Source organism: Blautia sp. OF09-25XD, assembly GCF_003482095.1.
Classification (GTDB): Bacteria; Bacillota; Clostridia; order Lachnospirales; family Lachnospiraceae; genus Fusicatenibacter; species Fusicatenibacter saccharivorans.
Genome location: NZ_QUMG01000014.1, coordinates 57,672 through 102,043 on the forward strand (window position 1 = coordinate 57,672; position 44,372 = coordinate 102,043).

General features: G+C 47.8%; 43 protein-coding genes, 1 tRNA gene and 4 pseudogenes (1 of these 48 only partly in view). 6 read left to right on the plus strand and 42 right to left on the minus strand.

Annotation, left to right across the window (positions count from 1 at the left end; genetic code table 11):
• Together DXA93_RS11790 and DXA93_RS11795 are read right to left on the minus strand one after the other, a co-directional pair.
• Positions 1–832 carry the 5' end (the start) of an alpha-L-rhamnosidase gene (locus DXA93_RS11790; protein WP_119208406.1) on the minus strand. Its footprint begins 1,766 nt before the window's first position, so 832 of the gene's 2,598 nt are visible here — the first part of the coding sequence; the start codon lies at positions 830–832; the stop codon falls past the left edge of the window.
• 412 nt (positions 833–1,244) lie between these two features.
• Positions 1,245–1,865, minus strand: coding sequence for a nitroreductase family protein (locus tag DXA93_RS11795; protein WP_243033778.1), 621 nt, complete (start codon positions 1,863–1,865; stop codon positions 1,245–1,247).
• Positions 1,866–2,112: 247 nt separating this feature from the next.
• On the opposite strand from DXA93_RS11795, the gene DXA93_RS11800 reads away from it, so the two are divergent.
• Positions 2,113–3,189 carry an NAD(P)H-dependent flavin oxidoreductase gene (locus DXA93_RS11800; RefSeq protein ID WP_119208382.1) on the plus strand — a complete coding sequence of 359 codons (1,077 nt, stop codon included), beginning with the start codon at positions 2,113–2,115 and terminating at the stop codon, positions 3,187–3,189.
• Between the two features lie 124 nt (positions 3,190–3,313).
• A pseudogene (locus DXA93_RS20650) lies at positions 3,314–4,686 on the plus strand (sodium-dependent transporter).
• Positions 4,687–4,777: 91 nt separating this feature from the next.
• Here DXA93_RS20650 and DXA93_RS11810 read toward each other — a convergent pair.
• The 23 genes and pseudogenes from DXA93_RS11810 to DXA93_RS11920 all read right to left on the minus strand — a co-directional run bounded on the left by DXA93_RS11810 (position 4,778) and on the right by DXA93_RS11920 (position 24,146).
• Positions 4,778–5,821 (minus strand): sulfate/molybdate ABC transporter ATP-binding protein, encoded by a 1,044-nt coding sequence (locus tag DXA93_RS11810; protein ID WP_117509359.1) that lies wholly within the window; start codon positions 5,819–5,821, stop codon positions 4,778–4,780.
• A gap of 12 nt (positions 5,822–5,833) precedes the next feature.
• Positions 5,834–6,538 (minus strand): molybdate ABC transporter permease subunit, encoded by a 705-nt coding sequence (gene modB, locus DXA93_RS11815; RefSeq protein ID WP_022462458.1) that lies wholly within the window; start codon positions 6,536–6,538, stop codon positions 5,834–5,836.
• 153 nt (positions 6,539–6,691) lie between these two features.
• On the minus strand, positions 6,692–7,639 hold the full coding sequence (modA, locus tag DXA93_RS11820; RefSeq protein ID WP_199709570.1) for a molybdate ABC transporter substrate-binding protein: 948 nt from the start codon (positions 7,637–7,639) through the stop codon (positions 6,692–6,694).
• Between the two features lie 26 nt (positions 7,640–7,665).
• The gene (locus tag DXA93_RS11825) at positions 7,666–8,688 is read right to left on the minus strand and encodes an XdhC family protein (RefSeq protein WP_119208384.1); all 1,023 of its coding nucleotides are present in this window, start codon (positions 8,686–8,688) and stop codon (positions 7,666–7,668) included.
• A 29-nt stretch (positions 8,689–8,717) separates the two neighbouring features.
• Positions 8,718–9,155, minus strand: coding sequence for an MOSC domain-containing protein (locus DXA93_RS11830; protein WP_119208410.1), 438 nt, complete (start codon positions 9,153–9,155; stop codon positions 8,718–8,720).
• A gap of 37 nt (positions 9,156–9,192) precedes the next feature.
• On the minus strand, positions 9,193–10,164 hold the full coding sequence (gene moaA / locus DXA93_RS11835) for a GTP 3',8-cyclase MoaA (RefSeq protein ID WP_118666598.1): 972 nt from the start codon (positions 10,162–10,164) through the stop codon (positions 9,193–9,195).
• 3 nt (positions 10,165–10,167) lie between these two features.
• The gene (locus tag DXA93_RS11840) at positions 10,168–11,193 is read right to left on the minus strand and encodes a molybdopterin-binding protein (RefSeq protein WP_119208386.1); all 1,026 of its coding nucleotides are present in this window, start codon (positions 11,191–11,193) and stop codon (positions 10,168–10,170) included.
• A 29-nt stretch (positions 11,194–11,222) separates the two neighbouring features.
• Positions 11,223–12,067, minus strand: a pseudogene (yqeB, locus tag DXA93_RS11845) (selenium-dependent molybdenum cofactor biosynthesis protein YqeB).
• A gap of 151 nt (positions 12,068–12,218) precedes the next feature.
• Complete coding sequence (locus DXA93_RS11850; protein WP_022462465.1) at positions 12,219–12,590, minus strand: winged helix-turn-helix domain-containing protein; 372 nt, start codon at positions 12,588–12,590, stop codon at positions 12,219–12,221.
• Between the two features lie 15 nt (positions 12,591–12,605).
• Positions 12,606–12,842, minus strand: a complete 237-nt coding sequence (locus tag DXA93_RS11855; RefSeq protein ID WP_022462466.1) for a DUF3343 domain-containing protein — start codon at positions 12,840–12,842, stop codon at positions 12,606–12,608.
• A 57-nt stretch (positions 12,843–12,899) separates the two neighbouring features.
• Positions 12,900–14,048: an aminotransferase class V-fold PLP-dependent enzyme gene (locus DXA93_RS11860; RefSeq protein ID WP_117802060.1), complete on the minus strand. Its 1,149-nt coding sequence runs from the start codon at positions 14,046–14,048 to the stop codon at positions 12,900–12,902.
• Positions 14,045–14,658, minus strand: a pseudogene (yedF, locus tag DXA93_RS20655) (sulfurtransferase-like selenium metabolism protein YedF). The gene DXA93_RS11860 and the pseudogene yedF overlap by 4 nt, the downstream one beginning before the upstream one ends.
• Before the next feature lie 26 nt (positions 14,659–14,684).
• Positions 14,685–15,727, minus strand: a pseudogene (selD, locus tag DXA93_RS11870) (selenide, water dikinase SelD).
• Between the two features lie 21 nt (positions 15,728–15,748).
• On the minus strand, positions 15,749–16,264 hold the full coding sequence (locus tag DXA93_RS11875) for a MogA/MoaB family molybdenum cofactor biosynthesis protein (protein ID WP_022462470.1): 516 nt from the start codon (positions 16,262–16,264) through the stop codon (positions 15,749–15,751).
• 3 nt (positions 16,265–16,267) lie between these two features.
• Positions 16,268–16,756 (minus strand): cyclic pyranopterin monophosphate synthase MoaC, encoded by a 489-nt coding sequence (gene moaC, locus DXA93_RS11880; RefSeq protein ID WP_022462471.1) that lies wholly within the window; start codon positions 16,754–16,756, stop codon positions 16,268–16,270.
• 25 nt (positions 16,757–16,781) lie between these two features.
• Positions 16,782–17,618 carry a selenium cofactor biosynthesis protein YqeC gene (gene yqeC, locus DXA93_RS11885; RefSeq protein WP_118666602.1) on the minus strand — a complete coding sequence of 279 codons (837 nt, stop codon included), beginning with the start codon at positions 17,616–17,618 and terminating at the stop codon, positions 16,782–16,784.
• A gap of 138 nt (positions 17,619–17,756) precedes the next feature.
• Positions 17,757–18,491: an immunoglobulin-like domain-containing protein gene (locus DXA93_RS11890; protein WP_118666603.1), complete on the minus strand. Its 735-nt coding sequence runs from the start codon at positions 18,489–18,491 to the stop codon at positions 17,757–17,759.
• Positions 18,492–18,496: 5 nt separating this feature from the next.
• Complete coding sequence (locus tag DXA93_RS11895; RefSeq protein ID WP_055227943.1) at positions 18,497–19,198, minus strand: polysaccharide biosynthesis tyrosine autokinase; 702 nt, start codon at positions 19,196–19,198, stop codon at positions 18,497–18,499.
• 15 nt (positions 19,199–19,213) lie between these two features.
• A complete protein-coding gene (locus DXA93_RS11900) occupies positions 19,214–19,957 on the minus strand; it encodes a YveK family protein (protein ID WP_055228010.1) in 744 nt (247 codons plus the stop codon).
• Positions 19,958–19,976: 19 nt separating this feature from the next.
• A complete protein-coding gene (locus DXA93_RS11905) occupies positions 19,977–20,705 on the minus strand; it encodes a CpsB/CapC family capsule biosynthesis tyrosine phosphatase (protein ID WP_055227942.1) in 729 nt (242 codons plus the stop codon).
• Positions 20,706–20,894: 189 nt separating this feature from the next.
• Complete coding sequence (locus DXA93_RS11910) at positions 20,895–22,076, minus strand: MerR family transcriptional regulator (protein WP_117802055.1); 1,182 nt, start codon at positions 22,074–22,076, stop codon at positions 20,895–20,897.
• A 59-nt stretch (positions 22,077–22,135) separates the two neighbouring features.
• Positions 22,136–23,158 carry a dTDP-glucose 4,6-dehydratase gene (gene rfbB, locus DXA93_RS11915; RefSeq protein ID WP_022461570.1) on the minus strand — a complete coding sequence of 341 codons (1,023 nt, stop codon included), beginning with the start codon at positions 23,156–23,158 and terminating at the stop codon, positions 22,136–22,138.
• A 148-nt stretch (positions 23,159–23,306) separates the two neighbouring features.
• Entirely contained in the window at positions 23,307–24,146 is an 840-nt protein-coding gene (locus DXA93_RS11920; protein WP_119208388.1) for a MerR family transcriptional regulator, read from the minus strand.
• 184 nt (positions 24,147–24,330) lie between these two features.
• Here DXA93_RS11920 and DXA93_RS20960 point away from each other — a divergent pair, with 184 nt between their 5' ends.
• A complete protein-coding gene (locus tag DXA93_RS20960) occupies positions 24,331–26,100 on the plus strand; it encodes an MATE family efflux transporter (protein ID WP_330427353.1) in 1,770 nt (589 codons plus the stop codon).
• Here the strand turns inward: DXA93_RS20960 and DXA93_RS11935 are convergent.
• The 3 genes from DXA93_RS11935 to DXA93_RS11945 all read right to left on the minus strand — a co-directional run bounded on the left by DXA93_RS11935 (position 26,082) and on the right by DXA93_RS11945 (position 28,527).
• The gene (locus tag DXA93_RS11935) at positions 26,082–27,584 is read right to left on the minus strand and encodes an alpha-N-arabinofuranosidase (protein ID WP_119208390.1); all 1,503 of its coding nucleotides are present in this window, start codon (positions 27,582–27,584) and stop codon (positions 26,082–26,084) included. The genes DXA93_RS20960 and DXA93_RS11935 overlap by 19 nt on opposite strands.
• Before the next feature lie 200 nt (positions 27,585–27,784).
• Positions 27,785–27,858 (minus strand) — tRNA-Arg (locus DXA93_RS11940).
• Between the two features lie 153 nt (positions 27,859–28,011).
• Complete coding sequence (locus DXA93_RS11945) at positions 28,012–28,527, minus strand: transcription repressor NadR (protein ID WP_055220692.1); 516 nt, start codon at positions 28,525–28,527, stop codon at positions 28,012–28,014.
• A gap of 220 nt (positions 28,528–28,747) precedes the next feature.
• Here DXA93_RS11945 and sigG point away from each other — a divergent pair, with 220 nt between their 5' ends.
• Positions 28,748–29,533, plus strand: coding sequence for an RNA polymerase sporulation sigma factor SigG (gene sigG, locus DXA93_RS11950; RefSeq protein WP_119208391.1), 786 nt, complete (start codon positions 28,748–28,750; stop codon positions 29,531–29,533).
• 10 nt (positions 29,534–29,543) lie between these two features.
• Here sigG and DXA93_RS11955 read toward each other — a convergent pair whose 3' ends face one another.
• The gene (locus DXA93_RS11955; RefSeq protein WP_119208393.1) at positions 29,544–30,347 is read right to left on the minus strand and encodes an AraC family transcriptional regulator; all 804 of its coding nucleotides are present in this window, start codon (positions 30,345–30,347) and stop codon (positions 29,544–29,546) included.
• Positions 30,348–30,477: 130 nt separating this feature from the next.
• On the opposite strand from DXA93_RS11955, the gene DXA93_RS11960 reads away from it, so the two are divergent.
• Both DXA93_RS11960 and DXA93_RS11965 read left to right on the plus strand, forming a co-directional pair.
• Entirely contained in the window at positions 30,478–31,608 is a 1,131-nt protein-coding gene (locus tag DXA93_RS11960; protein WP_118595036.1) for a glycoside hydrolase family 27 protein, read from the plus strand.
• Complete coding sequence (locus tag DXA93_RS11965) at positions 31,608–31,799, plus strand: hypothetical protein (RefSeq protein WP_022461561.1); 192 nt, start codon at positions 31,608–31,610, stop codon at positions 31,797–31,799. Before DXA93_RS11960 ends, DXA93_RS11965 begins: the two co-directional genes overlap by 1 nt.
• Before the next feature lie 78 nt (positions 31,800–31,877).
• Here the strand turns inward: DXA93_RS11965 and DXA93_RS11970 are convergent, their stop codons facing one another.
• The 13 genes from DXA93_RS11970 to DXA93_RS12025 all read right to left on the minus strand — a co-directional run bounded on the left by DXA93_RS11970 (position 31,878) and on the right by DXA93_RS12025 (position 44,035).
• Entirely contained in the window at positions 31,878–33,449 is a 1,572-nt protein-coding gene (locus tag DXA93_RS11970; RefSeq protein WP_022461560.1) for a BCCT family transporter, read from the minus strand.
• Positions 33,450–33,486: 37 nt separating this feature from the next.
• Positions 33,487–34,275 carry an NTP transferase domain-containing protein gene (locus DXA93_RS11975; protein ID WP_243001878.1) on the minus strand — a complete coding sequence of 263 codons (789 nt, stop codon included), beginning with the start codon at positions 34,273–34,275 and terminating at the stop codon, positions 33,487–33,489.
• Positions 34,276–34,287: 12 nt separating this feature from the next.
• On the minus strand, positions 34,288–35,412 hold the full coding sequence (locus DXA93_RS19995) for a choline/ethanolamine kinase family protein (RefSeq protein WP_330425844.1): 1,125 nt from the start codon (positions 35,410–35,412) through the stop codon (positions 34,288–34,290).
• Positions 35,409–36,059 carry an NTP transferase domain-containing protein gene (locus tag DXA93_RS20000; protein ID WP_330425843.1) on the minus strand — a complete coding sequence of 217 codons (651 nt, stop codon included), beginning with the start codon at positions 36,057–36,059 and terminating at the stop codon, positions 35,409–35,411. The genes DXA93_RS19995 and DXA93_RS20000 overlap by 4 nt, the downstream gene beginning before the upstream one ends.
• A 166-nt stretch (positions 36,060–36,225) precedes the next feature.
• Positions 36,226–37,110, minus strand: a complete 885-nt coding sequence (locus DXA93_RS11985) for a metallophosphoesterase (protein WP_119208395.1) — start codon at positions 37,108–37,110, stop codon at positions 36,226–36,228.
• Positions 37,111–37,135: 25 nt separating this feature from the next.
• Positions 37,136–38,314: a Coenzyme F420 hydrogenase/dehydrogenase, beta subunit C-terminal domain gene (locus DXA93_RS11990; protein WP_119208397.1), complete on the minus strand. Its 1,179-nt coding sequence runs from the start codon at positions 38,312–38,314 to the stop codon at positions 37,136–37,138.
• Between the two features lie 424 nt (positions 38,315–38,738).
• Positions 38,739–39,242 (minus strand): glycosyltransferase family A protein, encoded by a 504-nt coding sequence (locus DXA93_RS11995; RefSeq protein ID WP_119208398.1) that lies wholly within the window; start codon positions 39,240–39,242, stop codon positions 38,739–38,741.
• A complete protein-coding gene (locus tag DXA93_RS20670; protein ID WP_119208400.1) occupies positions 39,148–39,435 on the minus strand; it encodes a glycosyltransferase family 2 protein in 288 nt (95 codons plus the stop codon). Before DXA93_RS20670 ends, DXA93_RS11995 begins: the two co-directional genes overlap by 95 nt.
• The gene (locus tag DXA93_RS12005) at positions 39,432–40,703 is read right to left on the minus strand and encodes a lipopolysaccharide biosynthesis protein (RefSeq protein ID WP_147398803.1); all 1,272 of its coding nucleotides are present in this window, start codon (positions 40,701–40,703) and stop codon (positions 39,432–39,434) included. Before DXA93_RS12005 ends, DXA93_RS20670 begins: the two co-directional genes overlap by 4 nt.
• Before the next feature lie 74 nt (positions 40,704–40,777).
• Positions 40,778–40,996, minus strand: a complete 219-nt coding sequence (locus DXA93_RS12010; RefSeq protein WP_119198569.1) for a hypothetical protein — start codon at positions 40,994–40,996, stop codon at positions 40,778–40,780.
• Between the two features lie 14 nt (positions 40,997–41,010).
• Positions 41,011–42,180 (minus strand): polysaccharide pyruvyl transferase family protein, encoded by a 1,170-nt coding sequence (locus DXA93_RS12015; RefSeq protein ID WP_117509380.1) that lies wholly within the window; start codon positions 42,178–42,180, stop codon positions 41,011–41,013.
• A 2-nt stretch (positions 42,181–42,182) separates the two neighbouring features.
• Entirely contained in the window at positions 42,183–43,130 is a 948-nt protein-coding gene (locus DXA93_RS12020) for a glycosyltransferase family 2 protein (protein ID WP_117509381.1), read from the minus strand.
• On the minus strand, positions 43,127–44,035 hold the full coding sequence (locus DXA93_RS12025) for a glycosyltransferase family 2 protein (protein WP_117509382.1): 909 nt from the start codon (positions 44,033–44,035) through the stop codon (positions 43,127–43,129). Before DXA93_RS12025 ends, DXA93_RS12020 begins: the two co-directional genes overlap by 4 nt.
• Positions 44,036–44,372 lie beyond the last annotated feature (337 nt).

Genomic DNA, 44,372 nt, shown 5'->3' on the forward strand with positions numbered 1-44,372 from the left:
CCTCACAAAAAACCGCCTTCTCCAATGGCAGTTCCGACAGCGTGTCGTCCCGGTGCTCACCGTCGTAAAGATTCGAGAATGCAATTTTACTGCGCCGCACCTGCCACGATTCATCCGTGCCAATCACCTCTTCCGAACCGTCCGCATACGTCAGATGCAGCTCCGCAATCAGCTTCCACTCATTGCCGTAAAATCCCTTGTCCTCAAACGCACTGAATCCAAACCGCGCCTTGTACCAGCCGTTTCCAAGCAGCACACGGAGCATTCCCTGTTTTGAAACCTCCTCTGTCACATCATACGTCTGATACTGTACCCATTCATTGTAATCATTGCTGTACGGCGTCAGGTACTCATCCCCGACACGCTTCTCATCCACATACACCTCATACAGTCCAAGTCCGCAGACATACAGCCTGGCCTTCGCTACCTCTTTTGCCGGAACAATTTCTTTTTCAAAATATGGATGACGGTTCTCCTTACTGTCACAGGAAATCCATTTTCCTGTCCATGCTTCATTCCGTTTTCCGGTCTCAAAAAACTGTACTTCACTCACCGCCGTCTCCCCGGCATCACTGCCCGCTTCCACGTTCCAGTAATACCGCGTTCTCGGCTCCAGATCCAGCTTCACCGGATAGAAAAGACTGCTCGCCTTATCATCCTCTCCGGAATCAAACAGCAGATGCTCCATCGCTGCATCCGATGCTACACGGATTCTCGCATAGCTCTGTTTTTTTCCTTCCGCGTCTTTCACTTTCCAGGAAAAGACCGTTCTCTCCATTCGGAACCCCATTGGATTTTCCAGATGATTCACCTGTGCGTGATAAATTTTCATTTCAATATCCTCCTCCATCTTATTTTTGAAAATTCCCCCATTTTTTCTCATTTTATCATGATCCCTTTCGAGAAAAAAGGTTCTGTTTTGCAGGAAAAAACATCTTTATTTGCACCATTTTCTGCCCACCAGACATCTCCCCGGATTGCCAGAAAGTATGGGACATTTTCCCTTTTTCGGGCTACACCGAAACTAATAAGAGCCTGTGCTTTCCTTTCCCCTCCGCCGCAGTGCGATCCTGCCCGGAGGGCTTTTTACTTTACAGGAAAATTCAACGAAGTTTCCTGTAAAGTAAAAAAATGCCGGATTCTTTGAACCGCCCCAAGAAATCAGATTTTTTAGATCTAACTTTTTAGGACGGTTCATCCGACATTTTTCCGGAATTTTCCGGCTCTATCTTCAGTTTCTATCTTCAGTTCAGCAATTCATCCGCCAGCGTTCTCTTCGGCACATAGTGCACATCATTTTCATCCCGGTAATAATTCGTATTCCCATCCTCCGGCACATCTACCAGATGAATCTCCTCCGCCGGTTTTCCAAACGCCACAATCAAAAGCGGCCGGATCTCCTCTGGCAGTCCAAGCACTTCCATCACCTCGCCCGCCTGAAAATTCCCGATCATGCAGCCGCCAAGACCCTGCTCCACAGCCGCAAGCAGCATCGTCTGCGCCACAATCCCGACATCCTTCTGATACCGGTTCAGATTCTCATCAATCCCCTTATCCTGACAGATCACAACAAAGCCCGTCGGCCGTTTCCCCGGATGCGGCAAAACCATCTCCGGCAGCGCCCGCGCCCACTTCGTCAGTCCCTGCACCTTCTCCACTTCTTCCGGCTCCCACGCCAGAAAATACTTCAACGGCTGCTTATTCACACTCGAAGGACAAAGCCGCGCGCAATCCACAAACCCTTCCAACGTCTCCCGCGAAATCCGCACCGACTCATCAAATCCACGATAACTCCTGTTCTTCAACACCAGATCCTTTAACATCTTTTCATCAGCCTCCTGTCTTAATTTTTTTCTATCTCCCACTCTACCACACCTCCCACCCCCTATCAATCACCTTTTTCTCATTTCCCTCTTGACATACTTTGATATTCAAAGTATTATATATCTAGTTTTTAAAACTACATCACAAAGCATTTTACATTACATTTTTATTCTATTTATTCGTCACCAATAACCAGACCTCAAGCCAGTCGCCGCGCCTGCCCGGAAGACGCTCCACGGCGCGGCGACTGGCTTGAGGTCGTCCTTCCTACCACAAAGGAGAATTTATATGCTACCAGAATTAAAAATAGGAAATTTAGTTGCCAGATACCCCATCATCCAAGGCGGAATGGGCGTCGGCATCAGTCTCTCATCCCTAGCAGGTGCCGTTGCCAAAGCCGGCGGAATCGGCATCATCTCCGCCGCCCAGCCCGGCTGGCGCGATCCGGAATTCGCGCGTGATCCCTTAAGTGCCAATCTCCGCGCACTCGCCTTCCACATCCGCCGCGCCAAAGAAATTTCAAACGGCGGCATCATCGGCGTCAATATCATGTGCGCCCTGACCCACTACGAGGAATACGTCCGCTGCTGCATCGAAAACGGAGCCGATCTCATCATCTCCGGGGCCGGTCTCCCGACTGATCTGCCAAAATACACAGCGGGAAGCTCCATCAAGCTCGCGCCTATCGTTTCCCCGCCCCGGACCGCCAAGGTTCTTCTGAAGCTTTGGGACAATCACTATCACCGCGTCCCTGATCTCGTTGTCATCGAAGGTCCTGCAGCCGGAGGCCATCTCGGCTATTCCGCCGAAACCGTAGAAGAAACAGCACGACGCGGCTACGATGACGAAATCCGGGAAATTCTGCAGATTGTACATGGCTACGAAGAAAAATATGCCTGTACCATCCCCGTCGTCTTTGCCGGAGGCGTCTACACCCATGAGGATATCCTTCACTATCTGTCGCTTGGCTGCGCAGGCGTCCAGATGGCTACCCGTTTCGTTGTCACGGAAGAATGCGATGCCGATCCCCGCTACAAACAGGCATACCTGAATGCAAAAAAAGAAGATATCACGATCATGCACAGTCCGGTCGGCATGCCGGGCCGCGCAATCCGCAATCCGTTTCTGACGGAACGCGAACAGGAACGGGAAAAAATCTCACACTGCTACCAGTGCCTCAAAAAATGCGACAAAGCCTCCATTCCCTACTGTATTACCACAGCCCTGGCCCGCGCTGCCGATGGCGATACCGACAACGCTCTTCTTTTCTGCGGAGAAAACGCATGGCGTCTCGATCACATGACCACTGTACCGGAGCTGATGGCGGAACTGGTCGGGGAATCCCTGCCGGACAGCAAAAAATAAAAAATTTAGTAGTGACTTTCCTTCCCAATAATGTTACAATCTTCTCTATGGTGTCAGCATAAAAAGTCTTCAAGAACTGACCATAAACCCAAAATTTTTGTAACACACAAAAGGAAGGAACTCTATGAGCAAACACAACAAATCCCGCAGCTCGTTTTCCGGCAAAATCGGTTACGTGCTGGCTGCAGCAGGCGCTTCCGTCGGACTTGGAAATATCTGGCGTTTTCCCTACCTCGCAGCAAAATACGGCGGAGGAATTTTCCTCCTCATTTATATCCTGCTGGCGCTCACCTTCGGCTACTCCATGATCGTTGCCGAGTCCGCCATCGGACGCATGACACGAAAAAGCCCGGTCGGCGCTTTCCAGTCGTTCGGCAAATCGAAATGGCTTTCCGCCGGAGGCTGGATCAACGCCATTATCCCGATTCTGATCGTTCCATACTACTCTGTCATCGGAGGATGGGTCATCAAATATCTGATCGAATACGTGAAGGGCAACAGTACCCTGCTCGCAGAGGACGGCTATTTTTCCAGCTTCATCTCAAACGGAGTTCCACAGAGCTCTGTTTTGCCGTTTTCTGCCTTATTACGGTCGCCATCATCTACGCCGGTGTGCGAAACGGCATTGAACGCGTTTCCAAAGTGATGATGCCGATTCTGATCGTCCTTTCCGTTATCATTGCCGTTTATTCCGTGACAAGACCGGGCGCACTGGCAGGCGTGAAGTATTTCCTTGTTCCGAACCTCAAAAACTTTTCATGGATGTCCGTTGTTGCCGCCATGGGACAGATGTTCTACTCCCTCTCGATTGCGATGGGTATTCTGATCACCTTTGGCTCCTACATGAAAAAAGACACCTCGATCGAGGATTCCACACGCAACGTCGAAATCTTTGACACTGCCATTGCGATCATGGCAGGCCTGATGATCATTCCTGCCGTCTTTGCCTTCTCAGGCGGAGATCCGGATACCCTGCAGGCAGGACCTTCCCTGATGTTTATCACCATCCCGAAGGTATTCGCCAATATGGGCTTTGGCACTGTGATCGGTATTCTGTTTTTCCTTCTGGTGCTGTTTGCCGCACTGACCAGCTCCATTGCACTGACAGAAAGCGCCGTTTCCACCTTTGAGGATGAGCTCGGCTGGGGCCGTAAAAAATCGACCGTTCTGATCGGCGTTATCATGATTGCGCTCGGAACGCTCTCCTGCCTTGGCTACGGACCGCTTTCCTCCGTCACCATTCTTGGCATGCAGTTCCTGGATTTCTTCGACTTCCTGACGAACTCCGTGATGATGCCAATTGCTGCCATTGCCACCTGTCTTCTCGTTTCGAGAGTCATTGGTGTGGCGAAAATCGAGGAAGAAATCATCCACGGTGAGAGCCGCTTCCGCAGAAAGAAAATCTTTCTTGTCATGATCCAGTATCTCTGCCCGGTGTTTGCACTGATCATTCTATTCAGTTCCGTGGCAAATGCATTCGGCTGGATCACCATGTAATGAATCTGTAAACGATGAAAAAAGATTGTTTTCGAAACACGATCACGATTTCGAAAACAATCTTTTTTTATCCAAATCTGTCACACCAGCATCAGGAATCCGTCAGCAGCAGAATATCTTCCTCCTTCAGATACAGCTCCTTTGGAATCCCCATTTCCGGGCTCCAGTCTGTTTTTGCGATCTTCCACTGCAGCCAGCTGCATTCGGCATTCTTCCGGAACGAAATGTTCCATTCAAACGGATCTTCCCAGATTTCGGATTCGTTGACCGGAAATACATTTTCCTCACCCGGCCTTTCTACTGTGGCCAGAAAATGTGCCCGGATGCCGACTGCGCGGATATCGTCTGCAATTTCCCGCTCCTTTACGTGCAGCGTTACGCCCCAGTCCACGGCCCGCAGCGTGTGCGCATCCACCCGCTCGGCCGCCGAAATGTTCTTGCAGCCCGACAAAATTGCCGCTGTGCGCGTCTTCGGATTCTGGAAAAATTCCTTCAGCGGTTCCATGACTTCCATCTTTCCCCGGTTCATACAGCTGACCGTATCGCAGAGGCGGTACACCTCATCGCGGTTGTGTGATACGAAGATGACCGGTTTTCCGGCCTCCTTCAGATGTTTGTACATCTCCTGCTCCAACTGCCATTTCAGATAGGTATCGAGCGCTGAAAACGGCTCGTCGAGCAGAATCAGCTCCGGCTCTGCTGCGAGCATCCGTGCCATCGCGACGCGCTGTTTCTGTCCGCCGGAAAGCTGTCCCGGGATCTTTTTCTCCAGCCCTTCCAGCTGAAACTGGCGGATCAACGATTCCGTCCGGCTCCGGTCCGGCCGTTTTCCCATGCCTGCCTCAATATTCTGCACAACATTCATATGCGGAAACAGGGCGTAATCCTGGAACATATAGCCGACTTTCCGCTTCTGCGGCGGCAGATTGATTTTTTTCTCCGAATCAAACAGCACCTTGCCGTCAAGGACAATCCGCCCCTCATCCGGCTTTTCGATTCCGGCGATACACTTTAAGGTCATGCTTTTTCCACAGCCCGACGCGCCGAGAATCGCAAAAATCTCCTGCTCCGCCCGGAACTGCATATGCATAAAAAAGCCGTCCAGTCTTTTCGTAATATCTACTTCAAGCGCCATGATTTATCCTCTCTACCACTGTTTCTGATTTTTCTTTCTCCGGTTGCCGAGAAGGTTCATCGCTGTCATCGTAAGGAATCCGACGAGCAGTACGACAACAGACCAAAAACCCGCCGTTTTATAATCCCCGTCCTGAATCACCATTGCGATTTTCTGAGAAACGGTACCCGTCTTTCCCGGAATATTTCCGGCCAGCATCGACGTCGCGCCGTACTCACCGAGCGCCCTTGCAAATGCCAGCACCGTACCGGAGAGCACGCCGGGACCTGCCGATGGGATGACCACTTTCCAGAAAATCTTCCACTCCGACATACCAAGCGTCCGCGCCGCATAGATCAGGTTTGTATCCACCTGCTCAAATGCCGCTCTCGTATTGCGGTACATCAGTGGAAACGCGATAATCGTTGCCGCCAGAATACAGCCAAGCCATGTCTGTACTGCCTTGATACTGAAATTCTCATATAGTGCAGCACCAAACGGACGGCGGAGGCTGAAAATCAGAAGCAGGAAAAAGCCTGCAACGGTCGGCGGCAGAATCATCGGAAGTGTCAGAAAGCCGTCAATCACGGCACGCGCGCCGGGACGCAGCTTCATCACCGCACGCGCGGCAAAAATACCAAAGAAAAAGGACAGAATCGTCGCCACAATACCGGTCTTGATCGAAATGACAAGCGGGCTCCAGTCCAGTGACTGTAAAAAATCCAGTATTTCCTGCATAACATTTCCTTTCTATCCACGGCAGCCCTGCATACCTGCATCACGCATCCTGCCCGGATTTTCTCTGATGCAAAACCACCGTCCGCAGAAACGAAATCTTTCTTTTTCGGACGGTGATTCCAAATCCCTGCTGTTTTTTGTGGGATCTTCTTTTTATTCTACCTCTGTATCAAAGTAATAATTCCGGAAGATGGCGGCTGCCTCATCGGAAGTCAGAAACTCTACAAAGTCTTCCGCTGCTGCCTGCTCGGTCTCATTCGCCTCTTTGTTGACAACCTGTGCTGCCGGGTAGATGACATTTCCGGTCAGATCGTACGGAACGACCTGCAGAACCTTCAGACGGTCCTCCAGACCGTAGGTATCGGAATAATAAACGGTACCAACCTCGTTGGATCCCTCTGCAACTGCGGAAGTAACGGCTCCTACGTTTGCACACTCATTGATTTCCACGCCGCTGAGCGCTTCGGAAACCTGCTGGGTTGTGATGGCCGATACGTCGTCTGCTTTCTCCAGAATGCCTGCATTGACCAGTGCTTCTCTTGTGTATTTTCCAACCGGAACGGAACCGTCTGCCAGTGCGATGCTGGATGCCTTGTTCAGATCCTCCAGGCCCGTAACTTCTGTATTGTTTCCCTCATAGGTTACAACGCAGACCTGATTGTTTACGATATTGTGGCGGGTTCCCTCAACCAGAAGATTCTCTTCCTCAAGCTGATCCATCTGTTTTGCTGCTGCGGAGAAGAATACGTCACAGGATGCGCCCTCTTCGATCTGTGTCATCAGGGTTCCTGAACTGTCATAGCTTCCAACCAGTTTGACATTCGGCTGGGTCCTATTGTACTCGCTGATCAGCGTCTCCATTACGGAGTTCAGGCTCTTTGCGGCAAATACGGTGACAGTGGTATCGTCAAATACTTCGCCGTCTGCTGTGCTCTCGGCTCTGGATGCGCTCTCTGCTTCCGAAGAAGCGCTGGATGCAGATGTGCTCTCTGCCTTGGAGCTGCTCTTACTGGAAGAATCTGTGGAATTGGAAAATCCGCATGCGGCAAGAGAAAGTGCCATAGCTGCCATCAGAAGAATGGATACGGTTTTCTTTTTCATGATAATTGACTCCTCATTTTGTATATTTACGTATGAAGCGCCGGATGTGCACCTTTTCGTTTTCCGGTTTTTGCTGACCGGATCTGAATGAGCTGTGCGGCAATGCTGATTGCAATCTCCGCCGGCGTCTCGCTTCCGATCTCGATTCCGATCGGGGCATAGACACTGTCGAGCTGTTCTCCGGTAAAACCCTGCGCTTCCAGTTTTTCGCGCACATACTTTGTCTTTCTGCGGCTTCCCACCACACCGATGTACGATGCGCCGGTGCGAAGCGCAAACGCCTCGGCATCCGCATCGCACCGGTGGCCGCGTGTCACAATCACGAGATAATCATTTTTCCGGATCGAAAGAATCTCGTCCAGTTTCGTAAAATCCACCAGCATGGTCTGCCCGGCGTCCGGGAACAATGCTTTGTCCACATATTCCTCCCGGTCATCGAGTACGATACAGCAGAAATCCAGATGATGCAGCACCGGAACGAGTTCCTGGGCCAGATGGCCGCCGCCGAACAGATAAACCTTTCCGTCGTAGCAGAATTCCTCGGCGTAATACGTTTTCCCGTCCAGTTCCAGAATCCGGCAGTGGCCCGCTTTTTCCTGTGCCGCCGGAAGCATTTCCCACGCTTCTTTTTCCAGCACGCGGATGCCGGTTCCGTCCAGCGCAAAAAAAATCCAGTAACTGCGGTACTGCTCCTGCGCCGCAAGCGCCTGCGCCAGACTTTCTGCTTCGCCGTGCGCTCCATTCATAAAATAGAAGCACACCTTCACTCTGCCGCCGCAGACCATGCCAAGCCCCTTCCCCTCTCCGGTTCCGAGATCGTATTCTCTGTATTCACTTTTCTTCTCCTGCACCAGCTCCTGCGCATGCAGAACCGCCTGATATTCCAGGTTTCCGCCGCCGATAGTTCCGAAAATCCGTCCTTCCCGGCCGACCAGCATATAGGCGCCCGTCGTGCGCGGAATGGAGCCGTCCCCTTCGGTGATAAAGGCAAGAACCGTGTCCCGTCCCTCTTCCAGCTGTGCAAGCAGTTTCCGGTAAAGTTCGTCCATGTTTCCTCTCCTTGTGTCTGATCTCTGGTCTACTTTTCCGTCACCAGTTCGATGGTGTCACCCTTTTGAATCGTGCCGCCGCGCAGCACCACCGCGAAAACGCCCTCCCGCGGCATGATGCATTCACCCATGCGTTTGAAAATCTCGCAGTGGCTGTGGCACTCCTTTCCGATCTGCGTCATCTCAAGCAGCGCATCCCCGCAGGAAAACCGCGTGCCGACCGGCAGATTCCGGAAATCATATCCTTCCACGATCAGGTTTTCCCCGAAGGCGCCGAGCGGAATATCCGCCCCCTTTGCACGGAAGGCTTCTATTTTTTCATACGACAAAAGGCTCACCTGGCGGTGCCAGTGCCCGGCGTGTGCATCGCCCTCGATGCCCCAGTCTTCCACCAGCTTCGCCGTTTGCACCTCGTGCTTTGCCGTTCCCCGTTTTTCACTGATACAGATTCCTATGATTTTTCCCATTTCTTTTGTTTCCTCTTCTTTTCGAACCGCCGTCATTTCATCCGCCGATGCCGGACATCAGGTGGTGCTCTGTCATATCCTTCGGCCGCTCAAAGCAGTGTTCCATCGGCTTTTTTAAGATTGCCTGTGCCATCACATCCCGCAGATCCGCCGCCGTTCCGTTCTGCAGAACCTCCCGCAGATCCACGCCGTTCTCATAGCAGAGGCAGAGCTTTAAAAAGCCGCGGCTTGTCAGCCGTACGCGGTTGCAGCTTCCGCAGAACTTTCCGTGGATCGCGCTGATAAAGCCGACGGGCATCGACAGCTTTTCGTACCGCACATAAGCCGCAGGACCGTTTCCTTCTTTTTCCAGGTCCGGCGTACATGCCCCATACCACTGTTCCAGCTCTGTTTTCAGCGCCTCATTCGACGGACCCACGTACGATTTTCCGGCGCCCACCGGCATCACCTCGATGAACCGCACCGGGACTTTTTCCTGCTCTGCAAATTCAATCAGTTCCTGCGCATGCAGTTCTTTTCGATGCACCGCATTCAGCTTCACTAAAAGACCCGCCTCTTTGGCCGCGCAGATGCCCTGCTTTACCTGCTCCAGCGCATCGCGTCCGGTAAGCGCCGCAAACTCTGCCGCATCCACGGTATCCAGGCTCACATTCACACTGTCACAGCCGGCCGCCTTCAGATCCCTCGCACACGATGCCAGGCGCACGCCATTCGTCGTGATCCCAACGGATGCGGTGCCCGGCACTGCTTTTATTTTCTGCACCAGCTCCACGCACTCTTTTCTTACCAGCGGTTCCCCTCCGGTAATCCGGTAATGCGTGATGCCGAGCCCAGCCGCGGCGTGCACAATCTTCAGCATCTCTTCGACGGTAAGCGGCGGATTCTGTTCCGCCTGCTCCAGTGCACAGCCCGCCGCACTCTCCGGCATACAGTACCGGCATCTCAAATTGCACGCGTCCGTGATGGAAATCCGCAGGTAATCTATCGTTCTGCCATACTGATCCTTCATCGTCTATCTTCCTTTTCCAAAACCGCAGTTCGGGAAGGTGCAGACCTTGCAGTTCAGGCAGAGACCGCCCTCGCCAAGACCGGCCAGCTCCTCCGCTGTCACCTCATCATCTGCAATGAGGCGCGGCAGGATAAGATCGAAAATCGTCCGTTTCGAATACATGACGCATCCCGGCAGGCCGACGATCGGTGTTCCGTTTTCGGCATACGCCAGAAGGAACATGGCTCCCGGCAGCACCGGCGCGCCGTAGGAAACGATGCGTGCTCCGGTATTTTTGATCGCCAGCGGCGTCTTGTCGTCCGGATCCACACTCATTCCTCCGGTGCAGAAGACAAGATTGGCACCCGCTTCCATCGCGCGGCGGCATCCGTCTGTGATCTTCGATGCATCATCATCGTAAACCTCATGAAAGATCATCTCCGCACCGAATTCTGCCAGCTTTTCCTGAATAACCGGTGTGAAGGTGTCCTCGATCCGATGGTAATACACTTCATTTCCCGTTGTCAGAACCGCAAATTTTTTCTTGTGGAACGGCTTTAAGGTCAGGATCGGCCCATCGGAACAGACTGCCTGTGCCGTCTCCATCTTCTCTTTTTTGATGACGAGCGGAATAATTCTCGTTCCCGCCAGTTTGTCGCCTTTTTTCACGTATGTATCACCGTGGCGCGTCGCAATCATCATCTCGCCGAGGCTGTTTACTTTTTTCAGCTTCTCGCGGTCCACTTTCAAAAGACCGTCGCAGTCCGCGATCAGTTCAATTTTTCCTTCTTTGACATCGGACGGATGCATGTGATCGTTTTTACATATATCGTAAAGAATCTGTGCCGCCTCATTTTCATGCAGCATTGTATCGTCCTTTTCCCAGATGTAAATGTTGTCCTTTCCGACACTTAACAGCACTGGAATATCTTCTTCTGTAATGATGTGGCCTTTGCGGAATACCGCATCTTTTGTCACACCTTTGATAATCTGTGTAATATCGTGGCAGAGCACCTGGCCTACCGCGTCTTCTGTTTTCATCAGTTTCATCTGAAACGCCTCACTTTTTCTATTTGAATCTATTCCAGTTCCCCGCAGATCACTTCCAGCACGCTTCCGGCGATGCACCGCGCCTTATCGGAAATCGTGAAGCAGTTCTGCAGTTCTTCTTTCCGCGGATCGATGTCCGCAATCTTAAATCCCTTCGTCACCGGATAGCCGTCGCGGATCAGCCCGCGCAGCAGACCGGAGAGAGATGCTTCCACAGGTACCGTCCCGTTTTCTGTCTCAATCTCTGCAATCACAGCCCTGGCTTCCACAATGTCTCCGATCGAAGCCGCATTCCGCAGAATACCTTCCGCCTGTGCATGCATCACACGCTCTTTTCCGTACCCGCCGATGATGCCCGGAATGCCAGTGTTCGGAACCGCGCTTCCGCTTCGGATCACGCGTCCAAGATTATGACCGCGCTTCGTCTCAATTACAACATCCACATCTTCTCCTGCCGTAAAGCCCGGTCCGAGGGCAATCACAAGCGGCGCCATCTCTTTTGTCGTCCCGAGATTTTTCTTCGCCAGAATCGCATCGACCACGACGGCCGGGCGAAGTGCTGCAATGCTTAGTCCCGCCGGATCCACGAGCACCGGAACACCATCTTTCTTCCAGATCCGTTCCATTTCCTGTTCCAGAAGTTCTTTCCGGTTCTTTTTCTCTGCGAGATCCACGTCCATGCGCACGGCTTCCACGTCCTCTACCCTGCACTGCCGGCATATACCGCTTCGCTCAAAGCCACCTGCCGCCGGATCGCCGCCGGGTGCTCTGCTTCCAGAACCAGCAGACGAAAGCCCGCTTTTTTCAGACGATGGATCGTACCGGTTGCAAGATCTCCTGCTCCCCGTACCACGATCAGATCTTTCTTTTTCATCTTCGCTGTCTTCCTTCTTTCGTTTCAGCAGCCGCCGTTTTCTTCCGTCTTCCGCGGTCTGCCTCGTTATTCTCGTGCGAGAATAACGCTTTTTCCATTAATAAAAATACAGGAAAGGACCCGTTTTGTCAACGTGTCCCCGTAAAAAATGTTATTTTTCTTCTGTTCCAAACCACTTCTGAAACGACGCATCGGCGCCTGCGCGGACTTCTTGTTCAAACTTCCGGTACCGCTTCAGGAATTCTTTTCCCTCCGGGGTCAGTACCGTCTGGCCGCCGTTGCTGCCGCCCCGGTTGCCCTGTACCAGCGGGATGCCGAGATCCTCCTCGGCGCGCTTTAAGATTTTCCATCCCTTCGAGTACGCCATCTGCATGCATTTGCAGCCCTTCGAAAGGGAGCCGGTTGCTTCCACATGCTCCATCAGCTCCGCCACACCGGGACCGAAGGCATGATCCGTCCGGCTGACGCGCAGCCGCATGTCGTACCGCAGCTTCTGTCGTAATGTTTCTTCTTTTTCTTCCATCTCCACCTCACACCTCTACAGCAGCACACGGTACTCCGCCTCATAGGCAAGTCCCGCCGTCTGAAGTGCCGCAAGGATTTCTTTTCCCTCTTCCGGCGCTGCCTTCCAGGAAAGGCCGCAGCCCGCCGTAATTTCCCGCGGAACGGGGATCATCCTTCCCGGCAGGCCGTGTGCTCTCGCATACTGCTCCATCTGCATCGCCTGCGTTGTCCCCGCAAACGTCAGAATCCAGGTTTCTTTTCGCTGTCTCATATCGTTTCTTCCTTTTTCCAGCTTCTTTTGTATCCCGGATGCCGGCTGCCGACTCTCTCACTGCTGCATTTCTTCTTCGGCAAACTCCCGCAGAGCCTGCGCGGCAATCCGGACTTCTTCTTCCGTCAGTACATGGGAAAAGCTGAACCTCACGGCTCCCTGCTCCCGTGTCCCGAGTGCTTCGTGCATCAACGGCGCGCAGTGTGCCCCGCTTCGGACTGCAATACCATAGTTCTCATACAGCCAGTCGCTGACATATCCCGAATCACAGGAGCCGATGTTTAATGCCGCCGTTGGTACCCGCTGCTGCAGATCGTCTGTTCCATATAAAGTAAGTCCCGGGATTCCCTGAATTTTCTCCAGAAAGAGGTGCATCAGCTCCCTCTCTCTTTTGTAAATCATTTCAATCCCCGTCTTCTCCAGATATTCCAGCGCTCCCAGAAGTCCCGCAATTCCGTGGACATTTAAAGTTCCCGCTTCCAGGTGCTCCGGCATCGCCGCAGGCTGTTCTTTTTCATAGCTTCGGATTCCGCTTCCGCCCATTTTGAGCGGCCGGATCGAAAGTTCGGGACGGACGTAGATTCCGCCGGTTCCCTGCGGCCCTAATAGTCCCTTGTGGCCGGAAAAACAGAGCACGTCGATCCCGCTTTTCTGTACATCAATCGGCAGAATCCCCGCTGTCTGCGCCGCATCGACGATCAGACGCAGGGAATGGCGTTCCGCAATTTCGCACACCCGCGCAAGATCCGTGATATTTCCGGTCAGGTTGGAGGCATGCGTAACGACAAACGCTTTCGTGTTTTTCCGCACTGCCGCTTCCATCTGATCGTAATCGATCCTTCCAGATACATCCGCCGGAATCACGGAAAGCTCCAGTCCCTGTTTTTCCAGTGCATACAGCGGGCGCAGAACGGAATTATGCTCGCAGACTGTCGTGATCACATGATCCCCCGGCCCGAAGAGTCCGAAAATTGCCGTGTTCAGTGCCTCCGTATCGTTGCACGTAAATGCAATCCGCTCCGGACTCTCCGCGTGAAACAACTCTGCCAGCCGCATTCTCGTCTCAAAGACGATGCGGCCCGCATCCAGTGTCGCATCGTGTGCACCGCGGCCTGCATTTCCACAGCCGTGCAGTGCCTGGATCATACGCTCCTCTGCTTCTTTTGGATGCCACAGCGACGTTGCCGCCGAATCGAGGTAAATCATGGCTTAATCACGCGGTCTGCGCTGCTCATGCGCTCCACGATGTCATACATGTTGGTCACACTGCCGACCTGCAGCTTTTCGGTGATGCCGTAGAAGTTCAGGCATGTTCCACAGGTCAGAATTTCAACGCCGCGCGCTGCCAGATCTTTCAGATCCTCCAGGGACTCGGAACCCTCGCAGGTCAACTTTGCACCGCCGTTGTAGAACAGAATCGTATCCGGCAGCTCATCCTGCTGGGTCAGTGCATAAAGGAAGCTCTTCATCAGAATTTTACCCAGCTCCTCGGCTCCTTCGCCCATATGTCTGCAGAAAGAACGACGAGTTTTGTTTTCTTTGCCGCCGGTACGAGGCATACGGTTTTCTCTTCTGTTTCAGCCGGCTCTGTTTCCGATACGGTGAACTCCACATGATACTCTTTTTCTTTCTTCTCTTTTACCAGAAAGCCATATCCTTTCTGCTGCGCCATTTTTTCCAGGTTCTGCACGGCGATTTCATTATCCACCAGAACCTCCACTTTTCCGCTTCCCGCAAGTTCTGCAATCGCATTTTTTGCCTTTACCAGCGGTACCGGGCACACATCACCCATTGCGTTTACTGTCTTTTTCTCCATCTCTGCCATTTTTCATCCTCCCTGCCTTACCATTTCCTGCTCTGTGTCACATAAATTTCGGTTCCTGCCGGCTCTGTGATTTTTCCAACGATTGCTGCCGGAATCCCCTGCTCCAGCAGTTTTCTCTGCATTTTTTCTGCATCCACGGCATCCACGGCCATCAGAAGCCCTCCCGATGTCTGCGGGTCAAACAGCACCTCCTGCATGCCGAACGGTATATCCTTAAAGGTCACATGCTGCTCCAGATGATTCCGGTTCCGCTGGCCTGCCGCAGTGATCAGAAACTCCTCCGCCGCTTCCACAGCCCCCGGGAACACCGGAATCTGATCCGCCCAGATATGGCAGGACACGCCCGACTCCATCATCTCATGCAGATGTCCTAGGAAACTAAAGCCCGTTACATCGGTACAGGCATGAATGTTATACTTCCGTGCCGTCTCCGAGGCGTACTTATTCAGCGTCATCATCGATTCCACTGCCTTTTGAAATCCACCCGGGTTTTCCTCCCCGACGCGGTGCGCCGCACAGAGAATGCCGGTTCCGAGCGGTTTCGTCAGAATGAGCAGATCACCCACGCGGCCCGTATTGTTCTGCCAGATCCGGTCCGGATGCACGGTTCCCGTGACAGAAAGGCCGTATTTTACACTGTCATCCGCAATCGAATGACCGCCGGAGAGCGATCCGCCCGCCTCCTGCACCTTTTCCGCGCCGCCGCGCATGATTTCTCCGAGGACATTCAGATCCATCTGTTCCGGAAAGCAGACGATATTCAGGCTGTCCGCACCTCTCCGCCCATCGCATAGATGTCGCTTAAGGCATTCGCCGCCGCAATTTTTCCAAACGTGTACGGATCCTCCACCACCGGCGGAAAGAAATCCAGCGTCTGGACCATCGCAAGGTCGTCCGTCAGCCGGTAGACGGATGCATCGTCTTTGCTGTCATAGCCCACCAGCAGATTCGGATCCTTTTCCCCTTTCGGCAGCTTCTCCAAAATATGTTCGAGCACGCCTGCCCCGAGCTTTGCCGTACAGCCGCCGCTCTTACAGAAAATAATTTTTTCTTCTTCCATCGTTACCTGTTCCCTCTTTTTTCAGCTTCTTCCGCACTCTCCGTCCGTTCCGCGCAGAAGTCCCAGCGCATGCGGCAGGGTATCAAGTACAAATCCAAGACTCTCTTCCACCGCCTTCGGGCTTCCCGGCAGATTGATAATCAGCGTCCGATGACGGATTGCACTCACTGCCCGGCTCAGCATCGCCCGTTTTGTGATCGCCATGCTGCCCGCGCGGATCGCCTCCGCGATGCCAGGTGCCACACGGCCGGATACCGCCAGAGTTGCCTCCGGTGTCACATCCCGCATGGAAAATCCCGTGCCGCCTGTCGTGAGGACAAGATCGCACTGCTCCAGATCGGCAAGCCGGATCAGTTCCTCCTCGATCATCGCCCGCTCATCCGGCAGAAGACGCATCGAAACGACCTCATACTGCTCCGCCGGAAGCAGCTCTTTGATCTTTGGGCCGCTCTTATCCTCGCGCTCGCCCTGATATCCTTTGTCACTTAACGTTACAATTCCCACCCGGAAAACCGGGAAATCTTTCTTTTCTGCCATGCTTTATTTTTCCTCTTTCTGATAGATATAATGACCGCTCTTTCCGCCGTCCTTTTCCAGAATGTGGATATCACGAATCACCATGCCGCGGTCCATCGCCTTGCACATATCGTAGATCGTGAGCAGCGCTGTGGAAACACCAGTCAGCGCCTCCATCTCCACGCCGGTCTTTCCGACACATGATGTGGTGCACACGGCCGTAATAGAATTTGTATTCTCGTCCGTGGTAAATGTCACTTCGCAGTTCGTCAGCGGCACAATGTGGCACAGCGGAATCAACTCCGCATTCTTTTTCGCCCCCATGATGCCTGCCAGCCGTGCAACACCGAGCACATCGCCTTTTTTCGCCGTATGGTCCCGCACGGCTGCAAATACCTCCGGGCTTACCTGTATGGTTCCCGTCGCCGATGCTGCCCGGTACGTGTCCGGCTTCTCATGGACATCGACCATGACGGCGCTGCCGTCTTTCTTAAAATGGGTAAATTCCGCCATCTGTCTCCTCCGTTCTATTTCCGTTTTATTCTCCGGGTTCCCACTCTTCTTCCGCTTCACGCACGGGAAGCTCTGCTCTCCCATACCAGGGATTCGTGTTCTCACCGCTTTGTCTTCTGTTTCCTGTCGCGCACGTAACCAGAACATGCTCGATCCCCTGCCTGCGCAGCAGCTCCACAAGTTTCTCTGCGGCCGCCCGGTGTTCTTTTTCCTCATACTGGTGCAGTACCGCATAAAACGTTCTGCCTTTCAAATCCTTCTGCTGTCCCTGTTCCGATGCGATCAGCCGTGCCAGATCTTCTTCCGTGATATGGTGTTCCATCGTACAGCCAAGCAGTTCCGCCGCCCGTTCTGCCCGAAAGCAGCCCTTGCCAAGCGGCTGTCCCAGTGCCGAAAGACCTGTCACACCAATCACAAGATCTGAAGAGGAAAGCAGCGCCGGTTCATGTTCCGCCGGTGCCTTGCACGGCAGGTGCCTCGCGCCGTCCGCCTCGATCAGCGTCAGATCGGCCTTTTTGCGTGCCGCTTCAAATAGTTCCGTTTCCGGCATGGAAAGCTTTTCCGTATCCCGGCAGGCACTCCCGATAATCGCTGCGCGGCCTGTGCGAAATTTTCTTTCGACCGCTTCCAGACTCTGGTCATGCCATTCCTTCGGCGGACGGTAAATGTGCGTCGAAGTTGTCACCAGTACCTTCTGATCGTTTTTTACACAAAAGCCTGCCATCTCGTACAGCAGCGTCGTTTTTCCGCCGCCGCCGATGATAGAAACTACATGGTTCTTTTCCTTTAAAAAGGGGAACGCCGTTCCCATTCCTACCGGCTCCAGCTTCTGTTTTTCTGTTTTCTGCCAGATTCGAAGCATCTCCTCTGCCCCCTTCTGCCGCCTTTCTTTCTCACTCTACCATACTCATTTTGGGCTGTCAAATTTTACTCGCGCCGTAAAAACTTGAAAAAAGAACTGCCCCGATCGGGCATCCCCATCAGAGCAGTTCTTCTATTCTTACTGAACGTGTACGGTAAGCACCGCTGCATTTGATCTGTTTCCATCGCTGTCCGTCACATGATACGTCAGCGTGTAATCTCCCGGCACTGCAGTATCCACATCGCCGTCGATCTCAATCTGGTTAAAGAGTGACTCCTGGCTGTCTGCATCATCGGTCATCTCTTTGATATAGCTGGTTTTGTCCAGATCGTTTCCGGCTTCCACTGTTACTTCATACGTATTCAGGTACAGTTTTGGGCTTTCCGCCGGCAGTGCTTCGATTTCCATCTGCGCATCTGTCTCATTTTTTGTGCCCTCTGTGTCATTCTGCTGCGGCTCCTCTGTTGCCGGTGCAGACTCATCTGCCGCCCCACTGTTATCCGTTTCCTGCGTAGCCTCATTTTCCGCCGGGGTATCTTCCGCTGCAGCTTTATAATTCACGCGGCGTGTTGCTTTTGATACATTATTGTGACTGTCCTTTGCGGCATAAACAACCGATGCACTGGTATGGTCATCGTTCGGGAAAATGTTTTCAATCACCAGCGAATCTGTCACATCTCCGTCTTTCTCATCCGTTGCAGTAACGCCTTCCAGCAAAGGCGCTGTATCACTGCCTTCCTCATACGTTACATCCCCATCAGCTGGAAGCTCGATTTCCGGGCCTTTTCGGTCGTCCGTCACTACGACAGCTGCTGTACCGGCTCCTAGCGCCACGCACAGGACAATCAAACCTGCAACAATCCCTTTTTTCATGGCAGTTAATCGTCCTCCTCCTGGCCGTAATCTCCGTATTTGTACTGACCGTATTTTCCGTATTTACCATACGCCTGTTTCTGCATATCCACCTTGTTCAGGACAACGCCAAGCAGCGGGCAGTTACTTCTCTCGAGCTGGCTCTTTACTTCCTGTGCAAAACGATAGCTGATCACACCGGACTCAATGACCATGATTGAACCATCACAGATTTCTGCAACGATTGCACTGTCGATAACGCTTCCAAGCGGAGGAGTATCCACAATCACATAATCGTAAACTTTACGAAGTGCATTTAAAAGACTTCGGAAGTTCTTTCCCCCCAGAAGCTCTGCCGGATTCGGCGGAAACGGGCCGGAATAAATCATGTAAAAGTTCTTTACATTGGTAGAACAGATGACATCCTCCAGAGTTGCCTGACCGGACAGGAAGTGTGCCAGTCCGCGAACAGATTTCTGTGTTTTCGTTCTTCCAAGAAGAACCGATTTCCGAAGATCGGCATCGATCAAAATCACTCTTTTTCCGCTCTCTGCAAGAGAAATGCCGAGCTGCATAGAAACACTGCTCTTTCCCTCATTTGGTGTACAGCTTGTAACCGCGATTACTTTCTTATCTTCTCCGCAGAACTGAAGGTTGGTCCGAAGAGATTTGTAGGCTTCCACAATCTGATAGCCTGATTTTTCCTGTTTTACTACTACCTGATTCACGTTCCGTATCCTCCCTTATTTCTTTCTTCCACGGCCGTTTTTGTTTTTCTTCTTGCTCTTTTTCTGTCCTTCTGCAAGAGGAATTATGCCGAGTGTACTAACACCCAGATAACGTTCTACATCTTCGGAGGTCTGGATGGTGTCATTTGTCAGATAAACAATAATGATGATGACAATCGCGATAAATGCCCCTGCTATTGCACCGATCAGCCCGTTTTTCTTAATACTTGGGCTTACCGGCTCATCTGGAATATTCGCCTCATCTACCACATTTACAGCTTCTGTGTTCATAACGTTCTGAATATGATCTGATGCTGCTACACGGATTGCATCCGCCATCTGGCTTGCTACATACGGATCTTCGTCTTTTACTGTAATCGAAAGGATACGCGTATCGTTCTGTGTAGTAACAGTAATTTTGTTCAAAAACTCCTCATAGGTAAGATCCAGATTTAACTGTGCAATAACGGTTTCAACAACCTGACGGCTCTGAATCAGCTCCGCATAGTCTTTGGTTAAAAGAGAACTTGCCTGCAGATCTCCACTTGTTACAGTACTGCTGCTGTCCTGTTTTGACAGTACATACATTTTTGTCGTCGATTCATACTGCGGCTTCATAAATACTTTGCTGACCAGTACCATCAGAAGGCCAAGTGCCAATGCAGCTAAAATCACATAGCCAATTTTGCTCCAGAGCACACGAAGCAGTTCCAGTAAATCGATTTCAATTTCATCCTGATTCTGTTGATTCGTTTCCATCTTCTTCTCCTGACTTTTTTTAGATTTCTCCGGCATCCCTTAAGATTTCCATCGGATTATCGTGGAAAATCCTTTCGGCATATGCCTCTCCCATTTTTTTTGAAACATAGGCAGCGCCTGCTCCTATGTTGGGAATACGTGTTTTTGTGTTGTGGGAATCGCTGCCGACAAAACCGAGCAGATCTTCCTTCATCAGTTTTCTGCAGTAGCGTTTTGCCCCCCACGTATACTTTCCAAGTATACTTTCCACATTCACCTGCAGTCTTGCGCCCATATCCACCAGATCGCTGGAAAATCCGACGCTCTTTACCGTTGCCTGATAGCGCTCCACATGCGCGATAATCGGTTCGTAACCGCAGGACAGTACATTGTAGACTCTCTCACGGATATGCTGTGCGGAATCTCCCTCGGAAAATTCCAACAGAACATAGGATGAACCGGCCATGGTCACATATTTCCGTTTTTCCAGGATATCCTGAAGATCCATGTTCGAGTGAAGTTCACACCCGAGATAAAGCGACATATCCGGATATTCCTTTTTTGCCGCTTCCTGCAGTTTCAGAAACTGCTCATGTACCTTTTTTGCCGGTGTTTCAAACATCCGCCGCCGATAATGCGGTGTGATGATAATCTTCCTGACCCCGTCCTCGTGCTGCATTTTCAGCATCGCCAGCGACTCTTCCAGGTCAGCTGCACCGTCGTCTACCCCCGGGACCATATGGCAGTGTACATCAAATAATTCCTTCATACCTTATCCCTCTTTTTGTGTTCTTTCTTCAAGTCACGTATACTTAGACATTCTACTTTAGTATACATCCTTTTGTGATCTCTGGCAATACAAAAAACATACTCTGTATTTATTTTTTAACATTTTTGTCAAACTTGCCTAAAATGAGGGATAAAAAAGAGACCTCCATTTTCATGTCGGCCTCTCCCGTTATTTTCTGCAGATGAAAACCCCTGCCTCTTTTGTGATCGCAATTCCGCCGTGTTTCTGAATTTTCTTTTCCAGAAATTCTTTGAATTCCCGCTGTCTCGGATACAGATACTCATTCTGATTTCCATGGCAGGAAAGGATATAGTCCAGAAGCGGCTCCGGCCGGTCGACCCAAAGACTGTCCTCGTAGATTCTTTTCTCTACGCTGCCAAAATAAGGCTTTAACTGCTTTTCTCCGTGATCCAGACCAAAAATAGTATACAGCGCCACCTCCGAAAGATTGATCTGCGGATCAAACTCCTGTACCAGATCGGTAATCTCTTTCATATGGCCTTTTCCATACGTACTGCAGTAGAACACGCCGTCATCTGAAAGCACACGGCTGATTTCCTGCAGACCGCGGGACAGATTCTGGACATAGAACAAAACATGATTTGCAATAATCCGGTCGTATTCCGCATCCGGAAACGGAAGCTTCTGGCAGTCCAGTGTCCGGAAATCAAAACAGGATGCCTTTTCTTCTCCCAGATTTTCCGCCGCATCCCGGATCATGCCGTCCGACAGGTCAGACAGACAGATATACTTTCCTTTCAGCACGGATGGCTCCGCTTTTTTCCAGAGCTGTCCGTTTCCGCAGCCAATCTCCAGAATCCGGCGCGCACCGTCAAAATCCATCTGTTCCAGAAGCCACGGGAACCATCCCTTTTTATTTTGGGAATACTGCTCGTGCAGCGAAATACGGATATTCAGGTTTTCCCCGTTTTTGTACTGCTCCACCAGCATCTTTTCCATATCGGTCAGATGAATCAGGTTCAGAATGCCGGTCCAGTCGATCTGGTTCGTCTCCTCCAGAATCTGTGTCGTATTCTGCAGCGCCTTTTCCATCTGCTCCAGATTTTCCATCTTCTTGTGCACAAGTCCGATCTGCATTTTCAATGATTTCAGAATATCCGCACTCGTATCGTGAATCGTCATATTTCCGATCTCATTCAGGGAAAATCCGAGATATTTCAGCGATAAAATTTTCTGCAGCTTCAGAAAATCCTCATCCGAATACATCCGATAACCGGACTCGTTGATAAAGCTTGGCTTCAGCAGCCCTTTTTTGTCGTAATAGCGAATTGTCCGAATGGTCACATGGGCCATCCGGGCAAATTCACCAGTGGTATAATATTGATCCATATCCACCACTCCTTCGCAAAAGCCGCTTTTTTGCGGCCTTTGCATTTCACTTTTCTCTCTTACAGACGGTCTTTGTACATCTCAGCAAAGTAGTTCTGATACTCACCGCTGATGATGTGTTTCCACCAGTCTTCATTGTCCAGATACCACTGGATTGTCTGTGCAATTCCGGTATCGAAATTGTATTTTGGTTTCCATCCAAGTTCCGTCTCGATCTTGGTCGGGTCGATTGCATATCTTCTGTCATGGCCCGGGCGGTCTTTTACGTATTTGATCAGAGATTCCGGTTTGTCCAGAGCTTTCAGGATGGTCTGTACTACCTGAAGGTTTGTTCTCTCGTTGTGTCCGCCAATGTTGTAAACCTCGCCTACTTTACCTTTATGGATAATCAGGTCGATTGCTTCACAATGGTCGGATACGTGCAGCCAGTCTCTGACATTCTCACCGTTTCCGTATACCGGAAGCTCTTCGTCTGCCAGTGCGCGGCTGATCATAAGCGGAATCAGCTTTTCCGGGAAGTGATACGGGCCGTAGTTGTTGGAGCATCTGGAAACGGTAACCGGGGTACCGAAGGTTCTGTGGTAAGCCAGTACAAACAGGTCTGCGCTTGCTTTGGATGCAGAGTACGGGCTGGAGGTGTGGATCGGGGTATTCTCTGTAAAGAACAGGTCCGGGCGATCCAGCGGAAGGTCTCCGTAAACTTCATCGGTAGATACCTGATGATATCTCTTTACGCCGAATTTTCTGGAAGCATCCAGCAGTACACGGGTTCCCATTACGTTGGTCTGAACAAAGATGCCAGGATCCTCGATGGAACGGTCTACATGGCTCTCTGCTGCGAAGTTGACAACAACGTCAAATTTCTCTTTTTCAAACAGATCCATGATGAAAGCTTCGTCTGCGATATCACCTTTTACAAATTTGTAGTTCGGTTTGTCCTCAACCGGTTTCAGAGTCTCCAGGTTTCCCGCATAGGTCAGCAGGTCCAGGTTTACGATCTGATAATCCGGGTATTTGTTTACCATGTGATGTACGAAGTTTCCGCCGATAAATCCGGCTCCGCCTGTTACTAATACTTTCATGCTTTTTCTCCTTTTTGGTGTGTTTATCGTCTCAGTTTTATGTCAATTCAACTTGTTGTACCCTCACTATAATGGGTGACGTTGCGTCATGGTCAAGAGGAGAATGAAAAAAGTTTGTGAAAATCTTGTTTTTTCCCCTCTTACCTGTCTATCTTAAAATTTTTACGGCGATTCTCGTAATATACTGTTCCATTTCCTGACTGGTCAGCGCGTCCACCATATATTCCTCATAAAAGCGGTCATCCAGCAAAAATTTCTGTTCCGTGGCATATCGGAACAGCTTCCGGTACGCCGCTTCAATTCCCTGCCATGTTCCTTTATAATAATAGCAAAGATACTCTCCCTCCGGCCGAACCGTGTATCGCACTTTCGCCGGCACACGATCAAAAATCAGATAGAAATCACGGTAATCCAGAAAATTCCCCGTTTCCAGTGTTTCCCGTTTCTGAACAAACCCCACATTATACGAACTTCGATTTCCGTATTGCCCGCAGTAAGCATAGAGCTCTCCGATTTTCTGATTGACTGCCAGATTATCCGCTGACTCGCTGTGGTTTGTGACAAGATACTGCAATGGAAGGGTATGGATCCCCACAGGACAGAAGGGATCTTTTTCAAACGCCTCACGGCATTCCGCCGATGCCTGTGCCAGAAACCGCTTCTTTTCCCCAATCCAGCGCTGCATCTCGCGGAGCCGCTGCATTTTTTCGCGCACCACCTTCTCCTCCTGTTCCAGCAGTACTCCGAATTTTTCAGGACTTCGCTGTTCCAGATAATTTCGAATCTCTGCCAGCGGCATGCCCAGCTCCCGCAGCATTCCGATCACATCAAACGTTTCCATCTGATCCATCGCATAATACCGGTAGCCGTTTGTCCCTCTTCTTTTTGGTACGAACAGCCCAATCTCATCATAATGGAAGAGCGTTTCCTTTGTCGTGCCTACCAGCGCTGCAAATCGCCCCGCGCTTAAATACTCCTGTTTTCCCATTTCTGACTCCTTTTCCTGAATATGTGCTCTCGGAATTTTTCCTGTTTTTCACCTTTTTTGCACTTGACTATAGGGTTACCCTATCCTTTATAATAGCAAACGATTCAAATTTTCACAAGAAATCTTTCCCATCTAAAGCGTGTCTGAAAAAGGCTTTTCACACATAAAAAGGAGGTTTTTGATTATGAGCCAGTCACTCGCCAAGGATTTCAACTTCCGCTCTCTGCTGAAGTTTGCGTTTCCATCGATCATCATGATGATCTTTATGTCTCTCTACAGTATTGTGGATGGCTTTTTCATCGCACAGTACGTGGACAGCATGGCGCTTTCCGCCGCCAATATCGTCTATCCTGCCGTCAGCATTCTTCTTGCCGTCGGCATCATGTTCGGTACTGGAGGCAGCGCCGTTGTCGCCGCAAAGATCGGACAGGGAAAACAGGAGGAAGCCAACCGTAACTTTTCGGCCCTTACCCTTACCACACTGATCATCGGTATTCTGGGCGCAGTGCTCGGCAACCTGTTTTGCCGTCAGATCTGCAGTCTGCTCGGTGCAACGCCGGTGCTGATGGATTACGGTACCGCCTATCTGCGGACGATCCTTTTCTTTGCCCCGGTCTGTCTTCTCCAGGCGCTGTTCCAGTCCTTCTTTGTAACGGCAGGGCGCCCGGGACTCGGACTTTCCCTTACGGTGTCCGCCGGCATTACCAACATGCTTCTGGACTATCTGTTTGTCGTTCCGCTCCATCTTGGTGTTGCGGGAGCGGCCCTTGCCACCGGCCTTGGCCAGTGTATCCCGGCCGTTGCCGGTATTTTATACTTTACCTTTGCCCGAAAAGGCCTTCGTTTCACCAGGCCGGAATTTTCCAAAGGCCTGCTCTCCACAAGCTGCTTCAACGGTTCCTCCGAGATGGTCAGCAATCTTTCTGCAGCCGTTGTCACTTACCTTTTCAACATGCTGATGCTGAAATTTGAGGGCGAAATCGGTGTTGCCGCCATCACGGCGATTCTGTACGGACAGTTTCTCTTTGTTGCGCTGTACCTCGGCTACAGTATCGGCGTTGCACCTGTGTTCAGCTTCAACTACGGCAGCCGGAACAAACAGCGGCTGATCCGGCTTTACCGCATCAGTATCCGTTTCGTTGTGGTAAGCTCTGTGATCATTGCACTTGTGGCTGCCTTCGGTTCTCCTGTTATTTCCGCTGTTTTCATGCAGAAAGGCACCTATGGCTTTGAACTGACCCGCCACGGTGGTTACCTGTTCTCCATCGCCTATCTGTTCTGCGGTACGAATATCGTCGCCTCCGGCATTTTTACGGCACTGTCAGACGGAAAGACCTCTGCTTTGATTTCCTTTTTGCGAACCTTCGTCTTTATCGTTCTCTCCGCGCTGCTTCTGCCGCTCGTGCTTGGCACCAACGGTGTGTGGCTGTCAATTCCGGTCGCTGAGTTTCTGACGCTGTTCATCTCCGTGCCGAGCTGTCCCGCTATTTCAAGGATCCGAAAGTCGCACCGGAGACGCAAACGAGTCCCAACTGATCTTACCGACTTCGCTGATTCTCAAAACCCCGCACAGGGATCCGTTGTTTTCACAGGATCCGCTGTGCGGGGTTTCTCTTTTACTACCACTTTTTCCCCGGGCAGTCCCGCAGTTCAATCGCTGCCCGCATCTCCACGTAGCAGCCGCACATGCGGCACATGCCGGACAGCAGCTTTTCGCATCCCTTACAGATCGAAAGCCGCCGCTCGTATTCCTCCTCCGGCGTTTTATCGTCCGCCGGAATTCTCGCAATATAATCGTACATATTCTGAAAAAAGCCTGCCTCGTCCATCTCACGAAGCAGGCATTTTTTACAGATCCTGGTATTTCCGTCCATCAAACTCCTCCGGAACCGAATCTTTTTTCATCCCAAATATCTTCTGGTTTTTATGGTTTCCCTATTTTACGGCGATATGAAGCACACTGCATGCCGGAATGGTAAAGGAAATTCCCTCTTTTGTTGCCTGCACACCGTCAAAGCCCTGAACGCCAACCGTCTCCGGCGCTTCAAAGGTGTTTTTATCCTGCATATGGCCGGTTACGATCTCGGCTTTGATCTCGCCGACTTCTTTTCCAAGAAGTACCGCCTCTACCGGATATGCTTTCTCCAGATCCACATTCGTCATCGTAATATGAAGTACACCGTTGGCATCTACCGAAACAGATTCCGTCAGATTCGGAACCATGTATTCATCTTCCAGACCAACCTGCTCCGTTTCCAGAGAGCTTGCCAGAAGATCATTTTCCTGATGTACCTGATACAGATCGAAAACATGATACGTCGGAGTTTTGACCATCTTTTCCCCCTCGGTCAGGATCATCGACTGCAGAACATTGACCATCTGTGCGATATTTGCCATCTTGACGCGGTCGCTGTGTTTGTTGAAAAGATTCAGGTTGATCCCTGCGACCAGTGCGTCACGCATGGTATTCTGCTGATACAGAAATCCCGGATTTGTTCCAGGCTCTACATCATACCAGGTACCCCACTCATCCACGATCATACCGACCTTTTTGTCCGGGTCATACTGATCCATAATGGCGCTGTGGCGGCGGATCAGCTCTTCCATGTACATCGTCTTTTTCATGGTCTTATACCAGTCTTTTTCCGCAAACTCCGTTGCACTTCCCTTGTGATCCCAGGTTTCCGGCACCGTATAGTAATGAAGCGACAGGCCATCCATCATGCCATGCTGCTGTGGGGAGATTCTGCGGAAGCATGCTTTCATCACTTCCTGCGTCCACTCATAATCATCCGAATTGGCGCCGCAGGCAATCTTCCGGATCTTTTTGTTTCCATCGTAATCACGCACAAAGGTCTGATATCTGCGGTACATATTTCCGTAGAATTCCGGATTCATATTTCCGTCGCAGCCCCAGTTCTCATTGCCGATGCCGAAGAAATCGACGGTCCACGGCTTTTCGTGGCCATTTTCCGCACGAAGGTCTGCCATCGGAGATACCCCGTCAAATGTCATATATTCAACCCACTCCGACATCTCCTGCACAGTACCGCTTCCCATATTTCCGTTGATATAGGTTTCACATCCGATCTGATGGCAGAGCTCAAAAAATTCGTGGGTACCAAAGCTGTTGTCCTCGACAACACCGCCCCAGTTGGTGTTGATCATTTTTTTGCGGCTTTCTTTCGGTCCGATACCGTCTTTCCAGTGATATTCATCTGCAAAACATCCGCCCGGCCAGCGCAATACCGGAACTTTGATATTTTTCAGTGCTTCAACAACATCGGTACGCATTCCGTTCACGTTCGGAATATCGGAATTTTCTCCTACATAGAGTCCTTCATAAATACATCTTCCCAGATGCTCCGAAAACTGTCCCTGGATTTCCTTATTGATTTTTGAAAGCTTTCTGTTCGCATCAATTACTAACTTAGCCATAACTTGTCCCCTTTCGAGATCTTAAATTTGGCTTTATTATAGGAGATGTATCTCACTTGTGTCAATGAGCGTACAAGTTGTTTCCCCATGATTTTTTCAAAAAGTGCGGCCGTCTGGTTGCTGACCAAAAGGCCGCTTGTTTTATTTTTCATTCTGCATACGAAAAAACCGCCCTGATTTTCACCAGGACGGTTACCGTCCGTGCGTTAGAGGATTCGAACCCCCGACCTTTTGGTCCGTAGCCAAACGCTCTATCCAGCTGAGCTAAACGCACATTTCTTTGTCGCTTTAGAACTCTTTGTTTATCACTCGTTCCCGCTGACATCATGTATATTACACTATCCTAAGAGAAAAGTCAACACCTTTTTGAAAAAAATTTAAAATTTTTTCGAATAACAGTTTTTTGTGAAAATAAGGGCTTTTTCCCCTATTTCACAGTCCGCACCAGGTAGTCTTTCTTTCGCAGTTCCTCTTCAATCAGATCCAGGGTCTGCGCAGAGTCTGCCGATACGGTATGAAAATGTTCCCCTGATGTGATATTCTTCAGCGGCCGTGATTTTCCCTGCCGGATTTCTTCCATAAACAGTGCCACCTTATTTCGTGAACTGATATTAAGTTCCGCCCGCAGTTCTCCGTAAACCTCGTGACGCACAATCACATCCAGCACAACGCCGCCGAAATCCACAATTGTATTCAGCTCGTCCTGCATCTGCTCATCCGTGTGATTCACCTCAAAGACCCGCGTCTCTCTCACCGGGCTGCTGCAGATGTAGCCGCGGTTTGTCGCAATCACATCGTATCCGGCAGCGCGGATCAGGGCAATGTCCTGGACAATCACCTGACGGCTGACTTCACAGCTCTTCGCCAGCGCTGCACCGGAGACCGGCGTCTTACTGTTTGTTATTCTTTGAAGAATCTCTTCTCTTCGTTCCTTTCCACTCATCATAAAACAAGACCTCGCATTTCGTACACTTCCCTTATCTTATCACACTTTCCGCCGTTTCTACAATAGCAGGAAATCATTTTCCAAAAGCTTTGTCAAGGACTAAAACTTTATGAAATTTTCCGGGCTCTCGTATATTCGTCCCGCCAACTGCCAATCATGAACGTATAACAGTAACGAACGGTAACCATACGTTCCATGTTTCAGGAGGATGCATACCATGGCGATCAATAAAGTTGAACTGTGCGGAGTCAATACATCACGCCTTCCCGTACTGAATACCGAAGAAAAGGTGACTCTGCTGAAAAAGGCCCGCGAAGGAGATGCTGCTGCCCGCGAACGCTACATTCAGGGCAATCTGCGCCTTGTCTTAAGCGTGATCAAGCGCTTCTCCAACAGCAGTGAAAACGCCGACGATCTCTTTCAGATCGGCTGTATCGGCCTGATTAAGGCGATTGATAACTTCGACACGACCTTAAACGTCCGTTTCTCCACCTATGCCGTGCCGATGATCATCGGTGAAATCCGGCGGTATCTGCGTGACAACAATGCGATCCGCGTCAGCCGTTCCCTCAGGGATACTGCCTACCGCGCCATCTGCGCCCGCGAACTTTATCTCAAGCAGAACCAGAAAGAGCCTTCGATCGAGGAAATCGCCGCTGAAATCGGCATTGGAAAAGAGGATATCGTCTATGCCCTCGACGCAATCCAAAGCCCGATGAGTCTGTATGAGCCCGTCTACACGGAAGGCGGCGACACCCTGTATGTCATGGATCAGTTAAGTGATAAGAAAAATAAAGAAGAAAACTGGGTGCAGAACCTCGCCCTGCAGGACGCGGTCGCCCGTCTCAATGAGCGCGAACGCCAGATCATCCGCATGCGTTTCTATGAGGGGCAGACCCAGATGGAGGTTGCCCGGGAAATCGGCATCTCGCAGGCGCAGGTCAGCCGGCTGGAAAAGTCCGCCCTGCGCTCTATGCGGAATTATCTCTCCGACGAGCGGTAACGCCCGCCGTTCACTGAATTTCTGCAAACTCCAGCCGGTAATCCGACGGCGGCATTCCATAGTGTTTCCGGAACACACGGGAATAGTAAAAGGGATCTTCAAATCCGCACGACAGCGCCGTCTGTTTGACCGTCATCCCCATCTGCAGCAGCTTTTCTGACTGCTGCAGCCGATATTTCAGCAGATACTGTCCTGGTGACCGGCCGATTTTCTTCTGAAACAGACGGTTCAGCGTTGTGCGGCTGACCGCCATTTTCCGCGCAATTGTCTCCGCGCAGAACTCACTCCTGTGATACCCTGCGGCAATCAGAGCCATCGCTTCCATGATCCACGGATCTTCCTTCTTTCTCTCCTCCCGCTGCGGCTCCGCCAGATCCTGGTACACGCCCAGAAGCGCAAGCAGCACACCGACGGCCTCCTGGCTGTTCCGACGATAGAGTTCCATCTGGCAGAGACGCTCAAAATACGGCAGAAGCCTTTCCTGACGGAGAGGCGGCGCCGCCGGCTGCTGTGGGTTCAGTACCGACCGTGCCAGAATCTGCCGGCATTGTTCCCCGACAAAATCAACCCACACATATTCCCACGGCTCGTTCTCATCCGGCGCGTACTGCACCACCTGCTCTGGACAGATTAAAAAGCTCTGTCCGGCGGTAAGTGTGTACGTCTTTTTCCCGCAGGTAAACGTTCCCTTTCCGCTTATAATATAATGTATAATATAGCACTGCCGTACACCCGGCCCCCAGGAATGCAGATCATGGCAATCCTGCCGCCCGGCATCGACAGGCCGGATCCCGTTCATTTCTGATACAAGCATATTCTTTCCTTTTCCCGTATTTTATTCTTTATGAAGCAAAAATCCATGCTTTTGTCTTAAAATTCCATGGTTTTGCTCTGGAAATCCATCTATACTCAAAGTACATCAAAACTTACGGGAGGTCAATACTATGATCAAACTTACACCGCCGATGGGCTGGAATTCCTGGAACACCTTCGGAGAAAATATCAATGAAAAAATGATTTTTGAAACTGCTGATGTCATGGCCGAGAGCGGCCTGCGCGATAAAGGATACGAATATCTTGTCATCGACGACTGCTGGTCTTTACGTGAACGCGATGAAAACGGCCGTCTTGTGCCGGATCCGGAAAAATTTCCGTATGGTATGAAAGCCGTTGCCGATTACGTTCATTCCAAAGGGCTGAAATTCGGTATGTATTCCTGCGCCGGAAACATGACGTGTGCCGGCTACCCTGGCAGCTATGAGCACGAATTTGTCGATGCGGAAACTTTCGCATCCTGGGATGTTGATTTCTTAAAATACGACTACTGCTACCACAGTCCGATCCTGCACGGAAAATATCTGTACCGCCGCATGGGACTGGCACTCGAGAACTGCGGCCGCGACATTCTCTTCTCTGCCTGCTCCTGGGGTGCTGATGAAACGCATGAGTGGATCAAAGAAACCGGCGCTTCCATGTGGCGTTCCACCGGCGACATCTTTGATACCTGGGATTCTGTCAAAGATCTCGTGGCACAGCAGGAAAAACTGCATCCGTACAACGGCGTCGGCTGCTTCAACGATATGGACATGCTGATCGTCGGCATGCATGGAAAAGGAAATGTTGGACTGGCCGGCTGCAGCGATGTCCAGTATCAGACACACTATGCACTGTGGGCATTCCTTGGCTCCCCGCTGATGATCGGCTGCGACATCCGCGAGATGAGCGACGAAACCCGCCGCATTCTCATGAATGACGAAATGATCCGCATCAACCAGGATCCGCTCTGCCGTCAGCCGTATAAAGTGAAAAACCATGCATGGAATGACAACGTTCTGATTTATGTAAAAGCGCTCGCAAACGGAAATCTTGCTATCGGCATGTTCAATCTCAGTGATGAAAAATCGCGTGCAGCCATGAATCTGGATGAGATCGGCCTTCCGTTCTCCACTGGCCGTACTCTGGAACTTACTGAGGTCTGGACCGGCGAGAACCTGTGTGCAAACAATGCATCCCTTGTCACAGAACTCGAGCCGTTTGCATCAAAAGTATACCGTGCAAAGGTCGTAAAACTCTGATGGCACGCTGTATGCAGTGCGGCAAAGAACTCACACATAACGAGATCGGCGCCCACCGTAAATTTATCAACCGCGGCGCAGAACAGTTTTTCTGCAAGCAGTGTCTTGCCGAGCATCTCGGTGTAACGCCGGAGCTCATTGACGAAAAGATCGAACAGTTCAAGCGGCAGGGGTGTACACTGTTTGTATAGACCTACACTGTCTGAAATGCACACAGCCGGATTTCCGCCAAATAGAAATCCGGCTCTATTTTCATGCTGCATAAAAAATCATTTCTTCTTTATTTCTTTCAGATATGCTCCGGCATCCTTTAGGAATCCCGCCACAATCAGAAGAATTACCATTCCGATCGGAAACGCTGCCACGATACTGACCGACTGCAGATTGCTCATAGAGCTTTCGGAAAAGACCAGTGCAATCGGAAGCAGAATCAGCAGAAGGCACCACATAAGCTGAATCGCTTTCGATGGCTGCTGTCCCTCTTCCAGACGGCGGTAGCTGTAGCAGGAAACCGTCAGCGCAATCGAATCAAACGAGGTCGCATAAAAGGCAATCATCGTGAGCAGCAGAACGACAAGAACCAGCGATGCACACGGGATCTTCTGGATCATGGCGATAATCATTCCATAGAGATCACCGTCTTTGGCATACCGCGCGATAAAATCCGCTTTTCCCGCCATCTGCATCCCCATCGATTCATTTCCCAGGATGATAAAGCTTAAAATCGTGGAGCCAACGCCGAATCCATATCCGCCAAGGATTGTCTGCCGCACCGTTCTTCCCCGGGAAATACTTCCGATAAAAAATGGCGCCGCCACGCACCATACCATCCAGTATGCCCAGTAATAAATAGTCCAGTTCTGCGGAAAATGCGTCTCGCGCAGCGGATCGGTATCGGTCGCCAACGTCGGGAAATACTGAATCATCCGTCCCAGCGATGAAAATCCCGTCTCGATAATATACCGCGTCTGTCCGCCGAACAGCAGCACGTACGCCAGTAGCCCGAAAAACAGATAGATGCAGAGCTTTGCCAGAAAACCGATTCCGCGGAAGCCGTGAAGCAGCGAATACGTGTACACAAAACACGTAATCAGCAGAATCACAATTGTCACTGCGTTCCGGTCCAGATTGATATGAAACAATGCATTGATTGCACTTGCCATCAGCGGCGTTGCCACGCTGAATGTCGTTGCCGTTCCTGCAAGGAGTGCAAATACCGCCAGCAGATCAATCAGCCGTCCGCCGATGCCGTCCGTCTGTTTTCCCATAATCGGACGGCAGGCTTCTGAATACCGCTGCCGGTTCCGTTTCCGCACGTGCAGCATAAACCCAAATGCGGCAGCGAGAACGAGATAAAAGCCCCACGGAATCAGACTCCAGTGAAACAGCGGGTACACGCCCGCCCACTCCTGGATTCCGCCCATCTTTTCAATCTGCGGATCAGCAGCATACATCACCCATTCTGCAAAAGAATAAAACAGAATGTCTGCCGCAAGGCCGCACGTAAACATCATGGATCCCCAGGCAAAAAAAGAATATTTCGGTTTCTCATCCTGCTCTCCTAACACAATATCGCCATATTTTGAAAATGCCAGATACAAAGAGAGCAGAAAAACGCCAAGGCCAATTGCAAGATAATAGACTCCAAAGGTATCTCCCAAGAAGAAGCGTACCTTCGCAAGAACTGTGTTGGACTGTTCCGGCAGGAGGAAAAACAAAATGCTGAGCGCTGCAATCAGTCCCAGCGGCAGCAGCGTGATCATCCAGTCAATCTGACCTTTTTTCCGTATTTTTCCGCTCTGTTTCTTTTTCGCCACTCTGTTTTCATCAACTGTATTCATGTTTTCTGTTCCTTTCTGCTATACTGCCCGATCCAGCTTATTTTTCTTCTGATTTTTCCTGCCCCTGTGCCTCATATCCGCAGTAAGACGGATCCAGATCGCAGAGTTCCGAGAAATCATCAATCTCAATCAGATCGCCTTCCTGCATAGGATAAATGCCAAGCTCATATTCTTCAAAATGACAGAACATCGCCACATCATCCCAGTAAATCTGGCGGTTCTGTTTTTTTTCAAATTCCAGTTCCAGGTGGCGTTTCAGCCGCTTTCCGTCCTCCCGGTTCCAACGTGATACACTGAAGAGCTGCCAGCCGCCCTTACCGCCGGTCCGGCTACAGGAACACACGATTCCATCCTTCACCTGCATCAGCCATTCATCCGTCTTTTCGTCCGTCCAGACAGCATTGTAGCCAGAATGCGTAAATTCCGGTGCAAGAATTTCTTTTTTGTATATAATCTGATCCCCATCCAGAATCATTGCATTTTCCAACTGTTCCCGCGCCACATAGAGCGATGCAATATTATTGCAGGAATCCCAGTATGGATTTTCGATCAGTGTCACACCTTTATATTCTGCGGTAAGGCACGCAAACTGCTCTTTCCGATATCCCACTACTACATAAATCTCATAAATTCCATTTTCATGCAGCGCCTGAATCACCGTATCAATCATGCGGACACCCTTCACACGGATCAGCGGTTTCGGCGTAGTAAGCGTTACCGGCCGCATCCGCGTTCCCGTTCCCGCCGCCATGATAATTGCACGTTCTACATGATTTTTCTGCTGAATTTCACTTCCCGGTCTCTGCCCCACATCCATCGCTTTCATTCTTCCACCCTCTTATTCTTCCTGACCTTTGCTTTTGGCAAGCTCCTGCTTAACAAGTTTATAGTAATCCTTAGCATATCGGTACTGTTTCAGCGAATACTCGCCAAACTCCACGCCTAACCGGCTCTTGTACTCACACCAGTTGCTCCATAAAAGCCCGCACACCGCAATGTATGCATAAATTTTCGTGCGCACCTCCTGCGGACAGCCTTCCGTAAAATAACTGTCGATCAGCGCATCCACCTGCGGACGGTCATACATGGCGTAAATGCAGAACATCGCCAGATCCACATGTGCATCCTGCATGCCCGCATATTCCCAGTCAATCAGACGAATTTCCGTTCCGCCGTTTTTCTCCACAAACAGAAAATTGTCCGGCACCGCATCAATATGCGTCAGCGTCCACACCTTCGGCTGCGCTTCCAGATAAGCCTCAAGCTCCAGCACATGCGCTTTCGTCGTGCTGTAATCCCGATAAACAGACGGTTCTCCCTCCCACAGACTTTCATAGTATGCGATCTGGTCAAACAGCGAAAACGTATGCTCCACGCTCAGATGCTCCTCATGGAAGGAACGGAGCTTTTTCATACAGGCCTGCACATCCTCAGGGTTTTCCGGATCGCAGACACGCGCACCCTCCAGGTATTTCGTAATCTTATAGCCGTTTTCCGGATTGATCGACACGATTTCATCGCAGATGCCCTTTCCGTCCAGTGTCCGATATACCGCCGCCTCCTGCCTGCGGTTGATCAGAAGACTCGTGCCTTCCCCCGGAATTCTCATAATATACCGCCCGCCGCGACAGCGGAATAAAAACGAACGGTTTGTCATTCCCTTTTTCAGGACCTCAATTCCCGTAATCTCCTCACCGGAAACCGAAAGCACCCGTTCAATTTCTGCCATCGCATCCGACTTCAGCTGATCCGAATTTTCATCCAGTTCCCGCAGCTGCTCGTAGGTATTGATCTCCACCACAGCTCCTTCCGGGACAAGCTTTGCCTGCACCGGCATTCCGTTTTCCGCAAAAAGGGCATCCTCCCAGAAAACATGGTCATACCGGCGATCCTGTACCATCGTTTCGATTCGCCGCGCCATCGACTGTGCCACAGAATCCGTCAGATAGCTGATGCCGATCATATGATTTCCTTCTTTTTCCCCGCCTGAGGCACAAGCTCCCACTTCCGGCTCACACGAACCGTACTGTCTGGATCTTTTGCATCGCTCACCAGATACCAGGAATACCACTCATACTCCGAAAACGGATTTTCCCGGCACCAGAGGTCGCACGGCATAAGATACGTTTCACCAAGCTGCGGCAATACCTTTGCCAGGGAATGCAGGTTGTTTTTCTCTGCATACTCCATATTGACAACCAGCTTCACGCCATACCGGTCAACCAGATAATCGTACTGTTCCTTTTTAAAACCAACGACAACATAAATTTCCTTCACCTTTACCGCATGAAGCTGACGGATCAGCCGCTCGATCAGCGGTTCCCCCTCTACTTCCAAAAGTCCTTTCGGCGTTTCCATATTAATCGGCACCATCCGCATTCCATATCCGGCAGCCAGAATCACCGCGTTTTTCGGGCGATGCTTTGCCATCTCAAGCCTGGCTTTTTCCGTCAGCTCCATATCTGTTGTTAAAAAACCCTGCCCCTGCAGCGCTTTCACCGAACGGTTTACCATTCCCAGTGAAAACCCACACCGCTCCGCCAGCGCACGCTGGTTCCGGCAGTGGTATTGCAGGATCACGTTCAAAATATCAGATTCTTGTTTGTTCATGTACATCTATCCTTTCATTTTCGTGAACATCGTTATTATAATACAGAACCGGCGACATGTCAAGCTGCCAGCCGATCCTGTGAAACAATATGCCCAGATTAAGTTACGGTTCACTGGTTCCCAGCGAACCGTAACATTCGCAGCCCTAATCCATGTGCAAGTTTTTTCACCATCCTCCTTCCGGTACAAGATCCACGCAGACAATCTCCGGAATATTGTTGAACCGCGGAATCACCTCCGTATTTCCAAGCCCCGCAGACAAAACCAGATGCCGTTTTCCATCCTTTGAATCAAAAACACCCTTCAGCCGTCCCGGAAACCAGCCCATATCCGGCGCATATACGCCGCCGATTCCAGGCAAAATGACCTGCCCTCCGTGAAGATGACCAGAAAACACGCAGTCCATGTTCCATTCCTCCAGGGCATCATTTTTCAGCCAGGCAATCGGAAGATGACTAAGCAGGATCTTGTAACGGTCGGTATTCTCAAAATCCCATAAAAACATGCATTCGCTAAGATCAGCTTCCTCCGTTTCCAGGTATTTGTCCGGCAGGCAGTAACCGTAAATGCCGCCAATGCGAAGAGACTGGCCTTTTACGGTGATATCCCGGTATTGGTGCTCCAGAACGATTGCACCGGCGGCCTGATACAATTGTGTGACGTCTGTGCCAAAATTGTCCTGGTATTCTATCTCATGATTTCCCAAGGACAGATAGACGGGAGCAATCTCGCATAGAGAAGAAATCAAATTGGTAGCAATCTCTGTGACAGGCTCTCCGGAATTTAACAGATCCCCCGTGAGCAGGATCAGATCGGGAGACTGACTTGCTATCCGGTCAATCAGCTCCTGATTGTCTTCTCCAAACTCGCTGTTGTGCAGATCCGTCAGCTGCAAAATCCGGATTGGGGTATCGATTTTGTCGGAGGGGATCTGATAGGAAGAGTAGCTTAGGGAGTGTTTTGATTGGTCGAGGTTTTGGCAGTTTGTGATTCCGAGGAATAGAAGTACGCTGATAATGAACGTCCATTTGTGCTGCCGTAGCCATTTCATTGATAATGTCCTCCGTTATCGTGACTCATCCTAACCCACACAGCTTTTTGAGTACACGCTTAATTATTTCCTTCTTACTTCGCCTTTGTGGTTGTTTTACTTGAAGTAATGGCAATATTTCCTGAAAATTTTCGCTTTCAATAGTTTTTAAAACAATATCTCTATTTTGTTTATGAACTGATGATCTCAATAACGATGGATTTTCTCTTGCCGCCTGTTCCAAATAAACTTGTTCACATTTTATGTTTTCAGAAACTGCGTTCATCATTTTTTCGCCTTTTGCAGTATGCGTTAATATAAGAGATGTTCCTTTATTATCGTCCATTTTGGGATTAATATTCCATATTCCCCAGAAATCGCCTAATGTTATATCACTAACACGATGATATCCTTTAAAATGACAGCTACTACAAGATTCCCGCAAAATATAATCTTTTACAAATAATTGCATGAAGGGATCATCACCATTTTTACATAAATAGCGTTTCTTGTCTGCATAAGCAAATTTAACCGAGTATGCGTAATGACTCCAACCACTTTCCTTATTTCGCAAATTTATATGCTGTGGAAATGAATCACTATTATCCGTTAGAGATCGATACTTTACATATTTTTCCCATACCATCGGAGACGGTACTCCATGACATACAAAATCTATGCAGACCAAATTCTCATAATCTCGTTTTAAAAAGGCTTTCAATCCGGCTACCTGACAAGGTGTACCTGAAAACAACACTATTCGTCCGGAATCCAGTTGTTTTTTTATGCTTAAAAAGCTGTCTCCTAAAATACTTTGCGAATATTTCGCTCCTCGTAGTTTACCGAGTTCCGTTTGCTCTTTTATCTCAATATGTCTGACTACGCCTTCGTCATCATAGCTTGCACCATAGATCACTCCGCCTCGCTGTAAAATGGTAGCTGCTAACTCAGAGAAAATTCCACCGGAGGAACTCTCCAGTCGAAGTGCATTATTGTTAGAGAATGCCGCATATGCAGACGTTGATAGGTTTTCATCATCTTTTTTCTTCATTAACACGGGACATACTCTTTCACAAGCCCCACAATCAATACACGCAGACCGCTCCATAATTACCGGAAACTCAAATCCTGCATTATCTTTTTTCATCTGAATACAGTTCCGTGGACAAATGCTTACACAGGCAGTGCAACCTGTGCATTGACTTTTATCTGCGAATTTAGGCATAATCTTCACCTTCCTGTTCAACAAAGCCTGTTGTAATCATACTGTAATTCTTTTGCACTTTTTTTGACATAAGCATCACATAGTCTCACGGCCATATATATAATCATCATAGCCCTTTGCATGATCTGCCTTCACAAATTTCCTAATTTAGATTTTATTTTTCTAAACAAACGTAATAATAAAACAAGTTCAGGATGTGTCAAACGACAATATATAATATAGTCATCCAATTGTACATTTTTATTTATTTTTAATTTCAAAAAAGCTTCTTTCATCAAAATGTCATCATTATACACCCCCTGCAATCTGCATGACACTTCTCCAGTAAAAATTTTGTATAATATCTAGATAATATTCTCGTTCCCTTTCATCATGAATAATAATCTGAACCATATGTTCTCTAATATCACGAAAACCATTCGCATTATCTAAACTCTTTTTTCTTTTTACTCTTTTCAACATTAGTTTTGGTTAATGAATTTTCTTGCTGGTTATAATTCATATGTGGTTTATCAATAAATCCACATTTTTTATTGTAAAGCAATGGCAATAACAGTTGTAAATTTTGTCCATATTTTGATTGATAAATTTCTCTTTCAGGATAAAATTTAAACAAGGAAGACACTCTAACCATATAACTTCCAGCCCAATTATTTGTCTTCCCTTCCAATAATGCCGTAAAAACATCCTGAATATTTTTCTCACATTCATCATAAATAAACAGGCTTTTTCCATTTTTTCTTACATACCACCCATTCGAACGCACTACATCCATTTCCCTATGACTTTCTAAAAACTGTACTCGCTCTAACAATGCACCTTGCAAATACTCGTCATCGATGTCCAATAATAATAAATACTCTCCAGAAATATATTTCAGGCCGGTATTTATTGCGCTTCCAATCCCTTGATTTTTTTTGTTTAATATATATTAATGAAATCTTTTTATTTTCCAGTACTTCTTTCCATTCCAATATCTTGGATTCACTTTGATCTATCGATCCATCATTTACCACAACCACTTCAATATGTGGATAATTTTGAATTTCAATAGAATGTAAACATCTATCAATAAAACGTTCTCCATTAAAGCATGGAATAATAATGCTAACTTTTTTTATTCATAATTTCTCCGTTTTAAAAAGTCTTTAATTTTGCCCAACGGTCTTTTTCCAATACGTTTCATAAGCTTCATTACAGAATTAAATTCATTGGTATGGTGAAACAAAATATAATTAAATCCACTTGGAATAGCAATAGCAACAACCGCTTTTTCTACAAATCTAAAGTAGATATTTCCCCTAGAAATCCAGGTGCAAGTCCAATATGCCAGTGCAATATAGATAATCCCTAAGCAAACATATAATACATATCGTTTATAATACGCTCTAACAGGACAATGAAATACAGATCTATAGATTACAATTGGCCTATACCAATCAGCAGTAAGTAGACTGCCAACAATTGTACCCAGAAAAACTCCTGAAACCCCAAACGGCTTAGCAAATAAGATAGATGCAACCAAGTTAATAATCGCAAAAGCAAATGGAACCCAAGCATCTTCTAAATATTTCCCCGCTGCTCCCTTCATGGTAATGAGTGGCATTCGTAATCCTGTCAGATAATTATTTATTACAATAATTGCTACAGTTCCTGTTCTAAATAAGTATTTTTCACCAATCCAAATTTCACCAATAAATGGATTAAATAAACACATAAAACATGTAGCTTCTATGCTATAAATAAAAAAGGCAATGAAAAACATTGTATTAAATACATCTAATTTTTTTTCATCATTCTCCACTGCCACTATATTTCCTATTCCAGCAGTGACACCTGCAAACAAAGCACTTATGTATCCGTTGATCAGATTCCGAATCAAAAGATAGTTGGAATATATTCCTGTGGCTACTAAGCTTACAAGTTTTGTAATAATAAGATTATCCGTTGAATTAACCAAATAGTCTCCTATTTTTGCAACAATCAATCCTGATATATTTTTTTGAATTTCCTGTTTTTGAGCACCTGTCAGTCTATCCTTTGAATAAAAAGTAACTTTATCATATTTTTTTGTTATGTATAAATTTTGTGCGGCCATCAAAACGATCGAGCATCCGATCTGTATTGTTAAATATACAATATAACTTTTCCAAATTAACAATGCAATAATCTGCAAAAGTGTTTGAACACAATTTATTGATACATTAATTGGAATCAGTCTAAACGCTTGGTTATCTGAGGATATCAGTGTGGTCTTATATGATAAAAAATAACCAATAACAGTATTAATTAAAAACGCAAAGTAAGCAAAGGTTGTTCCGTCTGGCTGTTGTTCTACGGGAACAAAAAAATCTAAGAATTGAAATAGAATAATTCCAGCTAAAAGCACAATAACACCTATAACCGAATATGCTTTTCTATAGACGGACATTAATGTACTGATGGACTTATAATCTTTCTCAGCTAAGGCTTATAAAGACTGAACCCAATTGCAGTTGCAATCCCCAATTCACCAATCGCCAAAAATCCTAAAACATTACTTAAGAGCCCAGATAGTCCCAAGTAATCCGCTCCCAATGTATAGATAAACACAGTTCTAGAAATCAAGCCTAATAAAGAAGCCACAAAATTATTCCCAAATGACCCCAAAATATTCTTAGCAGAATTTTCTAATCTAGACATGAACCATCTCCTCTTTAAAGTAATCGCTCAACATATTCTTTTGCAGTTAATGCTCTTTTAATAACTTCTGGTATTTTGCTATTTAATTGTTTTTTGATTAATTCTTCATTTTCTAATATCCATCTAAACTTTTTAAGCAACTCATCTGTTTCTTTCAGCCTTTGAACAGATAAACTATACTGTTCTTCATCTCCAAACAAGTCCCTAGCAATTCCTCTTGCCTTTACAGAGTATCCTACAACCAGTGTTGGTATCCCCGAAGAATATGCCGCAATAGTGGAATGCGTTCTTGCCCCAACAAAAAATCTACATTTTGAAATCGCATACTTAAGTTTTGAACAATTTTGATCTTCTATTACTAAAACTCTTCCACTTTTTTTATAACGTTCATACAACTGCATTAATGGTATCCTATCATCACTGTCATCCCAGATTACATGAGGAATTAATGCAATTGCCATATCTGTTTCTTTCAAAATATGTTCTATCAAGATCTCATAATTTTTCATTATAATTCCTGAAATCTTTTCTTCTTTTTGTACCATCGGACTCAAATTAATTCCTACCATGTTTTTATTGATAAACTTAGATGGAATTTCTGCATATGCTGTTTTGAGTCCAAATGCAGGATCTGCAACAAGTATGGTATTGGGATTTATTTTTTTCAGTGCATTATAAGTAATAGATTCTCTTGCTGTAATAAGCTGATATTGTCTCACATCATTAACAATTTCCGGATTACTCAATACTTCCGGATTGATAGAACATCCCCATAATACTGTCTTGGCTCCCCTAGAAATCATCATATTATGTAGCATAATATATTTATTCACATCAGCATAACAATAATTATCACCGCCTATAGATAATACAATGTCGTTTTTATGCACCATGTCAATGGTTTTCTTATAGTTAAGTTTATCTAACGGCACATAGTCATTTTTTAATTTTAATGCTATATATGCCCGAATAAATGGTAAAGTTATTTTGGAATATGACTGTACATCTTTCTTAATTGTACAAATTTTATCTAACCCATATTTTATATCTTCTTCCGTTTTAGAAGAAATGAGCAATATTTCATCCCATAATGGATTGTTTAACATATCACATGTAGAACGCACAATTGCTTCGCATCCATGATTTCCACTCCCGCCATGAGCATACATATAAATTTTTGCCATTTTCATTCCTTCCTTATCCAATGAATTCTTTTTCCATTTTGCAAAAATATTCCCTGACCAAATAAAAAAAACACAAGTTTCTCTTTCCAAGGAATTGCTCTACAAGTAAGAATAAGACACATATATTTCCGGAATAATTTTCTTGTCCCATCAACAAATTCTGAATTTCTATAATTATTCTCCTGAAAAAGTCCTATTACATATTGAAACAAATGGGATACTGTAACATAACAACATTCTGGCTTTAAATCCTTCCTTTGTGCGATAACCTGAAGCAACCTTTCTGTTGCAATAATGATATCCAATGAAGGATTTTTTATCATCTTACTCATTGCTCCATTATTATTTTCAACATAAAAATATTGTGTTCGATCTGTCGTTACAATTTTATTTGCATTTAATAACGCGTCCAATGTAAAAAGAATATCTTCATATGTTTTTATTGACGGAAATTTTAAATTTGCAATCAATTCTTTTTTGTACAATTTTCCTGCCGGACCCGAATTAATAGATTTCCGAATCAAAAGAGCATTTATCGCATCGGTTCGTGTTAATACAGTTTTTCCTACTGTAAATCTAAATTTCACCGCTTTTTCATCAAGAAACACTGTATCGCATATTGCAACATCGCCTATTTCGCAACATTTTACTAGTTCATACAGATAATTGGGTGGAATAAAATCATCAGCGTCCAAAAACGCTATGAATTTTCCTCTTGCCAAACTTATTCCTTTATTTCTTGTGTAAGAAACTCCATGATTTTTCTGCGTAAAGCAACGCATGCGAGTATCTTTTTCTTCATACTCCTTACATATACTATAAGATGAATCACTACTACCATCATCAATTAAAATACACTCAAACTTTTGATATGATTGACCCAAAATGCTTTCTAACATTCTTTTCAAATAATTTTCTGCGTTAAAAATAGGTATAATAATTGAAATCATGTTGATACCTTTCTGAATTGATATCTACGCCGAATTGCTAAAAAAATACCCGGAATAAGTGCGCATAATATCAATCTTTTATTCTGTCCTTGAAAACCATATTCTATATGTCCCCCAACTATTGATAATGCAACCACTTGACAGGCAGCATAAAATTTTTGCTTTTTTGAACACTCAGGATATTTCAGCATATGACAATACATCATCGCATAACCCATTGGGTTATTTTTTTCTAATACTTTGCTTCCCTTGGTAAGGCCATCATCCAGATAATTACACTGATAAATAATATCTGAATGCCACCGCAATTTATAACCATCCAACGCAATTTCATTCAATGCGATTTGTTCTGGTGCAAATTTTTCGCCCGGCCATTCCGGCATCGGATATTTTTTCAATATTTTTGTCTTATATGCCTCACACATATCTGCATCCAAATTAAATTGTATTCTCTGTAGATTCGTAGCGTCTACATATCCTTGTTCGTTTACAATAGGTGAAACACCCTTTATATAAGAACCATCTGGAAATCCCCTGGCTGCTCCAACACCAATATAATCTGAATTATTTTCAATCTCTTTGCACCAATTTTTCATTTTTGATAACGCATTCGGTAATAGAAAATCATCAGAATCAACCATAAAAAAGAATTTACCTCTCGCATACCGAATCCCATAATTGATTGCTCTTGGTTTTCCTCCATTTTCTTTTTCCAAATATCTAATTGAAAATTCTTTTTCTTTCCTGATCCACTCTTCAACTAATTGATGCGTATTGTCTGTCGATCCATCATTAACAATCAACCATTCAAAGTCTGTCGTTCCCTGATTTTTCAACGACTCATATAATCTGAAAAGTGTATATCCTCTATTATATGTCGAAGTAAATACCGTAAAATATGGCATCTCATCATCTCCTTAGCAAACGCCTTATTAAATGTCTCATTAAACGTCTTAACTGTAAACTTATCTTCAATAAATAGTATTTGTTTTCATATAGTAATAACAAAATCCATTTTTCAAAGAAATTCCGTCCGCATGCTTTAATTCCCTCAGATTTACAAATTAATTGTAATTCCTCGAAACAGTTTTTCAATTTTTCAATATTGCAATACAACAATGAAAAAATCACATAATTACTTAGCAACTGTGAAACAATCAACTCATTACTTCCGCTATAAACATTCTCATTACTTCCGCTATAAACATTCTTTTTCTTTACAAGTGTTTATAGCGAATATTA

What these genes read in the sequence shown, in the direction of transcription:
- DXA93_RS11965 (WP_022461561.1), top strand. Translation starts at nt 31,608, where the DNA reads ATGGCACGCTGTATGCAGTGCGGCAAAGAACTCACACATAACGAGATC.
- DXA93_RS12015 (WP_117509380.1), bottom strand. Translation starts at nt 42,180, where the DNA reads ATGGCAAAAATTTATATGTATGCTCATGGCGGGAGTGGAAATCATGGA.
- DXA93_RS19995 (WP_330425844.1), bottom strand. Translation starts at nt 35,412, where the DNA reads ATGATCGGCATCAGCTATCTGACGGATTCTGTGGCACAGTCGATGGCG.
- DXA93_RS11800 (WP_119208382.1), top strand. Translation starts at nt 2,113, where the DNA reads ATGCTACCAGAATTAAAAATAGGAAATTTAGTTGCCAGATACCCCATC.
- DXA93_RS11975 (WP_243001878.1), bottom strand. Translation starts at nt 34,275, where the DNA reads ATGAAAGCGATGGATGTGGGGCAGAGACCGGGAAGTGAAATTCAGCAG.
- DXA93_RS12010 (WP_119198569.1), bottom strand. Translation starts at nt 40,996, where the DNA reads ATGTCTAGATTAGAAAATTCTGCTAAGAATATTTTGGGGTCATTTGGG.
- DXA93_RS11855 (WP_022462466.1), bottom strand. Translation starts at nt 12,842, where the DNA reads ATGAGACAGCGAAAAGAAACCTGGATTCTGACGTTTGCGGGGACAACG.
- DXA93_RS11850 (WP_022462465.1), bottom strand. Translation starts at nt 12,590, where the DNA reads ATGGAAGAAAAAGAAGAAACATTACGACAGAAGCTGCGGTACGACATG.
- DXA93_RS11825 (WP_119208384.1), bottom strand. Translation starts at nt 8,688, where the DNA reads ATGGACGAACTTTACCGGAAACTGCTTGCACAGCTGGAAGAGGGACGG.
- DXA93_RS12020 (WP_117509381.1), bottom strand. Translation starts at nt 43,130, where the DNA reads ATGATTTCAATTATTATACCTATTTTTAACGCAGAAAATTATTTGAAA.
- DXA93_RS11890 (WP_118666603.1), bottom strand. Translation starts at nt 18,491, where the DNA reads ATGAAAAAAGGGATTGTTGCAGGTTTGATTGTCCTGTGCGTGGCGCTA.
- DXA93_RS11970 (WP_022461560.1), bottom strand. Translation starts at nt 33,449, where the DNA reads ATGAATACAGTTGATGAAAACAGAGTGGCGAAAAAGAAACAGAGCGGA.
- DXA93_RS11900 (WP_055228010.1), bottom strand. Translation starts at nt 19,957, where the DNA reads ATGGAAACGAATCAACAGAATCAGGATGAAATTGAAATCGATTTACTG.
- DXA93_RS11960 (WP_118595036.1), top strand. Translation starts at nt 30,478, where the DNA reads ATGATCAAACTTACACCGCCGATGGGCTGGAATTCCTGGAACACCTTC.
- DXA93_RS11920 (WP_119208388.1), bottom strand. Translation starts at nt 24,146, where the DNA reads ATGGGAAAACAGGAGTATTTAAGCGCGGGGCGATTTGCAGCGCTGGTA.
- DXA93_RS12025 (WP_117509382.1), bottom strand. Translation starts at nt 44,035, where the DNA reads ATGCCATATTTTACGGTATTTACTTCGACATATAATAGAGGATATACA.
- DXA93_RS11905 (WP_055227942.1), bottom strand. Translation starts at nt 20,705, where the DNA reads ATGAAGGAATTATTTGATGTACACTGCCATATGGTCCCGGGGGTAGAC.
- moaA (WP_118666598.1), bottom strand. Translation starts at nt 10,164, where the DNA reads ATGAAGGATCAGTATGGCAGAACGATAGATTACCTGCGGATTTCCATC.
- DXA93_RS11875 (WP_022462470.1), bottom strand. Translation starts at nt 16,264, where the DNA reads ATGGCAGAAAAGAAAGATTTCCCGGTTTTCCGGGTGGGAATTGTAACG.
- yqeC (WP_118666602.1), bottom strand. Translation starts at nt 17,618, where the DNA reads ATGCTTCGAATCTGGCAGAAAACAGAAAAACAGAAGCTGGAGCCGGTA.
- DXA93_RS11990 (WP_119208397.1), bottom strand. Translation starts at nt 38,314, where the DNA reads ATGCCTAAATTCGCAGATAAAAGTCAATGCACAGGTTGCACTGCCTGT.
- DXA93_RS20960 (WP_330427353.1), top strand. Translation starts at nt 24,331, where the DNA reads ATGAGCCAGTCACTCGCCAAGGATTTCAACTTCCGCTCTCTGCTGAAG.
- DXA93_RS20000 (WP_330425843.1), bottom strand. Translation starts at nt 36,059, where the DNA reads ATGAACAAACAAGAATCTGATATTTTGAACGTGATCCTGCAATACCAC.
- rfbB (WP_022461570.1), bottom strand. Translation starts at nt 23,158, where the DNA reads ATGAAAGTATTAGTAACAGGCGGAGCCGGATTTATCGGCGGAAACTTC.
- DXA93_RS11830 (WP_119208410.1), bottom strand. Translation starts at nt 9,155, where the DNA reads ATGGGAAAAATCATAGGAATCTGTATCAGTGAAAAACGGGGAACGGCA.
- DXA93_RS11860 (WP_117802060.1), bottom strand. Translation starts at nt 14,048, where the DNA reads ATGATTTACCTCGATTCGGCGGCAACGTCGCTGTGGCATCCAAAAGAA.
- sigG (WP_119208391.1), top strand. Translation starts at nt 28,748, where the DNA reads ATGGCGATCAATAAAGTTGAACTGTGCGGAGTCAATACATCACGCCTT.
- DXA93_RS11955 (WP_119208393.1), bottom strand. Translation starts at nt 30,347, where the DNA reads ATGCTTGTATCAGAAATGAACGGGATCCGGCCTGTCGATGCCGGGCGG.
- DXA93_RS11985 (WP_119208395.1), bottom strand. Translation starts at nt 37,110, where the DNA reads ATGAAATGGCTACGGCAGCACAAATGGACGTTCATTATCAGCGTACTT.
- moaC (WP_022462471.1), bottom strand. Translation starts at nt 16,756, where the DNA reads ATGGCGGAATTTACCCATTTTAAGAAAGACGGCAGCGCCGTCATGGTC.
- DXA93_RS11810 (WP_117509359.1), bottom strand. Translation starts at nt 5,821, where the DNA reads ATGGCGCTTGAAGTAGATATTACGAAAAGACTGGACGGCTTTTTTATG.
- DXA93_RS11945 (WP_055220692.1), bottom strand. Translation starts at nt 28,527, where the DNA reads ATGAGTGGAAAGGAACGAAGAGAAGAGATTCTTCAAAGAATAACAAAC.
- DXA93_RS11840 (WP_119208386.1), bottom strand. Translation starts at nt 11,193, where the DNA reads ATGAAACTGATGAAAACAGAAGACGCGGTAGGCCAGGTGCTCTGCCAC.
- DXA93_RS11910 (WP_117802055.1), bottom strand. Translation starts at nt 22,076, where the DNA reads ATGGATCAATATTATACCACTGGTGAATTTGCCCGGATGGCCCATGTG.
- modB (WP_022462458.1), bottom strand. Translation starts at nt 6,538, where the DNA reads ATGCAGGAAATACTGGATTTTTTACAGTCACTGGACTGGAGCCCGCTT.
- DXA93_RS11935 (WP_119208390.1), bottom strand. Translation starts at nt 27,584, where the DNA reads ATGGCTAAGTTAGTAATTGATGCGAACAGAAAGCTTTCAAAAATCAAT.
- modA (WP_199709570.1), bottom strand. Translation starts at nt 7,639, where the DNA reads ATGAAAAAGAAAACCGTATCCATTCTTCTGATGGCAGCTATGGCACTT.